Source organism: Arthrobacter sp. 01T419 (assembly GCF_056398865.1).
In genome coordinates, this window is the sequence record NZ_JBFTQF010000009.1 from 112,655 (window position 1) to 167,922 (window position 55,268).

The window sequence follows — 55,268 nt, forward strand, 5'->3', positions numbered from 1 at the left end:
ATCTGGACCAAGCGCAGTTCGCGGCGCTCGATCGACGCGGCAATGTCTTTCAGAGCCGGGAGGTCGTAGACGTCCTGCAAGCATTCGCGCACGGTTTCGAGCACGATCGGGAACGACGGGTATTTCTTGGCGACATCCAGCAATTGCGCCGAACGTTGCCGTTGCTGCCAGAGGGGTTGCCTTTTGGCTGGATTCTGCCGCGGCAGCAACAAAGCACGGGCAGCGCACTCGCGGAAACGGGAGGCGAACAAAGCACTGCCCCCAACTTCCGCCGTCACGATTTGCTCGAGCTCGTCCGGGTCAAAGAGGAACAACTCGGCTCCGGGGGGTTCATCTTCCATCATTGGCACGCGCAGCACGATGCCGTCGTCGGCGGCCATGGCGGAGCCGTCCAGCCCGTAGCGCTGCTGGAGCCTCTGCCCGACGGCGAGGGCCCACGGTGCGTGGACGGGCATGCCAAAGGGGCTGTGCAGCACCACCCGCCAATCGCCGAGTTCGTCATGGAACCGTTCGACGACGAGTGTCCGGTCATTGGGGACGACCTCTGTAGCCTGCTTTTGTTCGCCCAGATACTGGAGCAGGTTGCCGGCGGCGAAGTCGTCCAGGCCGCTGGCCTTGCAGCGTTCCAGGGCCGGCCCTTGGTCCGCAGCGGAGAGTTCCCGCACGAATGCTCCGAGCGCGCGGCCCAGGTCCACTGGCCGGCCCAAGGAATCACCCTTCCAGAAGGGAAGCTTCCCAGGCTGGCCGAAGGCGGGCGAGACAAGGACACGGTCGTGCGTGATGTCCTCGATTTTCCAGCTGGTGGCCCCCAATGCGAAGACATCGCCGACGCGTGATTCGTAGACCATTTCTTCGTCGAGCTCGCCGACGCGTCGGCCGCCTTTGGCAGCGCGCGACGCCGGACTGGGCTCCTGCGCGGACGCCTCACCGGTGCCGCCGGAGCCTTCGGTTTCCGTGCCGATGATGTAGACGCCGAAGAGTCCGCGGTCCGGGATGGTTCCGCCCGAGGTCACGGCAAGGCGCTGTGCCCCTGGGCGGCCTTCGATGGTGCCGGCGTTGCGGTCCCATACGATGCGCGGCCGGAGTTCGGCGAATTCGTCCGAGGGATACCGTCCGGCCAGAAGGTCCAAGGTGGCTTCGAAAGCGGAGCGGGGAAGGGTGGCGAAGGGGGCCGAACGGCGCACGGTGGCGAACCATTCCTCAACGTCGATGCTTCCCAGGGCTGTGGCGGCGACGGTCTGTTGGGCCAAGATGTCCAAGGGGTTGGCGGGAACATGGAGGCGCTCGATCTGGCCGCTCAGCATGCGTTCCACCGTGATGGCGGTGTGGACGAGGTCTGCCCGGTGCTTCGGGAAGAGCACGCCTTCCGAGATCTCACCCACTTGGTGGCCCGCGCGGCCTACCCGTTGCAGGCCGCTGGCCACCGACGGCGGCGACTCGACCTGGACTACGAGGTCCACCGCTCCCATATCGATGCCGAGTTCCAGCGATGACGTGGCCACAACACAACGCAACCGGCCGGATTTGAGGTCGTCCTCGATGAGTGCCCGCTGATCCTTGGACACCGACCCGTGATGGGCACGGGCCAGGACCGGATCAGCGTCGGTGGTGCTTCCGGCTTGGGCCATCATGTGCGCGGGAGTCGATGTCGAGGACGGCAGTCCCGAGGACGGCAGCCCAGAAACAGGCGCCCCAAAATCAGCCGGCACCGAATCCGCCGCAGCAGAAAACACATCCACCGCCATGAGTTGGCGCTCCGCGTAGATCTCGTTGAGCCGGGCCGTGAGGCGCTCCGCGAGGCGGCGGGAGTTCGCGAAGACAATGGTTGACTGCTTGGACAGGACAAGATCAACGATCTTCTCCTCAACATGCGGCCAAATGGACGCTTGCGGTTGCAGCCCGGAGGCCGGTCCTGAGTCGAAGGCGCCGGCCGCTCCTGCCAAGTCCGACATGTCCTCCACAGGAACGCTGACGCTGAGGTTCCAGTTCTTGCGCGACGGTGGTGCGACGACTTCCACGGGTGCCGAGCCAGCGAGGAACTGAGCCACGAGTTCGTGTGGCTCCACGGTGGCCGAGAGCCCGATCCGTTGGGCAGGTTTGGGGAGCAGTGCGTCGAGCCGTTCCAACGACACGGCAAGGTGGGCGCCGCGCTTGGTGCCGGCAACCGCGTGGACCTCGTCGACGATCACGGTATCCACCTCGCTGAGCGTCTCCCGGGCCTTCGATGTCAGCATCAGGAACAGGGACTCGGGCGTGGTGATGAGGATGTCCGGCGGGTGGCTGAGCAGCGCGCGGCGGTCCGCCGTCGTCGTATCCCCTGAGCGGACGCCGACGCTGACCAACGGAGCGGGCAACCCGAGCCGTTTCGCGGTTTGCGTGATGCCGATCAGTGGCGAACGGAGGTTGCGTTCGACGTCGACGCCGAGAGCCTTGAGCGGGGAAATGTACAGGACGCGGGTCTTACGTTTGGGGGCTTTGGCGCGGGCGCGGGCGGTTGGATCCTGAAGCCCCGGAAGCGCATCAGGAGGGTCCTCCGGGGACAGCGACAAGAGCCTGTCCAGGGCCCACAGGAAAGCGGCGAGCGTCTTGCCGGATCCGGTAGGTGCCACAACCAAGGCGTGCGAGCCGGACGAAATGGCCTTCCACGCGCCATCTTGGGCCGGCGTGGGCGCGGTGAATGCGCCGAGGAACCAGTCACGTGTGGCACGGCTGAAGCGGTCCATGGCTGTGTGGCCCGAACCGCCCGCTAGCTCCCGCTCCTGCATTCCTCCATCATGCCTCACGGCACCGACAAGATAACGTTCTCGCTATTGCCCGTGGACCCTCAGCGCCGTAGTGTTTCGGTCAATCCGCCAGTCCGCCGGAATGAATCTTCAGGAGCTGAGGCAACGGTGTGAGCCGAAAAACGAGGGTCATTGTTGCGACGGGAATCGCTACTGCGATTATTGCGGTCACGATGTCGGCGGCCGGAGTGTTTTCAGCCCCGGAGGCATCGAGAACGACGGCGGCAAGCCAGCCCGGCGCCCAAAATGCGGACCCGGCTAATCCAGAAGAAGTCATGGCGATCCGGAACGTCGTCACCCGGGCGATCGACTACCGGAACCACCGGATCGTTTCCGGAACCGCTCCCGCGACCATGGAAAACGTGGACGAATATTTCACCCCTGACGCTGCGCCGGCGGTCCTTCGGGATTTTGCTTTGCTGGAGAATCTCCCAAAAAAGCTGGTGCCCTTCGGTGTGGTCCATACGGCTAGCCGTTCGGACATCGCGTTTCAGGACATTGTCGCCGGGAATGGCAAGGCAACGGCGAGGGTCAAGGAGCAAACCACTCTTGGCCTTGCGCCGATAAACGGGATCCAAGGTCCCGACGAAGGCTATGTTTACGAGCAGCTGTTTGAACTTTCACAGTCCGGCGGCGTTTGGAAGATCTCCGGGACCCGGCCGGTGAATCCGCTCGGATTGGGACCCCCGACTGTCATTGACCCTCGTTCCCGCGCGGCGCCAAGCCGAGCCCCTACTCGGCCTGGAAAGCCTGAACGCTCAGGAGGTTGATGTTGGTGTTGCTGCAGGCCGTGCGTTGCTGCGGGATGAACAGCGAGGCAGTGTCCTCGGGCGGGTAGACCCGGAGTCCGGCTGCAGGAACCTGGGTGCATTCGGGGTAGTTGCCGGCCTGCGTGTAGCGGAGCTGGGCGAAGCCGGCCTTCCCCGGAGCAAGGACCACGGCTGTCACCGGCTGCGTGTCATCGCGGGAGGCGGCTGCGCCGATCGGATCGCCCGTGGGCGTGGACGTGAGTGAGACGCCCGGGAAGCCATTGAGGACACAGGATTCCGTGCCGGAGTTGGTGAGGATGAGCTTCATGTAGACGCTGCCTGCCGCTCCTCCGCCCGTGGAATCGACGGATGCTGTCAGCGAGGCCGCTTTGCAGAGAGCAACGCCGGATGGCGTCATGCTCCCTGTGGGTGATGACGTGGAACTGCTGCTTGGGCTCGACGTGCTTGAAGCGGACGCCGAAGACGATGCCGACGCCGTTCCGCTTGCCGTGCCTGTGCCCTGTGCCTGGCCTTGGAAACAGCCGGAGAGCAGGAATACCGAGGCTGCTGCCATCGTGAGCAGGAGACCGTTCTTGACTCGCATATTCGTCATGCGCACAGCCTTTCGTCGTCATTTGCTTGAGTCAACTGCGGCGCGGCAGCGGCGCCGGATTGGTCCCCGGATCGTAATGTTCCGGGGACCAATCCCGCGGAGTTGTTACTTGGACTCTGCGGCCTTGGCGGAACGGCTGCGGAAGAATGCCGCGCCTCCCAGCCCCAGCCCCGCCACGCCGGCGATCAGACCGGCCCAGCTGCGGGCTTGCGATCCGTCGTCGGTCACTGAAGATGCTTGCTCTGTAGAGACTGAAGCGGCCATGTGGCCGCTACCCGCAGCGGCATCGGCTGCGGTGACGGCTACCGACGGAGCCGGAGCCTTCAGCGAGTGCGGGTCCTGGCCGTCCTTGGGGATTTCAGCCCAGTTTGTCTGCCCCTGCTCGCAGTTCTGGAGCGTGGGGAAGTAGAGGGTCTTGCCAGCGGCGTCGGGCAGCTTGACGGACAGGACCAGGGCATCGCGCTGGTGCGGGTCCAGCGGGGCCTTGGCCGTGTAAATGATCTGGCTGGTCCGCTTGGTGATGGAGGTGCCGTCGGCCAGCTTCTTGGGCTCGGGCAGGGTCTGCGTGACCTTCTCGATGGTCCAGTTGGGGTTCACTGTGGGCGTGGCGTCTGTCAGTTCCTCGGGGAGGTTGATGGTCAGCTTGGTGGTTCCCGAAGTGTCGCAGCCGTGCGGAACGCCGAAGGTCAGCAGGGCGTAGGAGTTCGCCGCGGTCTTGTCCGGGGTGACCGAGACATGCGCAGAGGCGCCTGCGAGGCCGGCCATCATCAATGCGGCGGTGCCGCCGGCGATTGCGGCGGCAGAGAGGGTACGGCGGAGTGAGGAATTGTTCATGGTTTTTGCCTTTCAAAGGGCGCGAGAAAGCACGCCAAAGTACGGGGATGGGCCCGTCACCAGTTGAAGGCGGTGCCGGGCGGAGTCAGGAGAGTACGACGACGGCGGGTGGGCCGCGTCTGCTGTCTTGCCTGAGGTTCCGCCATGGGCGGGGGATGAATGCGGCAGGTGCGCCGAACGCTTCGGCCGAGCTGCTGGCGTCGGGCCTGAAGATCAGTCGGATGAGCTGCAGGAGGGGACGGAGCCATGCCGCGAGCTGCCACAGTGCCGCTTCGCCCTTGGCCAGGACCAATGCCGAGGCGGCCGTGGCGAGGACGTGTCCCGTCAGCATCAACCAGCTGAGCGGAGTGTCGAGTTCGTGCAGATGCATTGTTCCGGCGCCGAGGTCCGGGGCAATGTGCTCCACCCCCATGTGGTGCGCCGGTGATCCCGGAGCCGCGACGGCAAGCGGTCCGAATGCCGTGAACGCCTCGTGCAGGGCCAGCTGGCCGGCACCCAGGAGCGCGGCGACGGAAAAGAAGCCGAGTTTGAACCGGGTGGCCAAGGTGGTGATGAGACCGGTCAAGGCAAGGACGGCGAGCAAGACCGGAGCCACGGGAAGCTCACCGCCAGCCAGGACGTGCGCCCCTGCCGCAAGGGCCACAATGGCGACGGCAAGAGCGCCTGAACGGATGGCGTGGAAGGGCGTCCGGGCAGGCGATGCGTGCACGGGTCCTCCCTCGGTAGCGTTCCAGCGGATGGTTGACCGTCCTAGTCCGGCCGGTCAACCCCGTAATTCTACCGGTGGTTCGTGGCCGGTCGGCTGTCGGATGGGTCCTGTGACGCGGGTTGGCCAGGATCCTCCATTCGCGACTGAAAGTTCCCGCCCGTTCGGGTGCCCCCGTCACGAAGCCGGCGGGTTCGCGAGGGACTGTCCTGACGAGGCGAAGTCGCCAGAAATGGGTTTAGAGTAGGCAATGTCGGCAATTGCCGCGGATACCCTCTAGGAGGGTGCATGAACTCGAACCAATCCAGCTCCGAACAATTCGGGAAGCACCTAAAAAGCGTCGGCGGATCGGAAGCCGACGTCAGCGACTCCACCTACGTCGTCGCCGAGGAAGACACCGTGGAGAGTGTCGTATCCGGCCTTCGAATCGAACGCCAACAGCAAGGCGAACCGGCCAGCGAGCCCGCTATTCTCCACGCCTCCGCCGAGGTCCTGATCAGTCGGCGCGACGAACATGACCCGGACCATCACGCCGGAACCTCCCGGCCGGGGGAGTACCAGCTGGATATCCACCTCGGCGCGGATCACATCATCCGGGTACCCATCCCTGAGACCGATCTGGAGGCGGCCAAGATCTGGGCCCAGGGACGTATCGACGCTGAGGGCGCCGATTTCGGCGCCATCTACTTCCCCGCCGGGGGCGGCGAGGCGCCCGGCACGGGCGCGCTTGAATGCCGTTACGACCGTGCCGTGGGCTGGTACAGGTAGCCTGACCGCCGCTGATTGACCGACGAGGGGCGCAGCAATGCGGTCAGCCCACCGCGGTACTTTGCGGCAGTGAGAACCGCTATGGGTCCTGGGGTGTCGGTTTGGGGCAGCCGCTAGCCACGGTTGTGGAGCATCCGTACCTTGCGGGCGTTGGAGCGGAGCTGGATGATCCTCGCTGCGCCTGCAACAGCTACGAGGATTCCCCCGGCGACACTGGCGATGAACAGGGCCATGCCCAGGGAGAGCGTGCCCTCAAGGCCGAGGAACAGTATCCTGGCGGGTTCTTGGTTCTGCAGGATGAAGATGATCAACAGCACCAGCAGGATCAGTGCCGTAACCACCGCCACCCACACCACGCCGGACCGGGTTGGTGTGGGCCTCGTCTCAGCGGGGAGAGAAGGGTCGGTCCCCGCGGCCGCTCCCGTCGGGGGTGGCTGCTCCGGCGGCAGCGCCCCTGGCGTCACTGGCTCCGATGCCATCATTGCTCACTTTCCTCTCGGTACAGTTCAATCCTCCGCTGACGGCCGCCCGCGGCGGGTACTGGTGCCCCGGGCGCCGGCGTTACGTTCAACGGGGCCTGGAACTTTCCACCATGGGGCATTCGAACGGACCACCGGCAAGGAGGCCGACGGCGTTCAAGTACCTGACCACAATCGCGTAGGAGGCGATGAGACTGGTCTCCGTGTAGGGGATTCCCTGCTCCCTGCAGGTAGAGCGCACGAACGCGGCTGCGCACTGCAGGTATGGCCGGGGCATGTCCGGGAACAGGTGGTGTTCGATCTGGCGGTTCAGCCCGCCCATCAGGACGTCCATAAACCTGCCGCCGGCGATGTTGCGTCCGGTGAGTACCTGGCGGTGAAGGAAATCCGCCCGGCTGGAGGCTGGCAGGATCGGCATTCCCTTGTGGTTCGGCGCGAACGAGGCGCCCATGTAGAACCCGAACACGCCCACCTGCACACCCAGGAACGCGAACGCCATGCCCAGGGGTAGCAGCCAGAACACCAGCGCGGGAACCACGAGCAGACGCATCGCCAGAAGCGGGATCTCGACCCACCGGTGATCCACGTTCCCGCGGCGGAGCAGATACTTCAATGAGTCAACGTGAAGGCTTAGGCCGAGGAAGAACAGCAGCGGGAACAGCAGCCAGCCTTGCCGGCGCGTTACGCGGATCATGAAACCGCGCCGGGAAGCGGCCGCCTGCGGATGGAAGGCGATGGCGCCGGTGTGGATATCCGGGTCCTTGTCGATCATGTTGGGGTGGTTGTGGTGGCGGGTGTGCTTCTGCGCCCACATGGCGTAACTGATCCCGCATAAGCCGGTGCCGATCAGGCGTGCAGACCATTCATTCATCCCTTTGGACGCGAAGATCTGACGGTGTGCTGCCTCGTGTGCCAGGAAGCCGAACTGCGTCAGTACCACTCCCATCCCGGCGGCGATCAGCAACTGGAACCACGTTTCCTCAAGCAGGATGAAACCAGTCCATGTGCCTGCCCACGCTGCCATCAGAATGGCGAAGAGGATGATGTAGAAGCGGCGTCTGCGTCGTAGAAAGCCCGCGTCCCGCATCTGCTTCAGGAGAGTGACGTAGCTGTTGACCACCTGGTTCGGGGGCTGGTGCTGCCGTGGGTTATCGGCCTGGGAAGGTGTTTTTTCCATGTTATCTCGACCCATTATGGGGTCAGTGCGACACTCTGGATCTGGCACTTCTTACCCCTTGCCCATATAATACGCGTGGTTGGATCAGGGTGGAACGGTGCCCTGCACTTGGCCAACACTCGCACGTACAGGGCCGTCGGCAGTGGCGAGGGCGATGCAGGACGATGTTCCATCCGCGCGACTACCCGAAGTCACGCCGCGGGTTCGGGGGACCCGGCCGCCGTGGCCGGTCCACCTTCCGACGGCTTGCCTGCTGGCCCCTCGCCCGCGGGTTCCTGGGCGGCCTGCGAGAAGGTTCGTGCCGCCCGCGAGCCGGCGAGGGTGCTTGCCCCGATGCTGATGAGGGCTCCCAGGATCATGGCCGCGGCTTCTCCCGGTTCCAGCAGATGCAATTGGGTCCCGATGGTGGCGGCGGCAACCGGTACTCCCAATTGCGATGCAGCCAGCACCGCGAGCGGCAACGGCTGGCCGAGGAACCGGAGGCTTCCATGCACCAGCAGCGTTCCCAAACCAAGGCAGATCCCGAGGAGAATCATTCGCGGGCTCCCGGCGAGCGTACGCAGGTCCAACGATGCGCCCAGCCAGACGAAGAACACCGGCCCCAGGAAACCGTCGCTGACGGCGAAAAGTTGGTGCGCCAGGCGCCGGGGTTCGCCCACCGCGGAGACGACCAGGCCAAAGGAGAACCCGGCCAGCATAATCGACACGTGGCCCAGGACCGCCAACCCTGAAAGTGCGAAGAGCAACGCCAGTTGGATCCGCAGCTCCAGCGCGAATTTCCGGTCTTCGGACATGTCATGCAGCCGCCCGCGGTTGCCGCTGTTCTCCAACCAGCGAAGCACGAAGAACAAGACCAACGCGCAAGCAGCGACGACGGCTGCCCCCACCGCTGCCCGGCCAGCGTTAGGCGGGTCGACGGCTAACGGAAGCGCCACGATACATGCGATGTCAGCAATCGCCACCTGCGCCGTCGTCGTCAGGACCTTCGGCCCGGTCAGCCGCAGCGAGTCGACGATCGGCAGGACCAGCGCTGCGGACGAGGAAGCGAGCAGAACGATATAAAGGGGTGCATGTCCGGTGCCGAAGGAAAGAGCAATGACGATTCCGACGACGGCGGCCAGCACCGCAGCGACGCCGGCGCGCAGGGCGCCGCCACCCAGAGCGGGACGGATGGCCTTATCCCGCACGGGAACATGTGTCCCGGCGACGAACATGATGAGGGCGAACCCGACGTCGGCCACGAAGGTGAATGTGGGGTCCGAGGAGTCCACCAACTCCAAACCGGTCCGCCCGATGGCGATGCCCGCAAGCAACTGGCCCAGCACCACGGGAAGGTGCCATTTCCGAGGCAGCGCCAGCAGCGGACCGAGGAGCGCGACCGCGGCGATCAGCGAAAGCTGAAAGAACGACACTCGTTCCTCCTTCTACCGGCGTTGCGGTTGGTGTGCGGTTGTTACCGGGGCGCGTCAGCCAGTTTGAGGGGAATATCCGTGTTTTCGTTCGTGTAGTAGCTTGCGCACACCCGGTGGTAGCCATCGGCCACCTGCGCGGGAATGCCCCGGGCCAGGTCGCCCCGGACCATGAGGATGGGCGAGAGCTTCTTGCCTTCCCTGATCTTCTTCAAGTCCGAGGCCACGTGGGCGTTGTCTTCCGGCAGCAGCACCAGCCTCGCGGCCCGGAGAATGTCCTTCGCCTTGCGGTGCTGAATGGGCGCAACCTTGAGCGCCGCTACCACGGAGGCAACGACGTCGTCGGATTCCAACAGGGACAAATAGTCAGCCGCGCCCGGATAGTCCTGGTCCTCAGGCTGCGGCAACCAGCGGACTTCGTCTTTGTTGTCATCAGGCATGCGTTGTACTCCTTGGCCAGCGGTATCGGCTTGCAAACGTCGGCGGGGCCGGACGGGGGACCTTGGAGAGGTCCGTCCCGGGACGTCTTCGCCGTAATTCCAGGGCGAGGCTTTCCTGACCGCGGGCCATCGCCCAACGGTGGTTCGCGGAAAAGGCGGGCTTGAGCAGCCAGCTTAGCCTCCGGAGAATCGGTTTCGATGCGCTGACCCTCCAGTCATAGGTGACCACAGTTTCCGGCCCGTCCTGTTCGAAAGTCCAGCGGCCGGTGCCGTTCAAGTCACCGCTCGCGGAGATCGCGAAACCCTGCTCGGTGATGGGCTCGGTGACCGTGAACCTCCAGCGCAGGGTGTACGGCAGCCAACCCTTGGTGTGCAGGGAGAAGGCCTTTCCCGTTCCGTCCGCATTTCCTGGATCCAGCGGCGTCACGGTCAAATACACCGACGGCCACCACCGGGCCAGCGTCCCGGCATCACCCAAAATGTCCATGACCTCGCCAGGGGTTCCCGCGACGCGCCAGACGGTGAGGAATTCGTAGTCGGTGCTGCTCTTGGAATTGCCGCCCATTGCTGCCTCCACGGCGCCGATGGTTAGTGGACTCACAGTACTCACGCCGTTGCACGCGGTCAACGGCCCCGGCCCCGGCTTCCTTACGGGCCGGTTACGCCCGGACTGGTTACGCCCGGACTGCTTATTTCCGGACTGTTTATTCCCGGACCGTCACGGTCAGCCGCTGTATGTCGTTGTTTGCCATGCCTTGATAGTTCCACTCCGGCGTCTCGGGCTGTGTCTGCCCGGTGGAATCGGTCGCACGGCATGCCAATTCGTGGGAACCGGGTGTTGCGATCCACGTGAACGTCCATCCGCGCCACGCGTACCGGCCGACAGGTGCCTCGAGCTGTGCCTTCTCCCACACGCCGTCTACGCAGACTTCCACGCTGTCCACGGTTCCGTTCCCGGACCACGCCCGGCCGCCGAGCTGGACTGGCCCCGCGTCGACCGTGCGTTGGCGCGTGAAGAAGTCGGGAACGCCAGGGGGAACCATCAGGGCGCGGACTTTGATCCGCTGGACGGGTTCGCCGGGATCGTCCGCGTTCTGGGTGTAGCGGTAGGAGTCGAGCTGTTGGTAACCGTCGAAGCTGTGGTCGATTGCCTCGATGGATTGCAACCATTTGACGCTAGTCATGCCGTACCAGCCCGGGACCAGCAGCCGGACAGGGTAGCCATGCTGTGGTGGCAAAGGTTGGCCATTGACCTCATAGGCGAGCAGGACGTCGTCGGACATTGCTTCCGCAAGCGTCAGGCTGCGCGCGTACTGATGCTCCACACCGCCCTGGATCCCGCGGTCGGCGCCCGTGAAGACGAGCTCGACGGCGTCCGGTGAGACTCCGGCGTCGAGCAGCAACGGCGCGAGTGGAGTGCCCGTCCACTCGGCTGTCCCTATTCCGCCTTGGTCCCATGGCTGGCTCACCGGCCGCGGTTCCAGCCGCGAGCGGCCGTTGCCGGCGCACTCCATCGTGACGGCCAGGGTGCGGCGCTCGCGGTGTTGGAGGTCAGACAGGGTGTACTCGTGCGGATGCTCCACGAACCCGCCAATATTCAACCGCCAGGAGACGGGATCTATCCGGGGGACGTCGAAATGGACCAGGAGATAGTGCATGCCCAAAGGTGTGATGGGCCATCGGAGCATCTCCAAGGGCATGGCGTGGTTGCGCGAAGCGAGTTGCAGTTCTTCCCGGGTGATGGGACCGGTGGTGGGAGTGGCCGGTGCGGTTGGCTCTGCTGGAGCAGCGGGGGCGGTGGCGGCCGAGGTGGCAACAGCGGCGCCCTCCGCTGTGCGGCGGGTCTTGACGCTCATGCTCCCAGTATGGGCGTCGCCCGCCGAGGTGTCATTACTCGAGTTGCTTCGATCGCCTGCGCGCCTCGCAGGCTCCCGGGTGAACCGACGGTAGAAAGGGGAGGCGGGCCCGGAAGCCTCCCCTTTCGTGCCACCGTCCCCGCTCCCAGTCCTTGCAACCACAGGAAAAATGACCTTCACACGCAAAACCCATGTCCTTCTCGCTGCCATCCTGATCGCGTTCATTGTGGTCGGCGGGCTCTGGTACGTCGGCCAGCAAGCCCACGCAACGGCGGCCTCCAGTGATGCGGCAGGGTCGCCGACCGTCGCCGCAGACCCGGGGGACGACGTCGAGCCCGTCCAGCCGGGCGAGACAGGACCTGCCGTGGCCCCCAACGCCGCAGTGGTGCAGGAAGCCGCGCCAAAAGCGATCCATTCGCCGGACAAGGTCAGCCGGGACATCGCACTCTCTCCCAATCAGTGCAAAGTGAGGACACTGAACCCCGCGAAAGGCGAGGTTCTTCCTGACCCGTCGTGCACGCCCGGTGCCATTGATCCGGCCGTCAGCGAAGAAAACATCGGCAGCACGATCTGCCGGTCCGGTTACACTGCCACCGTCCGTGCCGCTGCGTCGGACACGGACAAGGTCAAGAAGCTCAGCCTCCAGCAATACGGCCTGGTTCCGGTCCCTTCCACTGAATTCGACCACCTGATCAGCCTCCAACTCGGTGGCACCAACGCGGTGTCCAATTTGTGGCCCGAGCCGAACCGGGAAGGCGCCCCGGGAACCACTAACCCGAAGGATGCCATTGAAACGCGGCTCAATAAGGCGGTCTGCTCCCACCGGATTGCCCTCGGCGACGCGCAGAAAGCCATCGCCCACAATTGGGTCACCGCAGAGAAGGATCTCGGATTGTAGGGACACTTTTCCGAGGACTGGCGGTGCACGCGCTGCCGCGCGCGGCCCGGCTGGTAGCTTGGTGCTACCCCATCCTCAGGAGACCCGACCATGGCGCGCCCGCTCAAACCGTTGATCTCCATCGACGCCGTGGTCACGGCTGCCTTGGATCTCATTGACGAGTCCGGCGATTTCAGCCTCCCCAAGCTGGCCGCGCGGATCGGCGTCAGCCCGTCGTCCATCTACAACCACGTATCCGGCCGGGAAGAGATCCTGGAACTTGTCAGGGGGCGCATTACCGAGGGCGACCCTTTGCGTCCCGACGTGCCTCTCGACGCCGAAGCCAGCTGGGAGGACGTGCTGCGGTCTGAGATCCGCACTTACCGGGAGAACTTCGCCCGGCATCCGCGCGCGGCACCCCTTATGGTGATGCAGACGGTACGGAATGCCCGCGTCATCGCCTTCTATGAGCGAATGGCTTCGGTCCTGGAAGAAGCTGGCTTTCGGGGAGCGGACGTTGCCTCCGCCCTTGCCATGATCGACAGTTTCGCCATTGGCGCCGCGCTGGACCTCTCCGCCCCCGGCAATGTTTGGGACGTGGCGCCGGGTGCCGATTCGGCGCTGGGGCGCGCCGTCGAAGGAGCAGCGGGACTCGGGGACCGTGCCGAAACGGCTTTCGAATTCGGGCTCGAGGTCCTGATCGACGGCTTGCGCCTGAGACAGGGCCGGCTGGGCCCGCGAAACGGCCGCGTTCCGCGCAGCTAGGAACGTACCCGCTGGGGCTTGTGGTCAAGGGGAATGCTCGCCACCCTAAGCGAAAGCCTTTCGTTTAGTAATTTGAGGAATAGTCTGTGACCACTTTGCCGCGCACCCTGTACCGGGCACCCGCCGGGCGAACGGGAGGAGGCATTGGCCGGTATGGGCTGCGCCTGCTCCCTGCCGGGGTCGACTCCCCACCCTTGAGGTTTGCCGCTGGATGTCAGAGGTCGGCTGCCGTAGGGGCTTTAGAGTGCTCCTCGTTCGAGGTCGGCTAGTTCTGATTCAAGTTGCTGGGTCAGGTTGCGTAGGCGGCGGAGGTGTTCTTGGGAGACGCGCCCTGGCTGGTTGGTGACTTGTGCGTCGACGTCGAAGACGGTGTTGGGGCTGTGCCAGACGTTGAACCATTCGAGGCCGTGGCCGAGTGCGTCCCGGGTGACGCCTTGGAGCAGGAGCAGTGGTTCGCGGGTGTTGATGTTCAGTTTCCGTGCCAGTTCAGGGTCGGAGGATACGGCCTGTACTTGGCGGGGTCCGCCGGCGGGGTGGTAGCCGTGGTCGCGCATCAGGCTGAGGAGTGAGGCGTTTTCGAGCAGTTCGGCGGTGAAGTGCGGGAAGAAGTCGCGCGGGACCCAGGTACGCATGAAGGCAACGGGAAGATCGTCGAGGTATCGGACCCGCTCAATTTTCCAGGTGTTGGTGGTGTTGAGGGCTTCGATGCCTGCCTGGGGCGGTTCGGAAGGCTCCACGCTGAGGACATGGGTGCGTAGACGCTGGCCGTGCGCGGCCGCCTGCTCGTCCAAGCCGCCGGCGCGTTGAACATGACGTCGAAGGACAGGTGTTGCTGCCACTACGCTGCCGCGGCCGCGCTGGCGCCGGATGAGGCCGAGGTCGGCGAGACCTGACAGGGCCTGGCGTACGACGCTGCGGGAGACGCCGAACTGCCGTTGCAGTTCCTCTTCGGTGGGCAGGGAGGAGCCTGGGGACAATGCTAGGTCCACGATCTGCCGGTGCAGGATGTCCCGGATCTGGGCATGGAGCGGGCCTCCGGCTTCCCGGTTCAGGCCACCGCTGCGTCCCGCCGGCTCCGATGCTGGTTCTGCTGGTTCCAAACTCACGCTAACTCCTCTGCCGCTGTGCAAATCTTAGCCCTCCCGCTATGCCTCGAGCGGTCCGGAGTGTTTTCAATCGATCTTGACGTGACCTACGCCACCCATTATTGTACGTATCAAAGGTACGTACAACTTCGGACCGGTGATCACAGAAGATCCCTGGACCCGAAGCGCGAGTCACCTGCTTGAGCCCGCATCGGTGCGTGAGCGAAGTGAAAGTACCTGCAGGTGACGGTCGGATACGTGAGTTTCAAAACCCCTCGAATTGGAGAGTCCATGCGCGACCCGCGCCCGGTGCGTTGCACCTATTACCTAGAGTCTGAGATTGAGCCCGAGAAAGCCGCGGCCATCATGGCGGGTGAGCAGTCCAGCGGCACGTTCCTGCCGGTGCCCGGCGAATCCGCCCGGATCCGGGAACGGCACGCCGCCCGGATAGCCGATGTTCAGGAGCTTGGCTTCTGCCGCCCGTCGCTGCCGTCACGGGCCAACCCGGAAAAAGTCCGTGCCGCACTGGTGACGGTCGATTTCCCAATGGAGAACATCGGTGCTGACCTGGCCACCCTGCAGACCGCCATTGCAGGCAATCTCTTCGAGCTGGGTGACCTTTACGCGTGCCGGTTGGAGGATATTCAGCTGCCCGGGGACTTCATCGCCGCCCACCCTGGCCCGGCCTTCGGCATCGAAGGGACCCGCAAGCTCGTCAGTGACGTTCAGGGCGTCATGGTCGGCACCATCGTCAAACCCAACATCGGGCTGTCCGAAGAGGAATTCCGGCTGGTGGTTCGGGATCTGGCCATGGCCTCCATTGACCTGATCAAGGATGACGAGCTGATGACTGATCCGGCGTACCTGCCGCTGGAACGCCGGGTCGCGGTCGCTACCGAGGAAATCCGTGCCGCCGAGCAGGTCACGGGCCACTCGACGATGTATGCCTTCAACATCACCGGCGATCTTGCCGGGCTGCAAAAGCGCCACGACCTGGTGGTGGAGGCCGGTGGCCGCTGCGTGATGCTGAACATCCCCGTGATGGGAATGCCCGCACTGGCGTTGCTGCGCAGCTTCGCCCAGGTCCCCATCCACGGCCACCGCGCGGGCCTCGCCGCCTCCATGCGGTCCAAGGCCCTGGGCATGGACTACCGGGTCTGGCAGCAGATGGCCCGCCTTGCCGGCGCCGACCACCTGCACGCCAGCGGGCTGGGCAGCAAGTTCTACGAACTCGACGAAGAAGTCGCGGCCAACATCCGTAGCCTGCTCGAACCTCTGGGACAGACCGTCACACCACTTCCGGTGTTGTCCTCAGGGCAGAACGTCACCACTCCCGGCCCCACGTTCGACGCGGTTGGTTCCACCGACCTGATGATGCTGGCCGGCGGCGGGGTGGCAGCCCACCCGGACGGTCCCGGCGCCGGAGTGCGCAGCCTGCGCCAGGCGTGGGAAGCAGCCGTGGACGGGGTGCCGCTGCAGTCCGCAGCCGACAAACTCGCACGGACGGGGGACGATGCTCTCCTGCACGCCGTTCAGACTTTCGGGAAGGGTGCCTGACATGACTGCGTTCGGATTCGTCGCGGACGACCTCACCGGAGCCGCCGACGTCCTGGCCCAGTCCCACCGCTACGGCCTGGAAGCTGCCCTGGTCATCGGGGACGCGCCGCTGCCCACGGACACCGACGTCGTCGGGTTCGCAGGTCCGGCACGGTCCCTGTCCGGAACAGCGTTCGACAACCTGGTGGCCCGTGACCTTGCCGGGATTGCGGCCCTGAATCTGGACGTGCTGCTGTACAAGGTTTGCTCCACGTTCGACAGCTCCACCACTGTCGGGAGCATCGGCCGCGGGATCCAGCTGCTCCATGAGCAGTTCCCCCTGCACGGCCCCATTCCCGTGGTGCCAGCCCAGCCGGGCTTCGGCCGTTACACCGCCTTCAGCAATCACTACGCGACCTACGCCGGAAAAATTTACCGGTTGGACCGCCATCCGGTGATGTCGCGGCACCCTTCCACCCCCATGTCCGAGGCGGACCTCCGTGAGGTCCTGGCCGAACAGCTCGGCGGATCCCGGGTGCCCGGGGCAATCCACCTGCCCGCCTACCAGGACGGCACCTTCAAGGACTCCTGGGCCGACCGGCGCCGGGACCCCGGGGCGCAGGCCTTCGTCGTCGACGCGGTTGACGAACACCAGATGGACGCCATCGCGGAAGCGCTCACCCGGGAAGAACACGGCCACGGCCCGTCCGTCGTCGTCGGGTCCGGCGGCATCATGGCAGCCCTGGCACGCTCCATCTCGGACCAGACTCCCCGTACCCCTGGGCCGCAGCGCCCGACGGGACCGGTGCTGGCCGTCAGCGCTTCCGCCTCCAGCACCACAGCGGAACAAATCAACGACGCTGTCTCGAATGGCTGGGAGGACGTTCCTGTGCCTGCCGGACTGCTGCAGCGCGATGACAGCGCCCTCGTGGTAGCCCTCGACGATCAGGTTTCCGCTGCCCTCCGGGCAGGCAGGAACGTTGTCGTCCACACCACGAGGGGCTCGGCGGATCCCCGCTACGGTGCCGCTAAGCCGGTGGATGCCGGTTACGTCGGCACACTCATCGGTGGCATCGCCGCCAGGATGGCAAACGCCGGGCTCACCCGTGACATCGCCGTCTGCGGTGGCGATACCTCCAGCCATGCACTCATCGCCATGGGCGTACGCCAACTCCGGGTGTCGGACCAATTCGTCACTGCAGGCCCCATCCTGCGGGCCGACGGCGCCTCCGCTCTGGCCGGCTGCAGGCTCCTGCTCAAGGGCGGACAGGTCGGCCCGACCGACATCCTGCGCCGCTTCGCTGGCCAGCTCGCCGGCTGACTTCCCCAACATATCCCTCCACGCATCACCAGAACCAACGAAAGGCGGCCCCCATGAGGGCAGTAGTCAAGAACGCAGCCGAGCGAGGCGTCACCTATGTCACCGACGCCGGCGACCCCAAAGCAACAGAAGGTTCCGTCGTTATCGAAGTAGGAGCCGCGTCCCTGTGCGGCACCGACCGCGAACTCTACGAATGGACCCCCTCAGCCCAGGCATTCAACCTCAACCTCCCGGTCATCCTCGGCCACGAAGGCGCAGGAACCATCGTCGAAGTCGGCGCCGGCGTCACCGGGCTCAAGGTCGGCGACCAGGTCGCCCTCGAAAGCCACCTGACCTGCGGACAATGCTTCCCCTGCCGCACCGGCGACGCCCACACCTGCGAACGCACCGGCATCCTCGGAATGCACATCGACGGTGTCTTCGCCGAGTACGCCTCCGTCCCGCAAGACATCTGCGTCAAGCTCCCCACCGGCCTGTCACTCGAATCCGGCGCACTGCTCGAAGCCGCCGGCGTCGCCGTGCACGCCATCCAACGCGCGAACTACACCGTCGCAGGCCGGGCCGTGCTCGTCAGCGGCGCAGGCCCCGTCGGACTCGTCGTCGTGAACCTGGCACTGCTCATGGGCGCCAGCCACGTCATCGCCGTCGACCCGAACCCCTACCGGCGCGCCCAAGCCGAGAAACTCGGCGCAACCGCCCTGCACCCCAACGACGGCATCATCGACCGCTGCCGCGAACTGACCGGCCGCCGCGGCGGCTTCGACGTCGCCTTCGAATGCTCCGGTGCCCCCGGCACCGTGACAACACTCTTCGAAGCCGTCCGCCGCGAAGCCACCGTCATCACCGTCGGACACCCCAGCCGCCCCGCAGAAGTCGACGTCGCCGCCTACATCAACAAAAAGGGCATCACCCTGCGCGGCATCTTCGGACGCCGGCTCTGGGAAACCTGGGAACAAAGCCTGCTGCTCCTCGATTCCGGAAAGCTGGAACTGGACTGGCTCATCACCCACCGCAAGAAGCTCAGCGACATCGACGAAGCCGTCGAACTGCTCACTGGAGACGCCTGCAAAGTCCTGCTCATCCCGGGCCTGGGCTAAACACACCCCCACCCGCGCACCCTCCCCGGAACGCGCGGACCAAGCACCCCAGCCATTCACAGGAGAAATCAATGTCGATTCCCATCAAGAAAGCCCTGGAAAAAGTCCCCGGCGGCATGATGCTGGTGCCCCTTGGCATCGGCGCCGTCATCCACACCCTGGCACCTGACGCCGGAAAATTCTTCGGATCCTTCACCGGCGCATTCTTCACCGGCCTGGCACCCCTCCTGGCCGTGTTCTTCGTATGCCTCGGCGCAACCCTGGAAGTTAAATCCACGCCCTACATCCTCAAGAAGGGCGGCGTACTGCTCGGCTCCAAAATCCTCTTCGCCATCCTCATCGGCGTCATCGCCGGACGCTTCCTCGGCGAAGCACCCATCGGCTCGGGAATCCTTGCAGGCCTCTCAACCCTCGCACTCGTCGCCGCACTCAACGACACCAACGGCGGGCTCTACATCTCCCTCATGGGCCAGTTCGGCCGCAAACGCGACGCCGGAGCCTACTCCATCCTGTCGCTGGAATCAGGCCCCTTCCTGACCATGGTCACCCTCGGCATAGCAGGACTGTCCGCCTTCCCCTGGCAGGCACTCGTCGGCGCCATCCTCCCGCTGGCACTGGGCATGCTCCTCGGAAACTTGGACAAGAACATGCGGAATCTCCTGGCCCCACTGGTACCCGCAATGGTGCCGTTCCTCGGCCTGGCCCTGGGCCTGACCATCAACCTCAACGCAGTCGTGGAAGCAGGACTGCTTGGCATCGCCCTCGGCCTGTTCGTGGTCTTCGTCGGCGGCGCCGTGCTGCTGCTGGCCGACAAGCTCACCGGCGGTGACGGCGTTGCAGGCCTCGCCGCAGCAACCACAGCCGGCAACGCCGCCCTTGTCCCGGCCATCATCGCCACAGCCAACCCCGTCTACGCCCCGGCCGCCGACCACGCCACTGTCCTCGTGGCAGCGTCGGTTGTCGTCTCCGCGGTGATCTGTCCCATGGTGACATCAGCATGGGCTCGCCGGGTACAGAAAAAGGAGGCCACCGGGGACGCACAAGACAGCTCCCCCGAGCAGGAGCAGGTCGCCCACAAACACGCAGTAGAACCCCAGAACTGACCTGGCAGTACCAAAGTAGAGGACGGGGCGTGCACATCCGTGCCCGCCCCGTCCTTGCATACCCGGAACTGGGGGACGAATACACCAAAGCATAGGAAGGAACACCATGGACGCAGCCACCCAACCGGTGAACTGGAGTGAGCGGCCGTTCGTCCCCCAATGATGACTAATCTGCTGCCGCGGTCGCGGGGTACTTGGAAACAATCGCGCGCCTGAAACTGTCTATTCCTTCTACGACTCGTTCGAGAATCCCATGACGGTCAAGGACCAGGGCGGGAACTTCCTGGTCGGCTCGACCCAGTACGTACGGCCACCTGAACCAGATCGCCACGTTCCAGCAGTACGACAAGAACGCCACGAGCAACACGGTCAACACCACCGGGACAAACCAGGTCTACTACTCCTGGGATGCGACCACCGGGCGTCTGGCGAACCAGTCCGCAACCAATATCGCCAACGGTGTCACCGCGGATCTGGGCACCACCACCTACACCTATACCCGTCGGGAAAGCTGAGCGCCCGGGAGGTGTCGTACCCGTCCCGGCCGGGGGCGCCGGATGATTACCAGTGCTACAACTATGACTACGCGGCCCGGCACCCTACGCGCAGACCTACACTTACACGGCGGCGGGGGGACCGGTCCCAGGTCAAGCGTTTTGACGCGGCCGGGAACCTCGCGGCCACCGAGAGGCACGCCTATCCGGCGGCCGGCCAGCCCGGCCCGCACCGGCTGCAGTCGATGACGTCCACCCCGGCCACCGGGACGCCGACCACGGGCACGTTCTCCTGGGATGGGGCGGGGCGGATGACGGGCCGGGCGGGGGAGACCCTGTCCTATGCCCCGGACGGGATGCTCGCCACCGCCACCGGGACCAGCACGCTGCCGGTGAACCCGAACCCTTCCGCGGCGGCGGGGACCCCGCCGGCTCCGGTGGCCGGGACGGCGGGCAGCACGGGGGCGAGGTTTTACGACGCCGGGGGAACCTTGTCGGGCCGACCGACGGGACCGGCACCGGGAGAGTCACATCATGATCGACAAGATCACCACAGTGCGTCGCTCGAACGTCCAGTCCCGGCTGGGGCGTCTCACCGCTGGCCAGCTAGTGGAAGTGGAACGGGCCCTGCTGGTTTTCCTCGGGATCGCATAGGGCATAGAGAAGGTCCGGCACCATCTGGCCGCTACAGGAGTAGCACCCCTCCACCCCCCAAATCCGCTCGGACCTACAATGGAGACATGCCGGACATTGAGCGATGGCCCACGGGGCGCTTGTTGTCTACAGCGGCCCGGCTAGTGGAACACGCCTGGGATGAAAACCTCAGGTCGATCGGTCTTACCCACGCTGGCGTCATTGCGATGGAAGTTCTCTCGGCCACAGGTCCCATCACCCAGACCACGCTGGCGCAGATCGTGCGGGTGCAGGCCCAGACCATGGGCCAGACCCTCAATAGACTCGAAGCCCACGGCCACATCTCCCGCCGGCGAAGTTCCGAGGACCGCAGGGTACATGTCGTGTCCCTGACCGAGGCTGGCGTGCAAGCGCTGGAGCGGGCTGTCGAATCCGAGCAGCAAGTCCTAGCCCAGTTGTCCATCGATAATGCGATGTTCCGCCAGGAGCTAAAGGCACTCGTGCGCGAACTCGCTGATCGGCAAACCGGGGCCGGGAATGACGCCGTCAGCGTCCCTTATTCTTCCGCTGGGCGCGAAGACTAATCGCGTAGCGATTCGAAAAGGTCGACGGCGGCTCTTCCGCCGAGCGGGATCCCTCACCCCGCTAGTGGCGTAGGGTGCTCTGCCTGGCAACGAGTTCGGGCGTGAACACCACTTGGCTGTGTACGTGGCCGTGCTCGCTGTCGATTTCGTCAAAGAGGAGCTCTGCGGCACGTTCTCCGATCAACTGCCTCGGCTGGCTGATGGAGGTGAGCGGAATACTCGATTGGGACGCAAAATCGATGTCGTCGAAGCCGACGATTGCGATGTCCTCCGGCACGCGGAGCCCATTGGCCGCGAAGGATTGCAGGAGCCCAAGCGCCAGTTGGTCGTTGGCGGCAAACACGGCGTCCGGCCGCTTGGCAGGCTGGAGATTCCCGATGAGGTCGCCAACCTGGCGCCCACGCTCAAATTTCAGGTCCGGCGTTTCAAATAATTGAAGGGGGACTCCTGCCCTGTCTGCCGCATCGGCGGCGCCCCGGTAGCGGTCCTCGACCTGCTGCAGTGTGAAGGGACCGCCTACGAACGCTGGGCGGACTGAGCCGACGCTAACGAGATGGTCCAGGGCCGTCGCCCCGCCGGCGACGTCGTCCACGGAGACCGAGCAGAACTGATCTGTGCTTGCGAGCCTGTCCACGAGTACGGAGGGGATGCCCCGGGAGCGCATCTTTTCGAGGCGTTCAAGGACGCTCCCGAACGGAGTGATCAAGACGCCTTGGACACGCTGCTGCTCAAACAGGTCTAGATATGCCTGCTCACGCCCGGCATCTTCGGCGCTGTTGGCCAGGATCAGGGAATGCTTGTGGTCCTCGGCGACGTTCTCAGCGCCCAAAGCCACATCCGTGAAGAAGGGGTTCCGAACGTCCAAGACCAGCATGCCGAGGCTCCTGGTGGATCCGGACCGCAGTGAGCGGGCTGATTCGTTTCGTACGAATCCCAACTGGTCGATCGCGGCCAGGACCCGGCTTCTCTTGTCGATCGACACTTGGTCCGGCCGGTTGAGGACATTCGAAACAGTGCCGACCGAAACCCCCGCAAGAGCGGCGACGTCCGTCAGCTTTGCACCCGGCCCGCTTGGCACGCTGAACCTCCCAATTGATGAATCGAATCAATCCGTTTCATCAATGTTACGTCGTTCACAATGGCCATCCTCGTGTTTGCCTGTTGACATGCCGCGGAAGGAGGCCCTAACGTGTGAGTAGGTTCACAAATGAATCGATTCATTACAAAGGAGTAACGAACATGGCCGAAGCACAAGACGCCACGGTTCGGAGCAACCCGCGTGCCGAGGTGGCCGATGTTCCTGTTTTGGAACTGCGGGATATCCACAAGTCCTTTGGCGCGGTGCACGCACTGCGGGGCGCCAGTCTCAGCCTCTACCAGGGTCAAGTCACTGCGCTGGTTGGAGAAAACGGCGCCGGCAAGTCCACGCTGGTCAAGACCCTCGCGGGCCTGCACCAGCAGGACCGCGGCCGCGTCTTGCTAGACGGCCAAGAGGTCTCCTTCCGCGATCCGCTTCACGCCCGCGAGGCCGGGATTGCGGTCATCTACCAGGAACCGACCATGTTCCCGGATCTCACTGTCGCCGAGAACATCTTCATGGGCAGGCAGCCGCTGCGCTCCCTCCGCAGGATCGACCGGAAGGCGATGCGCCAGCAGGCATTGGACCTTTTCCAGCAGCTGGGAGTCAAGATCGATCCGGACCGGGCTGCGCAGGGCCTTTCGATCGCAGACCAGCAAGTGGTGGAAATCGCCAAGGCCATTTCGCTCGACGCGCGTGTGCTGATCATGGACGAGCCGACGGCGGCCCTCAGCGGAATCGAAGTTGACCGGCTTTTCGCCGTCACCCGCACCTTGCAGGCGCAAGGGGCCGCTGTACTGTTCATCTCCCACCGCTTCGAAGAGGTTTTTGCCCTGGCGGACTGGATCACCGTAATGCGCGACGGCGCGCACGTCGCCACCGCTCCGGCCTCCGAACTCACGGTGGACGGGGTGATCCGGCAGATGGTCGGCCGCGACGTCGCATCATTGTTCCCGAAACAGGAAACGCAGATCGGGCCCACCGCCCTCGAAGTGAAAGGACTTAGCCGCAAGGGCGTGTTCTCGGATATTTCGTTCACAGTCAAGGCTGGCGAAATAGTCGGGCTCAGCGGCCTTGTCGGCGCCGGGCGCTCCGAAGTGGCACGGGCCCTCTTCGGCATCGACAAATACGATTCCGGTGAAGTGCTGGTCCGGAACGAGCTGCTCAAGCCCTTGTCACCCCGGGCATCAATGGCCGCCGGACTCGCGTTCGTCCCGGAAGACCGGCGCAAACAGGGCCTTGTCATGGAGCTGAATGTGAGCCGTAACCTCACGCTGACCCTCCGGCGGAAACTGAGCCGCTTCGGCCTCCTCACCAACCAGTCCGAGGGCCAGGCCACCCAGGAATGGGCCAAGAAGCTACAAATCAAGGTGGGGTCCCCGATCTCAACCCTCTCTGGCGGCAATCAGCAGAAAGTGGTTTTGGGCAAGTGGCTGGCCACCGGCCCAAGCGTCCTGATCATCGACGAACCCACCCGTGGAATCGACGTCGGCACCAAGTCCGAGGTCCACCGGCTCATCTCCGAACTCGCGGGAACGGGCCTCGCCGTCCTCATGATCTCTTCGGAACTGCCCGAGATCCTGGGCATGTCGGACCGTGTCCTGGTGATGCACGAGGGACGGATCACAGCAGAACTCAGCCGTAACGATGCCACGGAGGAATCCGTCATGACGGCCGCCACGGGTGTCGACCCGAAAACCAAGGAGACAACAGCGTGACCACCATATCCCTGCAACGTCAGCCGTCATTGGCCTGGATCGGGACGCTGACCCGGTCCCGCGAGTTCAGCGTCTTCCTCGCACTCGCCATTCTGGTGACCGTGACAGTAGCTGCCAATTCGCGGTTCCTGAGCGGGCAAAGCATCAAGGACCTGCTGCTGAACTCCTCGATCCTCGTGATCCTCGCCGTCGGCCAAGCGATCGTGATCGTCACAAAGAACGTGGACCTGTCGGTCGGATCGGTGCTGGGGCTCACCGCCTTTGCTACCGGAAAAATCTTCATCGCGCTGCCTGAGCTGCCCGTGATCGCCATGCTCGCCATCGGCCTCGCTATCGGCGCATTGCTGGGAGCTGTCAACGGAGCATTGATCGCGGTGGCCAAGGTGCCGGCTTTGGTTGTCACCCTCGGAACCTTGTATATTTTCCGCGGCGTCGACTTTGCTTGGGCCCAGGGCCAGCAGATCAGCCCGTCAGATCTCCCCGGACAATTCCTGGCCCTCGGCGCCGACGCCCTTCTGGGCTTCCCCTACCTGGCGCTGATCGCCCTCGCGGTCGTCATAGCCTTCGGCCTGTACCTGAACAACCTGCGCTCCGGACGCGAGTTCTACGCCATCGGCTCAGACGTCCAAGCTGCTCGGTTGTACGGAATTCGCGTGGGGCGGAAGGTGTTCTTCGCTTTCGCCATTTCCGGCGCCCTCGCGGGCCTCGCCGGAGTGATCTACGCCGCCAAATACGGCAACCTGGACGCGACGGCGGGTCAAGGGCTTGAACTGAATGTCGTGGCCGCGGCTGTGGTTGGCGGTGTGGCAATCGCCGGCGGCGTCGGTACGGTCTACGGAGCTGCAATCGGCGCCGTCCTCCTGACCACCATCACCTCTGCCCTCCCGGTCCTGGGAGTCTCACCTTTCTGGCAGCGAGCCATGATCGGCGCCTTGATCTTGGCCTCAATTGCCTTGGACCGGTACCTTGCCCTGCGCACCGAGCGCCGTTTGAGAGGACACGATTCACATGCTGGTTGATACAGCACCGCCGGCAGCAGACACCCGCCGCTCTCCCCGCTTCGGTTTCCTGCGCAGCTGGGACGCCGCGATCATCGTGGCACTCCTGGCCAGTATCGCCGTCGCGTCCATGACCGTGAGCGGGTTCGCGACCCCGCGCAACAGCGGGTTCCTACTCATCGACGTGATCCCGATCCTTCTGCTGGCCTTGCCGATGACGCTGATCATCCTCACCGGAGAGATCGACCTTTCCGTCGCCAGCATTGCGGGTTTCGTCAGCTGCGTGTTCGGGGCGCTTTGGAATGCCGGCATGCCGATGGAAACGATTGTCCCGCTGTGCATTGTCCTTGGGATTGTGTCCGGGGCATTCAACGGGTTTCTCGTCTCGGTGGTCGGGCTGCCATCACTGGCGGTGACTATTGGCACGCTTGCCCTGTTCCGCGGCCTGGCCTTCGTTGTCCTGGGGGACCAAGCGGTCACCAGCTTCCCGCGGGCCATCACCACCGGCTTGCAGGCGAAGATCGGTGCCACGGGCATCCCCGTCTGGATTGTCCCGGTCATTCTGCTGGCCATCATTTTCGGTGTCGTCCTGCACTTCACAGGCTTCGGCCGCTCCCTGTTCGCGATCGGCTACAGCGTGGATGCCTCCCGTTTTTCGGGAATCGGCGTCGCACGGACCAAGTTCTGGCTGTTTGTCGTCTCGGGCGCCGTCGCCTCGCTGGTTGGCGTGTGGTGGACCCTGCGCTACGGAAGCGCACGCGGCGATAACGCCACGGGCCTGGAGCTTTCGGTCATCGCGGCCGTACTGCTTGGCGGGGTTTCCATCTTTGGCGGCAAAGGCACGCTGCCCGGTGTCATCGCCGGCGTCGGGCTCTTGGCCATCCTGCGCAACGCGCTCCAGCTCGCCAGCGTCCCGGAGGACACCTTGTCGATGCTTACCGGCGGGCTTCTCATCCTCGCCGTCGTTGCTCCCAATGCCATCACCCGGGCCCGCTCCTTGTCCCGAAAAGCTTCAACGACCTGATCACCGTCCAAACCACAGAAACAACGACGTTCAGTTGAAAGGCACCACCATGAAGTTCATGTCCACAACCGGAGCCCGTCGCCTGGCGCCGGCCTATGTCGCCGTCGCCACGGGACTCGCGCTCGCGCTCAGCGCGTGCGGTGGAACCACCAACTCCTCCAGCACCGCCGGCGGCGGAGCCGCCAGCTCCAGTGCCTCAGCGAACCCAAATGCTCCGCTCAAGGAAGGCCTTAAAGTGGCTTTCCTGCCCAAACAGCTGAACAACTCGTATTTCACCGTCACTGACCGCGGCGGCAAGAACGCGGTCGCAGAGTTCAAGGGCACATTCTCCGAAGTGGGTCCCTCGGAAGCCAGCGCCTCCAGCCAAGTGAGCTACATCAACACTCTCACTCAGCAGGGGTCCAATGTGATCGCAACCTCCGCGAACGACCCCAAGGCAATCTGTTCGGCGCTGGACGAGGCCCGCAACGCCGGAGCCAAGGTGGTCACGTTTGACTCCGACACGGACCCGTCGTGCCGTGACCTCTACATCAACCAAGCCACCGCGGAGGGCATCGCCTCCACCCAGATCAAGCTCATTTCCGACGCCATCGGTTCCGAGGGCGGGGATATCGCAATCCTGTCCGCGACGGCCAATGCCACGAACCAGAACGCGTGGATCGAGCTCATGAAGAAGGAACTCCAGAAGCCTGAGTACTCCAAGCTCAAGCTCGTTGCAACCGCCTACGGCGATGACAATGCCCAGAAGTCCCAGCAGGAAGTCCAGGGGCTCCTCCAGGCGCACCCGACCCTGAAGGGCATCATTTCGCCTACGACAGTCGGTGTGGCGGCCGCCGCGCAGTACCTCGCTGGATCCGTATACAAAGGCAAGGTACAGCTGACCGGTCTCGGCTTCCCGAGCCAGCTCAAGGAATTCCTGAAGAACGGAACCATGAAGGCATTCGCCCTGTGGGACGTTGAAAAACTCGGTTATCTTGCAGCGTATGCAGGAGCGGCCCTCGCTTCCGGCCAGATCACCGGCGCCGAAGGCCAGACGTTCAAGGCCGGGACCCTGGGCGAATTCAAGATCGGCGCCAACTCCACCGTCTTGCTCGGCGATCCCACGGTCTTCACTGCGGACAACGTGGACAAGTACAACTTCTAGGCACGGCGGCAACTCCGGCGCTTGCCACGAGCAGTGCCGGAGTTGCCGGAGCAATGTGCCGACAGCTATTGCTTCTATGAATCGATTCAATTAGAGTTTGAATGAATCGATTCAATCAATCTGATTCATTCACATTCAGACCAGGAGAATTCCAGATGAGGGTGTGCTTCCGTTCCTCGGTCAAACCCAGCCAGATTCCCGAATACCGAAGCCGTCACGCTGCGGTGTGGCCGGAGATGCTCCGGGAACTCAAGGCGGCTGGTTGGAACAACTATTCGCTGTTCCTCGCTGACGACGGGCTGTTGGTGGGATACGTGGAGTGCGACGACTTTGACGCGGCGCGGGCCCGCATGGCCCTGACCGAGGTGAATGCCCGCTGGCAGGCGGAAATGGCACTCCTGTTCGAGGACGGGGCGCAGTCACCAGACCAGGGATTCCTCCAACTCACCGAAATCTTCAATCTCGAGGACCAGTTGTCCGCGGCCAGGGCCTCAGGGGACAACCACCAACCGCAGAAGGAACAATCATGAAAGACGTAGCAACGGCGCTGGGCCGGTTGGAAGAACTGGCCATCGAAGTTCCCTCGTGGGCCTACGGCAACTCGGGCACCCGCTTCAAGGTGTTCAGCACGCCCGGCACGCCGCGGACTGTCCAGGAGAAGCTCGCCGACGCCGCGAAGGTCCACGAACTGACAGGCCTCGCGCCGACCGTGGCACTGCACATCCCCTGGGACAAGGTGGAAGATTACTCCGCTCTCCGCGAGTACGCTGCCGATCTTGGCGTTGGACTGGGAACCATCAATTCCAATACATTCCAGGACGACGAATACAAGTTCGGTTCCCTCACGTCTTCCGACGCAGCCGTACGCCGCCGCGCCATCGACCACCACCTGGAATGCATCGACATCATGCACGCCACGGGCTCCCGGGACCTGAAGATCTGGCTGGCAGACGGCACCAACTATCCGGGCCAGGATGACATGCGCGGCCGCCAGGACCGCCTGGCCGAGTCCCTGCAGGAAATCTACGCCGGCCTCGGCGAGGACCAGCGCCTGGTGCTTGAGTACAAGTTCTTCGAGCCGGCTTTCTACCACACCGACGTCCCGGACTGGGGTACCTCCTACGCACAGACATTGGCCCTGGGGGAGAAGGCCTTCGTCTGCCTGGACACCGGCCACCACGCCCCAGGCACCAACATCGAGTTCATCGTGATGCAGTTGTTGCGCCTCGGCAAGCTCGGATCCTTCGACTTCAATTCGCGTTTCTACGCGGACGACGACCTGATCGTCGGTGCCGCGGATCCGTTCCAGTTGTTCCGCATCATGCACGAGGTCATCCGCGGCGGAGGCTTCGGCAAAGAGTCCGGCGTGGCCCTGATGCTGGACCAGTGCCACAACCTGGAAGAGAAGATCCCGGGCCAGATCCGCTCGGTGCTCAACGTCCAGGAAATGGCGGCGCGCGCGTTGCTTATCGACGGCGCCGCGCTGGCCGAAGCCCAGAAGAGCGGTGACGTCCTGGCCGCCAACGGCATCTTCAACGATGCCTTCTACACCGATGTCCGGCCTGTCCTGGCCGAGTGGCGCGAATCGCGGGGCTTGCCCGCGGACCCGATGACGGCGTTCAAGGCCAGTGGATACCAGAAGAAGATCAACGAAGACCGCGTGGGCGGCCAGCAAGCCGGATGGGGCGCATAGAGCATGAGCAACAAGACTGTTGAAGAACTGATCACCCGTTCCAACCGCCTCGGCGCGGACAAGCGGAACACCAACTTCGCCGGCGGGAACACCTCGGCCAAGGGCACTGAAAAGGACCCGGTCACAGGCGAAGATGTCGAGCTCCTCTGGGTCAAAGGTTCCGGTGGCGACCTGGGAACCCTGAGGTCCGAAAACCTCGCCGTTTTGCGCCTGGACCGGCTGCAGGCACTCAAGGCGGTTTACCCCGGCGTCGAGCGCGAAGACGAAATGGTGGCCGCGTTCGATTACTGCCTGCACGGCAAGGGCGGCGCCGCTCCGTCAATCGATACCGCCATGCACAGTCTGGTTGATGCCGCGCACGTGGACCACCTGCACCCGGACTCGGGCATCGCGATTGCGACGGCGGTGGACGGCGAAGCGCTGACGTCCAAGATCTTTGGCGAGAAGGTGGTGTGGGTTCCGTGGCGCCGCCCGGGCTTCCAGCTGGGACTGGACATCGCGGCGATCAAGGAGGCCAACCCTCAAGCAATCGGCACCATCCTCGGCGGTCACGGCATCACCGCGTGGGGCGCCACGAGCGCGGAAGCCGAGGCCAACTCCCTCTGGATCATCGACCAGGCCGAACGCTACATCGCGGAGAACGGCAAAGCCGAGCCTTTCGGCGCCAAACTCCCGGGCTATGCGGCGCTTCCTGAAGCCGAAAGGAAAGCCAAAGCAGCCGCCCTGGCTCCCGTAATCCGCGGCCTTGCCTCCGCCGACAAGCCGCAGGTAGGCCACTTCAGCGACGACACCCGCGTCCTGGAGTTCCTCGAAGGATCGGAGCACCCGCGCCTCGGCGCGCTGGGCACCTCCTGCCCGGACCACTTCCTTCGCACCAAGGTCAAGCCCCTGGTGCTGGACCTCCCCGCTGACGCAGGCATCGAGGAAAGCATCGAACGCCTCAAGGAGCTCCACGCCGCTTATCGCGAGGACTACCAGGCCTACTATGACCGCCACGCCGACGAAAGCAGTCCTGCCTTGCGCGGCGCCGACCCGGCCATCGTTTTGGTCCCCGGCGTCGGGATGTTCTCCTACGGCAAGGACAAGCAGACCGCTCGTGTGGCCGGCGAGTTCTACCTGAACGCCATCAACGTGATGCGCGGCGCCGAGGCCATCTCCTCCTACGCCCCCATCGAGGAATCGGAGAAGTTCCGGATCGAATACTGGGCCCTCGAGGAAGCCAAGCTCGCCCGGATGCCCAAGCCCAAGTCCCACGCGACGCGCATCGCGCTGGTGACCGGTGCGGCGTCGGGCATCGGGAAGGCGATCGCCACCCGCTTGGCGTCAGACGGCGCGTGCGTCGTCATTGCCGACCTGAACCTTGAGAACGCCCAAGCCGTCGCTGCGGAACTGGGCGGTGCCGACGTCGCCATCGGAGTGCAGGCCGACGTCACCGACGAAGCCCAGATCGCCGCGGCCGTCCAGGAAGCTGTCCTCGCCTTCGGAGGACTGGATCTGATCGTGAACAACGCGGGTCTGTCCATCTCCAAGCCGCTGCTGGAAACCACAGAGAAGGACTGGGACCTGCAGCACAACGTCATGGCCAAGGGCTCGTTCCTGGTCTCCAAAGCCGCGGCGAAGGTCATGATCGGGCAGGGCATGGGCGGCGACATCGTCTACATCTCCTCCAAGAACTCGGTGTTCGCGGGTCCGAACAACATCGCCTACTCCGCCACCAAGGCAGACCAGGCCCACCAGGTTCGCTTGCTTGCCGCTGAACTGGGCGAGTACGGCATCCGCGTCAACGGCATCAACCCCGACGGCGTCGTCCGCGGTTCCGGCATCTTCGCCGGCGGTTGGGGCGCCAAGCGTGCCGCCGTCTACGGGGTCGAAGAGCAGGAACTGGGCAAGTACTACGCACAGCGCACCCTGCTCAAGCGCGAAGTCTTGCCCGAGCACGTGGCCAACGCCGCCGCCGTCCTGACCAGCAACGAGCTCTCGCACACCACGGGCCTGCATATCCCGGTGGACGCGGGCGTCGCCGCGGCCTTCCTGCGATGAACGGGCAAGCCAATGCGGGCGGCGTTTTCGTCGCCGTCGATATCGGAGCGTCGTCGGGCCGCGTCATGCTCGGCCGCGTCACCGGCGGGCGGGCCGAACTCGAAACAGTGCACCGCTTCCCCAACGGCGTCATAGAGCTCGACGGCGGACTCCACTGGGACTTCGATGCTTTGTTCGAGGAGGTCCTCAAGGGACTTGCGGCTGCCGCTGAGGCGGCCACCGCGAGCGGTGCGCGGATCACCAGCATCGGCATCGACACGTGGGCCGTCGACTACGGGCTGGTGGACGACTCCGGCAAACTCCTCGCGCAGCCGTTCAGCTACCGCGACGAGCGGGGCCGCTCCGCCGTCGCGAACGTCCACAAGGCGCTGGCTCCGGCGCGGCTCTACGCCACCACCGGTCTGCAATTCCTCCAGTTCAATACGATTTACCAGCTCGCCACCGAGCGGGACCTGCGCGGCCTGCAGGCGTTGCTGATTCCGGACTTGATCGCGTTCAAACTCACCGGTCAGCGCCGGAGCGAGGCCACGAACGCGTCCACCACCGGACTCTTCGACGCCGTGGCCGGGGAGTGGGCCACCGAACTCTTCGAGCCGCTCGGCCTGCCCAAAAACCTGTTCCCCGCCATCATTCAGCCCGGCGAAACGGTGGGCACGTTGCTTCCGGACATCGCGGCCCGGACAGGGTTGCCGGCGGACACTGCGGTGGTTGCCGTGGGATCGCACGACACTGCCTCGGCTGTGGCCGCGGTGCCGGCGTCGCGCGAAGACTTCGCCTACATTTCTTCCGGGACGTGGTCCTTGGTGGGGGTGGAACTGGACGGCCCGGTCGTTGGCGAAGCGAGCCGGCTGGCCAACTTCACCAACGAGCGCGGGGTCGACGGTACTATCAGGTACCTGCGCAACGTGGGCGGGTTATGGCTGCTCAGTGAATGCATGCGCACCTGGGCTGCTGAAGGGCACGCGCCGTCGCTCGCCAGCCTGCTCGAGTCCGCGGCCGCACTGCCCGCCGGTGGCCCGCAAATCAACGCCGACGATCCCGCGTTCATTGCCCCGGACAACATGCCCGAGCGGATCCGATCCGCCGTGCGCGCCACAGGCGCCGTTCTACCGGACGGTCCGGCCGCCGTCGTGCGTTGCATCCTGGACAGCCTGGCCGCCGGCTACGCGAGAACCCTGGCACGCGCCGAAGAACTCTCCGGCAAGCAGACGTCCGTGGTCCACATCGTTGGCGGCGGCTCGCAAAACCGGCTGCTGTGCCAGCTCACGGCCGATGCCACCGGCAAAACGGTGGTGGCCGGCCCGGTGGAAGCCACGGCGCTGGGGAACGTTTTGGTACAGGCACGCGCGGCCGCCCATGAGCACTGGAGCCTCCAGGACTTGCGCCGGCTCGTAGCCTCAAGCTCGGCCCTGCAACGCTACGAACCGGCACCCGCGGGGACGGCCGCCCTCCAAGAATTGAGCCAGTGAGCAGTAGTGGACCACTTCGCCTCCCAGGCAAGCCTCCAGCGCCCGTAGCTCACTGGTCAGTTTGGGCGGATCCTCGAATCACTCTTGGTGACCGAGAAGACCGGGCGGTAGTCCCACCAGTCCCTTGAGCCCACTTCCGGGGCTGTCGCCGCGTCTGTCATTTCTGCATCTCCCCCCAATGGGCGCATCCGTTAGCGCGCCGTCAACGTCGACCGCTCAATCACTACTCTAGACAGGGGACGGATCGAACCAGTCGTTCGGCTCCAGGCACCGCTGCGGATAGCCTTCCGGCCTTGAACGGCGACCCAGTTGGGCTGCTTGGTGTCCTGCATGAAACCATGAGCACCATGACCCAGAAAATTGCGTATCAAGGTGAGGCGGGAGCAAACTCGGATCTCGCGTGCAGGGAAATGTTCCCCGAACTCGAAAGCGTGCCTTGCGCCAGCTTTGAGGACGCCTTTGAACTGGTGTCCACGGGGGCCGTGGACCTGGCCATGATCCCCATCGAGAACTCCATCGCGGGCCGCGTGGCCGACATCCACGTCCTTCTCCCTCAGTCCAAGCTCCAGATCGTTGGCGAGTACTTCTTGCCGATCCGCTTCGATCTCTTAGGCATCCCGGGCAGCACCATCGAGGGCGCCACGGAGGTGCACAGCCACATCCACGCACTCGGGCAGTGCCGCAGGATCATCCGCGAAGCGGGCCTGAAACCAGTCATCGCTGGCGATACCGCTGGCTCCGCAAGGGAAGTGCGCGACTGGAACGACCCCCGCAAACTGTCCCTCGCGCCGCCGCTTGCCGCGCGCCTGTACGGGCTGGACGTCCTGGCCTCCGGCGTCGAAGACGATCCCACAAACACCACGCGCTTCGTGGTCCTGGCCCAGGAACGGGACCTGCCGTCCAAGGCCGACATTCCCGGACCCGCGATCACCAGTTTCGTCTTCCGCGTCCGCAACGTGCCCTCGGCCCTCTATAAGGCCCTTGGCGGTTTCGCCACCAACGGCGTCAACATGACCCGACTGGAGAGCTACATGGTGGGTAACGAATTCTCGGCCACCATGTTCATGGCCGACGTCGAAGGCCACCCTGAGGATGCGCGCCTCCGCCGCGCGCTGGAGGAACTGGAGTTCTTCACCACTGAAGTGCGCGTCCTCGGCGTCTACGCCGCTGACGAATACCGCGCTCGTCAGACAGCCAACGCTTAGCCACACCTGTCGTGTGACGACCCCGGCGCCTCAGGCACCGGGGTCGATCGACTTTCCTTTCGGGCTTCCTCGTCAGGTCGTCATGCCTACCGAGCCGATGGATTCGCGGGCGTCAGCGCCAGAACTTGGCGAGCTGCTCGGCGAGGGCCATGCCTTGCTCGTGTCCGGCCCGCGCCGCGGCCGGACGCATCGACAGATCCATCGCATTGGTGCCGAACATGTGCTCGGAGTTGCTGTCCGGGAAGATCGTCTCGACCCTGCTGCCGCCTGCGCGTAGCTCGTCGACCTGCGCCGCGAGCTGCATGCCCCAGTCCAGCGGATGCAGCGTTCTGCCGCTGAAGGGTGACAGCACCAGCACCCGCCCGTACCCGGCTGCCAGATCGGCATTCTCGTTGCGTCGGTAGCCGCCGTCGATGTATCGATTGTCCCCGGTCCTGTAGGGAAGGCCACTGGAGCAGCTGGCGGCGATGGCGTCCGCCAGGTCGATTCCGCTGTTGCTGTCGAACACTACCGGCTCACCTGTTCGGGCATCGACCGCCGTGACGAGCACTGTTCGTTCCGGCCAGCTCTGACTGGGCAGCCGCGAGGCGACGGTAGTGCGCCACTGTGTCGACCATGAGCCGTCCGAGGCCGCGTCCATGTCGAGTGCCGCTGCGCCCATTCTGCGGCGCATGTCAGCCGCATCCTCAGCGGAGGCGATGATCCTGCTCATCCTCTCCAGCTGGTCCACCACCGGCCTACCAGGATTGTGTCCTGGCCCGGATCCGACCGCACCGGTCCGCTGCTGCGGGGCAGCAGCAAGGACGGCGGCAAGCAGCTCGGCCGGGGTCGCGCCAGCTATCTGGGCCGCGGCCGTCGAGCCGGCCGACGTCCCGACGGTCAGGTCGGCCGTGGTCACGTCCAGCCCGGCTTCGAACAGGCCGGCGACGACGCCGATCAACCAGGCGTTGCCTGTCGATCCGCCGCCACCGAGGACCAACGCGCGCCCGCCCGCGGAGGGCGCCGTCGGAGTGGGGTGCAGAGGTGAAGAAGGTGTTGTGTTCATGGGAGTCGCCTTTCGCGAATTGCATGTGTCGGCGCTCCCGGTGGCGACTAGTTCAGTCGCGCGATCGTGGACTGCGGGGGAGCACCCATTGTGGATACTGCGTTCATGGGACTCACCTCCTGCCGATAGATCACGATCACCGGAACGCTAACACGCCGGCGAAGCCGTGCGCAACAGCTACTGCCGGGTTGCGGAGTCCCTGTCGAACCGTTGCTCTGAGCATCTTTTGTTACCCCTGCCTCAGGTAAAGCAAAAGGCCCCCGTTCCCTTGTAAACAAAGGGAAGCTGGGGCCTTTCAAGTGGCGGTGACGGTGGGGCCAGCCGCTCCCGGCGGGCTTGGAGTTGTACTCGTCTGGCGGCCTCGGGCTTCACGCCGATGAACTCATTGAGGTCCGCCGGCGGCACGAGCTTTCCGGCATCAGAGATGCTCCACTCACCCAGCGGGGCGGCCGCGTAGTGGGTGGGTGTGAGCAGATAGTCCTCATTAGTGGGGTGGCGGTAGCGCCCGGCGTAGCTGGCAACGAGGACCCCAAGCTCCTCGTGCTGCAGGTCCAGCACGACGCTCACCAGGGGAAGGTCGAGCACCGGGTCGGGAACTTCGGGCGCCCACAGCCACAGGTCGCGGATACCCTCGTTGCCGTATCCGCAGTGGCGTCGGTCCCAGTCGCTCCAGGCCACGGGCTTGCGCTGGACCTCGAAGGCGAGGTGGCCGCCGCCGGTGATCTCGGCGCGGACGTCGCTGCGCAGCCTGGCCCCGGTTACCCACACCTCCTCCTCGATTGACCAGGGGAAGATGTGGCGCTGGTCCCGGGCCCAGCTGCTGATGAGTGCCTTGCCGCGCAGGTGTTCAGCGGTCTCGCCATGCCGGCGAAGACCGTCCGGCGCTTCGCCGGGCTGGTGGCGTAAATGGGGCCGGCGGGCGGTGGATTTGACCAGGGAGAGAGGTGCGTCGCGGACGTCTTCCTTGCAGTCCACGCACACGATCTGGCGGGAGCCGTGGAATCCGTGGCGGTCGTAGTAGGAGTTGTTTCCCCGACTCATGGCCGCTGCAGGGACGATGCTGCCGTCCGCGTTGTTGTACGCGACGAGCGGATCGGTGGGCAGCCAGCCCAGTGGGGTCAGCCTGCGGATCTCGGTCATGGGGCCAGTATGACCGGGCGGGCTGACAATCAGGGGCCTGCCATCATGTGACTCAGATATGTCGGCGCGTGCTGCTAGGATCCGGCCATGAGCAGATGTACAGCACCCCGTCAGGGGCACAGATCAGCAGCCGCGAGAGCCAACTGTCCCGCGTGCGGGGGTAGAAGCTACGGCTACTCGCCCCGTCCCTACTACGCGCCAGAGCCGACCTACACGCGGAGCAGCAGTGGCGGCGGATCGGGCAGCGGCGGATCAAGCAGTGCCGCAAGAACGCGTCCGCGGTGGTCACCAAGCACCTCGACCGTCACGTACACCCCGGCCGAAGTGCAGGCTCTGACACCTGTTCGGAGTGCGGTCGAAGCCCGCGCGGGTCGGCCTGAACTTCGAGACGTTTTTCTTTGCCACGCATGGGATGACCGACGCGGCGCCGCTACGGAACTGCACGACCTCCTTGAGGCCGCGGGCGCCTCAGTCTGGTTCAGTGAGAAGGACATTGTGCTTGGGCAGCCGTTCCTGCGGGAAATCGACAGGGGTCTGGCGAAGTCCCGTACGGGCATCGTCCTCGTTACCCCCGCGTTGCTGAAGCGCGTGGATGGTGGCGGGGTGTCTGACAAGGAGCTTTCGGCGCTCCTAGCGCGCAACCTGCTGATCCCCGTTATCCACGGTACGACCTATGAAGAGCTGCGGGACGTGAGTCCGCTGCTCGGCTCCCGAAACGGGTTGGACACGGCTGATGATTCGATGGCTGTTGTCGCTGCCAAGATCGCCGAGCTGGTCGCCGTGGAGGACGAGCTCGTAACTGTGTAGCCGCATAGCGAACATAGCAGTACACGACAGAGAGGGCCGGCAGAGCGCTGGCCCTCTCTGTCGTGCGGGGGTCCTCGGCGGCAGCGCCACCTGCCGGAGCCTCCCTCTATTAATGCGCGCGGAACCGCCATAGACTGCCCCGGAGTGAATCACACTGCCGACCGGAGGGAACCGCATGCCGTCGCTGGACCCTGTGAATCTGACCTTCCAGTACGGGTGCGTGTACAACGGCATCCCCAACCCGGAGCATGAACCGGAAGATTATTCGAAGGCGTGGACGCTCAATGCCTATGTGGGGTTCGACGAGCGCGCTGACGGCAACGGCGACGAAGTCCATGTCGGGGGCGCGCTGTTCTAAATCGTCACGGACGTCTCGGAGATTGACCGGCTGGATACTCTCGACGCGGTCAGCCAGGAGCTGTACAACGTTGCGCACATGCTCACCCATGAGCGGCCCGATCTGATGCCGTCGATGCAGCCCGGCCTCCTGTACCTTCAGTCTGTCCAGGTGAAACCCGAGTTCCGCGGACACCGGGTCGGCCAGACGATCATGGAAGCGATCCTGGCCACCGTGGAACGCGGCGTCGGCCGCGTTGTCCTGATGCCCGCACCGATCCTCCGCGACGAGGAGGGCAAGTGGATGGAGGGCACCCCGAAGGAGGACACTGCCGAGCATCTCAGGGTACAGGCGGCATTGAAGCGCTACTGGATGGACTTCGGCTTCATCGAGGCGACGCCGACGTACCTGGCCCTGGACACAACCGAAAAGTACGGTTCACAGCGCTGAGAGAGAGTCCCGGCTAAGACGTCCTGTTGTCCAGTTCGTGATGCTGGCGCGCAATGAAGGCCGCCATGCCGGGCACGGTGAAGGCGACCTGCCCGTATTCGGGCGAGTAGATCAACCCCTTCGAGATCAGCTGGGCGCGGGTGGGACCAAGCCTGTTTGCCTTCACGCCCATCCGCGCGGCGAGGGCACCTGTGTTCGACGGCCCGTCGCCGTCCTGGGCCATGGCGTCCATGTAGTCCCGTTCCCTGGGCGTTGCCCGGTCCCACCGGGACGGGAAGAATCCGGCGTCCAGGCGTTGCCGCCCGATACTGGCGGCCACGGCGGCTTCCTCGCCGGTGAACGGGCTCTTGGCGGCCACCTCCCACATGGCGCTGCCGAATTCCTGAATGAAGTAGGGGTAGCGGCCGGATGCGTTGAGCAGCGTTTCCAGGGCTTCGGGGCTGTAGTTCTGGCCCATCTGTGATGCCGGAACAGTAAGGGACTCTGCGGCCTGGGCCACGCTCAGCCGGCCGATCCGCCGGTAGTCAAAGAGGCGTTCGGCATAGCTCCGGGCGTCTGCGAGCCGGGCGGGCAGGTCAGGGAGACCCGCTCCCGTGGCGAAGAACGGCAGCTCGTTCTGGACGGCGAAGTGCTGGACGGTCACCAGCGCCGCCAGGAGCTCGTCGTCGACATCCTGCATCTCGTCGATGAAGACGGCGAGGCCCTTTTTCAGCGAACGGAGGGCCCGGGAAACGTCCTCGACCACGTCGTGCAGGTCGATGTCCATGAAGCCGGTGGATGCTCGGGTGCTGTCAACGTCCACGCCGAGGGAGACACCTTCGACCCCGACGGTGGCGCTGAAGGAGGTGACAGTGCGCAGGAACCGCTTGACCGGCTCGACCCCGATCTGGGAGACGAAGCGCCGCGAGGCGACCTGGAGTTCGCGTGCCAGGGTGCGGCGGATGTCGCGTGCCCCGTCTGCACCCGGGCGTCCTTCGAGCTTGATGGTCAGCCAGCCGTGGTGGTCCGCGATGCCTTTGAGCCTGTTCAGCAGCACGGTCTTTCCCACCCCGCGCAGTCCGCTCAGGACCATCGGCCTGGCCGGCAAGGACCTCTCCGTGCGGGCAACCAGAAGATCGAAGGCAGTTATCTCCGATTCGCGGCCGGCGAGGAAGCGGGGCGGCACGCCGGACCCCGGATTGTAGGGGTTCATCTGTGGCTCCATGGTCCAAGTATATCGAGTTCTAGCCACTTCTACGGAAATGCATAGATGTGGCTAGAACTTCTTATACGTTGTTATACCCGGCTGCCGTCCCGGCGGGTAAGCGGCCGCCATACGAATGAAAGGCCCCGGGCCGATGATCGGTCCGGGGTCCTTCCGTGTTGGTTCGCGCTCTGGACGCCGGCTTGGGGCTGGCTGCCGTTCGGCAAGTTCCAGACCCTTATACGAAAAACCCTAGAACCCCCTATAACTTCTTATGACTGAGGGCTTGAACCCTACGGCTAAGCCAAGGCTCAGGGGCGCGGCCGGAGGTCGGCGCGAAACCAATACGAGGCCGGTCCTTCAAACTGCTCCGGCCCACGGCTGAGCTTTCCGTGCCCGCCAAGCCGTGGCCTCAGCCATCTCCGGGGGAGTGGGGCAGACCATCCGGTTTCTGCTTTGCACGGCTGGATGTCTCGAGCAAGGCATCCGACGTGGGTGCGAGTCCACGGTCCGGTTCGGGTGGGTCGTGTCGCGACGGTCGATTCAGGGGCTGCCTCTGGCCGGGACCTGAATTCGGAATAAGGCCACAACATAATGACCCTTCTATGGTTCGTCAAGCGTGGCTGGGGGCTGGGTTTGTTGCGTTGAGTGTTCGGTAGATCCGTCGGGCGAGATAGCGTTTCACGCACCGGCGGATCTCCTTTTTGGTCCGTCCTTCGGCTTGTCGTTTCTGGACGTATCCGATGGTCTCGGTGTCGAAGGCCATCCTGCTGAGGGCGACCATGTGCAGGGCTTTGTTCAGGGTTCTGTCGCCGCCGCGGTTGAGCCGGTGCCGGATGGTGTTCCCGGAAGAGGCCGGGATCGGGCTGACCCCGGCGAGGGACGCGAAGGCGGCCTCGGAACGGACCCCCCCTGGTGGGACCATGCGGTCAGGCAGATCGCGGCGGTCACGGGACCGAAGCCGGTTTCCTGCAGCAGGGGCGCGGCTTCGCTGATTTCGACCAGTTCGGTGATCCGGGAACCGTTGGTTTTGATGTCCGCGTCGAGTTCGCTGATGCGTGTGGCCAGCCGGACCGCTTCGGAGCGGGCAACGGACAATGCCAGCGGTTCGTCACGGGCCCGCCACCGGGAGACCTCGAGGATCTGGGTTCCGGTCAGGGGCTTGCGGGCGTCCAGGCCCAGCTCGTTCACCCGGGCCAGGGCGGTCAGTGCGTTCACGGACCGGGTGCGGTCGGCGGTCATGGACTCCCGCGCGGTAACCAGGACCCGCAAGGCTGCGCGGACCCCGTCGTTGAGCCGGGGCCTGCGCAGTTGCTCTTCCCGGAGGGGAAGGACGGCCGCGGCGATCCGGTGCGCATCCAGCACATCGGACTTGCCGACCCCGCGGTGGGTGCGGGCATCCATCCGTGCGGCTTCGGCGACCTGGTAGCCGGCTGCGCCGACGGTGCCGGGCAGCAGGGCGCCGTAGGAGGCGGCGCCCTCGATCACCCACAGGGTTCCCAGGTCCGCGCCGGTGCGTCGCGCGACCCAGGCGATGGCCCGGTTGATGCCGGCGCTGGTGGTGGGGAAATCCCGGGTCTGAAGCAGTTCCCCGGTAGCGGTGGTGATGGCGTAGACATGGTTTTTGGCGTGGGTGTCGACGCCGACGACAAAGGGGTGGGAATGCGCAACGATAGTCATAGCGGTTCCGGCACCTTCCTCTATTTCGCGGATATGGTCAGGGCCGCAAGCGGCCGGTACCAGTCCGGGTAGAGGTCACTTCGGAACAGCACTGTGACGAGCCACGCCCCGTCAAACGGGGCGGGCAACCTTCTGATCAAGTCACCGAGGTGGGCCGGGCAGGTACCGGCCGCCCACCCCGCGGACGGACAGGTCACTAAAATGGCACCCCGACGGGGCCAGCCGTTATGTGAGTCACGACCGCGGGGCGGCACGGCCAGCACCTACTCTGCCAGCCAGTCCCAGACCAGCCACCCCAATCCTCACAGCCTGTTATGGGGTCCAGGTTGAAATCGCCGAGCACGATCAGGTTGCTAAGCAGGCGAATATCCTAGGTCTTCATGCGTCACGAATCGCTTCGGATTGGACTGCGCTATGCGCGTGACCTCGTCGACGAATATCCCAATGCGCTTCGCGAGGTAGTCGTCGAGGGCGTCGGCTGTCACAACGTCGACGTAGAAGTTGCCATCCACATTTTTGCCTTTGATCTGGCGAGTCATGGTCGCCCACTGCACCTTACGAGGGTTGAGATCCGCCTCAGATACATCCAAGACATATATTGGTGCAGAGGTGACCACCACCGGATAGTAGAAAATTATGCTGGCCCAGTCGCGACCGGGCTCATGCGATACGTAACTACCTCGTTTGTTAGTGGAACGGAAGTACGTTAGTGCTTTCGCCAGGGGATATACGAGAGAGGTGAAGATTCCATGATTGTCCGCGAGCCAGGTTTTCTTCCGATCAAGACGAGTCATCTGGCTGGCTACGAAGTCTAAATCCCAAGGGTTACCAGGCAACCTGCGGAGTCCGAGGTAGGTCCGCGCATCGGTGGTCTCAATTTGTTGCCTATTGTCACCGATCGGAGTGCGGCGGGTTTCCACCCGCTCGAAGCGAAATTGTTGCTCGATTCGAGGTCGATCTGCGACTTCTTCGTAGGGAGGACGACCGATTAGCACGTAAGGCATTGTGCTCTGCTTGCACTCTGCGATCACCCGCACGCCAACAGTAAACGCGAGATCCCTGTCCGTGAATAGTTGTCTGTATCCCGAAACATCAATTTCCCGGGAAATTGCGGTGTCGTCGGGATCAGGAAAAGCCTGGCCCATCTGCGTGTAGTAGCCTGCCGCACGTAGAGCCGTTTCCGWGTCATGCTCGAGCAACCACCCTGCTGTCCGAACTGCGCCGATGATTTCATCAGTCGACGGTTGTCCAGGTTCAACCACCCCGTCGTCGACGTTCTCCATCATTGCCACCCTTTATCTCCCTTCACGGTGTTCCGACAACCAGAGCTAATTCTTTGTCTGCATTAGCGTAGTGCGGCGAACGCTTCTGACGCGGACTAAAGCTCGCTTCGGTCTGTTAAGCAGGTGCCGATACAGGAGAAGATGAGGGCCGAGCCGCCGCTGGCTGCTGTCGCTACTGTGAGCCGGCCCTGAACCGGCCCAGCAGTGCCACTCCAGCCGCCGTTGTTCACTGCAATCCTGACCAGGGTGGCAGGGCCTATGGAATCCCCCGCACTAGATCCCTTTTGTGCGGCTCATCTGCCACAGGGGCATGATTACTCCCGTGCGCGGGCTCGGCCTTTGCGGAGCAGCGCAACTGGGCTCTTGCCGACGCCGAATCCCGCTGCAACCGTGGCACAGCCACCAGCAGGGTCCGGGCTGGCCTGCTGTGCCGTGGTAGCGGGGGCGCATTTTTGTAGTTTTCGTCGTGACTGCAGCAGCCTAGGGCAGGCACCGACATTCGCCGAAGGGATGGCCGAGGATTCCTCGGCGTATGGTTCCGGCGCGACGGCCGGCACTGGTCGAGGCGAAACCCCGGGGACTAGGGGGTTTGTGCTATCAGAAACGTTGCCAGCTCAGCGTCGGTTGGTTCTCTGACTTCCACCGGAAGGATTGCTGGGACCGGGCTGAGATAGTCATTGATGGATGTCTGGCCGTCAAGGTGAGTTGCTGGCTGGTACTCTGCATCCTCGTGCATAAAGGCCCTCCGGATTCGTTGTCCAATCACAGTAACGCGTAAGAGGTCGGATCCGAGCGGAAGCTGATGTGGGATCTGTAGTTCGGAGAACAGGAAGGCTGTCCTCCCTTTCCTGCACGGCACTGCCTCACTGTCCTGGACCGGGCCCACGAGGACGCCCCGAACTAGGCCTAGCCTTGGTCAGCCTCCTTTAGGTCGATCTGAAACAGCGCCGTCCACCTCATTCTCTCTCCCACCGACTCACCGAAGATACCGACCTGAGACTGAACAAATTCACCCTCTTCGAGCTGTTCCTCGACTTCCTCGCGAGCTTCCATCCAAAGGCGTTCTTGATCGTGGGTATACCCCTCGGGTCGGTTCAGCGTCACTTGGAGAGATTTGGGGTACGGGGCAGCTTTGAACTGGGCTTCTTCAACGTTCGTCATGTCGGAAGGATACAGGTCAGGGTTCCAGGGCTTGCCCTGGTGTTCGCTGCGCTCCAACCATCAACGGATCTCCGCTGGCGCGGCCGCGTTGCTCACCAGTGGGACAGCGGAGCGGAAGGGCAAAGTTGTAGCTTGCAAGGGCCCCGAAGTTAAGTTTTGCCAATTCTTTGCCAATGAACCAGCTCCGGGCAAAGCAAAGGCCCCCGATCCCTTGTAAACAAAGGGAAGCAGGGGCCTTTCAAGTGGCGGTGACGGTGGGATTTGAAACCTCTCCCGCGTCATTGCTGGCAAGGGAAACCGCTAGATTCCGGGGATTTTCATCACCTGAAATCATCCCTTTTCACACTAAATGTGGGCAGGATGTGGGCAAAATGTGGGCAGGGACGCCTCCTACGGACTTTCTGCGGACTGGGCACGACGAGAAGGGCGGACATACTGTGGACACCCTTGGCGGCGCGCCGCTGCTGACCATTTAGGAGGGCCCGGGCCAGATGACAAACCGATTCAAGATCGCCGAAGCGCAGGAACGTCTTGCTGCGACGATCCAAAACATTGCCGAGGTTGAGACCGACCGTCGAAAACTGGCGCTACCTCAGTAAAGGCCCTGCCTACGTGAAGCTGACCACCGAAGATGTCGCGGACCTGCTCGGGGTCAAACCGGGCACATCCATTCTTGGATCGATTCGCCGCGGTATCGGACTGCACCGCCTGCCTCACCTAAGCCGCCGGCCGACGGCACCCAAACAACGCAGGTCAAGGCTGCGCCGAAGAGTGCCGTGCTGCTTCATCAGCAAAGAGCGGGCCTAAGGTCCCTGCAGCCTGGTTAGGCTCGGGGTGATTCGGCAGGTAGGGAGTCAAGCCATTCGGCGAGGTCTTCGTGCCGGATGACGCCTTTTGAGTTTGCGTATCGGGCGGCCAGGCTTCCGTCGGTGACTTGCTGGCGGATGGTGCGTTCGCTGTAGCCCGTCATTTCGGCGGCTTCGAGGAATGTGTACGCGAGTTTTTGAACCGTCATGAAACCGATAGTAGAAGGCGCGCATGCCAAACTGGGGCACATGACGGAGTCTTATGCCACCACGCAGGACATGGCGGCAAAGTATCGGATAGCCGACGAAACCGTGCGGCGCAAAGTCCAAACAGGGGAGTGGCCCTGTGACCGCATCGGTCGCCTCTACCGCTTCTCACCTGACCAGCAAGACGAGATTGCACAGATCATCGCCGGAAGACAGCCGTTCAGTGACAAATGAAGAGGGCGGGCGGGGTGCATGCCCTATTCCGGGGCGTGGCTTCGCGCCCGCGGCAGTAGCGAATTCTCGCTCATTGGTCGTTTTCCACAGATGGGCAGCCGGTAGTCGTGGGGCTCCGGATAAAAGGCGCGTTAAGTGGCCTAACCCTCAGGCTTACGCCGCTTCCGAATTGCGCCCCTCGGCCGCAGCCGACCGAAGCGCAGGCCGCCCAACGAAAGCAGACAGCTTTGTCCTGAAAAGCACTCGGGATTCATCGTCGATCTCGAAAACCTTTTGAGCGCTGAGGATCTTTGCCGCGTCGAAGGCTTTCCCAATGGAGACCATTGCCGAAAAATCGACAACCCCCATCTCAACGTCAACATCCGTCAGATCCTGAACCCTGACGGGGAAAAGCTGCAGATAGTCGAAATATGCCCCGTCTTCACTTTGCCYGAGCTCCCCGCTCGTGCGCACCATTTCGTATCGATTGTGCGTCTTGGGGAGAGCGAAGACTGGGGCTATCAGGATGCCCTTTCGATCGCGAGGGTTCTCCAGGTCGCAATCGTAGGAACAGATAGATACGAGGCGTTTCGTCGTCCCGGTACCGGTGAGCACCTTTGGAAGCGCCGGCATCTGAACATGTGTGGGCTTCTGACCCATTCCAGCTACAAACGAGGATGTGTCAATGTTCCAATGCGGGAACAAGTCAATCTGACAGATATCTCCTTGGCGCAAGTCAGTGGAGATGGATGTGAGAGCTGCATCCGCCACTACTCGAGGCCCCCCTCAATCGTTCCCTTCTCGCCACCGCGAGGGTCGTACCCTCGAAACTCGGACAGCCACGACGATGGGACAAAGAATGGTTCAGGCTCTCCGAAATCGACATCCAAGAAGTCTTCCTCGGTGGCGGCGGATGGCTGCGGGATGAACGTTGAGGTTGTGAGGGGAATGACTGACTTCATTGGAAGGTCCATGGAATAGGTCCTCACCGAAATCTCTATGTTTTTGGTGATACCGGCGCGAAGCGTCACGTTTGAGTCGCCGGCGATGATCTCGTGCACCGGAACGAGACCCCCACCGGAAGCCAAGCCAGCGGCTAGGGGGAATGCAACCAAGGCCTGGCTTCGGCCGTTAGTGGGCGGCATTTGACACCGCTGAAGTATTGTCAGCAATTAGCTGCCCTAGGACTTCATGGAGCTTTGCGGCCGCCTCCAGCGGCAGGTAGATGTCTCCCACGGGGACGATCGGCGCGACGAGACTTTGGATCTGCTCCCGAGTCGCATTGGAGGGGGCGACAGGGCCATTCACATACCCGAAGGTCAGCTGAACGCCCTGCGGGACTCCGCCATCGCCCCCAGAAACGCGAAGCATGACCTGATTGGCAACACTGGGCACGGCTCTAGGGTCGATTTCCCAGCTGGCTTGAAGCTCGAACGCCATTGCTACCGGGACTGCTGATTCTGACATGTCGTGATTATGGCACATTCGTTATGCGGGTCGATAGTTCCGAGACTTCAGTGATTGCCCTCCATCCGTCGGGGGGTGTTGACTCCGGTTGTAGGCTTCAGCCATGACAACTGGGGAAAATCTTTTGAATCTGACCATCGAATACCAGCAGGCAAAGGCCGCTGTTGACGCCGGCCAGCTCGCGCCAGGGCGGACGCCCGAAGAGATCGCTGCCGAATATGAGCAGGCTCTTAAAACCTTAGCTAACGGCTCGGCCATTTCAATGAATTTGGCGCTCGGCTAAACCCCTGGGAAGAACAACGAAAGCAGCCCCCGCTATCCGAAGATGACGGGGGCTGTTCGCGGTTGTCACAGACGACTTGTCCAGGTTTCCCTTATCTAGAGCCCAAGCGCTTTGATTATTGCTCTGGCAATCAAGCCGTTACCGGCCGCATTCGGGTGCGTAGGGTCGTTGTAAAGTCCCAGCGCGTTGGCTGCCGGCTGGCCACCGATCAGGTCCTGCAGGTCAACGAGTGGCAGGTCGTTGCTGTCCGCCAGTTCGTAGAGTGCTTTCGTATACAGTGTCACGTCGGCCGCAGCTGACGGCGCGGAGGTAACAAGGACGACGCTTGCGCCATTCGATTTCGCCGCAGTCACAGCAGCCTGCATTTGAGCCTTGTATGTTGCAACCGCAGTCCCGGACGTCGCGTCGTTGATCTCCGTCATGAGAAATATCAAGTCAGCGTTGATCGATGTTGCTCCAGCGGCGAAATATATGGTGCTGTAGGGGCTGGGGTCGGCCAGGCTACGCCACGAAAGCCCAAAGGGGCGACGCTGGTAATCCGGTCCTACGGTGTCCTGGCATCAATCCTGGACGACGCCGTGAGTGATCGGCGGACACTGAGCAATCCTGCCCGTGGCGTCTCGCTTCCCCGGAAAGTGAAGAAGCCGCACGTCTACCTGAGTCACGATCAGGTGCACGAGCTGGCGGCCGCGAGCAAGTACCCGGGGCTGGTCCTGGTACTGGCCTATTGCGGGATCCGTTGGGGCGAGGCAACCGCGCTGAAGGTCAAGCACCTCGATATGCTCCGACGTCGGCTCATGATCGAGGAGAATGCCGTCCAGGTCGGTTCTGTGATCCATGTCGGCACTCCCAAGAACCACAAGAAGCGGACGGTGCCCTTTCCGAAGTTCCTGGCCAAAAAGTTGGCTGCGCAATGCGAGGGCAAGGGCCGGGATGACCTGGTGTTCCCGGACGAGAACGGGCACTACCTCCGCGCTGCACGGGTGCACGAGGACAATATGAGCTGGTTTGCTTACGCAATCAAGCGAGCGGGCGTTCCGCGGATCACTCCGCACGACTTGAGGCACTCCGCGGCGAGCTTCGCAGTATCGGCTGGCGCCAACGTGAAAGTGGTCCAAAAGATGCTCGGTCACAGCTCGGCCGCCATGACTCTGGACACCTACGCGGATCTGTTCGACGGGGACTTGGACTCAGTTTCAGACGCTCTGGATCACGCGGTCTCTCTGGCGAGTGTGGGCAAAATGTGGGCAAACCCCTGATTCCAGCAAAGCAAAAGGCCCCCGTTCCCGTGTAAACACAGGGAAGCAGGGGCCTTTCAAGTGGCGGTGACGGTGGGATTTGAACCCACGTTGGCTTTTACACCAAACAACATTTCGAGTGTTGCACCTTCGGCCGCTCGGACACGTCACCAACTGAAATAGGGTACCGGAGTGGAGCCCTGTTCCCCAAAACGGCCCCGCCAGGCCGCCGTCAAACGGCGGCACTCCCGGAAGTGCCAGCCCTTCCGCATTCGCGGCTGCGGGGCTACATTCACAGGCAAGATGACTCTCCCGGATCACGCACCGCAGAACACGCCCACGCAAACGGCATTGGCCTACTGGACCGTGGGCCCGTGCCAAGGTGAACTGCGGAGCGAGGACCTTCCGGCTCCGGCGCACGGCGAGGCTTTGGTTCGGGCCTTGTATTCGGGCATCAGCAGGGGCACGGAACTGGTGGTCCACGAAGCCCACGTCCCTCCACGCACTGCGAAGGCAATGCGCGCACCCCATCAGACGGGAGATTTTCCGGGGCCGGTCAAGTTCGGCTACCTGTCGGTCGGCGTCGTCGAGGAAGGCCCCGAAGACTGGACTGGGCAAAACGTCTTCTGCCTGCATCCCCATCAGGACCGCTACGTCGTGCCTGTCACCTCGCTCACGCGAATACCCGACGGCGTGCCGCCACGCCGCGCCGTGCTCACCGGCATCGCGGAGATTGCCCTCAACGCACTCTGGGAGGCTGGGCCGCGCCTCGGTGACAGGATCGCCGTCGTCGGGGCCGGACTGGTGGGTGGCATGACCGCAGCGCTCTTGCGCGGCTTCCCGCTGGGGCGCTTGCAACTGGTGGAAACGGATCCGCGCAAGCGCGGCTTGGCGGAATCCCTAGGCGTGGAGTTCGCGCTTCCGGACGACGCGCTCCAGGACTGCGACATCGTGTTCCACTGCTCGGCCACGGATGAAGGATTGGCCCGAAGCCTGCAGTTGGTGGGTGACGAGGGCGAGATTATCGAGCTCTCCTGGTACGGGAACCGGGCTGTTTCCGTGCCGCTGGGCGAGGACTTCCATGCCCGGCGCTTATCCATCCGCGCCAGCCAAGTGGGGGTGGTGGCGCGTTCACGCCGGCACCGCAGGACGTCCAATGAACGGCTGCAGCTGGCATTGTCCTTGCTGCGGGACCCGGTGTTCGACGCCTTCCTCACGGGAGAGTCGCAGTTCGAGGAGCTCCCAGGGGTCTTCGATGGCCTGGAAAACGGCGAGCTGGACGATCTTTGCCATGTCATTGCCTATCCAAAAACCGGAAGCAAGGACTAACCATGTTCAGCCTCACCGTCCGCCGGCATTTCATGATCGCGCATAGCCTCCCGCGGGAATCGTTCGGGCCCGCCCGAGGACTGCACGGAGCTACGTTCGTGGCCGAGGTGACGTTCCGCCGCGCGGAACTGAACGACGATGCCATCGTGCTCGACATCGGTGCCGCCGGAACCATCCTGGACGAGGTGCTGGCCCGACTGAACTACAGGAACCTTGACGAGCACCCCGACTTCGCCGGACAGCTCACGACGACGGAGATGCTGGCCCGCTTCATCGCGGAAGCGGTTGCCGCTAAAGTCCGCGAGAGCGACGACGGCGGTGCGCTCGCCGGCGTCGACGTGCTGTTGCGCGAGCATCCCGACGCCTGGGCAGGCTTCTCCCTGGATTTCGAGCGCTAGCTCGCGCGGGACTGCCGCGGATGGCTAGCAACGGTGCAGAATGGGGCCATGACGTCCGCCGTGCTTTCCACACAAACGCTCACTCCGGAACTGCTCCGCGCCTGGGCGTGGCATCGGCAAGGCCTCGACGGCTCACTCGCCGGCAGGACTTCCGAGGAAGTCCTGGACCACGCCGGCTGGGCCCGTTCCGTGGGCGGCGCCAACCCCTACCTCACGCTCTTCGCCCGGGCCGGGATCAGGCGCGAACAAGTGGACCGGGACGTCGCGGAGCTGAAAATCCACGAACTCCCCACGGCCCGCGGTTGCACCTATGTCCTTGGCCGGAACGATTGCGCCTGGGGCCTCCAGGTTGGCCGGGACGCCGCAGTGGCGCCGTTCAAGGTCCTGGCGCGGCTCGGCGTCGAACGCGGTGAGATCACGCTGCTCGAAGAGCAGGTGCTGCACACCCTCACTGAGTCCAGCGACCCCATGGACCCCAAGCAACTCAAGGACGAACTCGGCGAGTCCGTCCGCAGCCTCGGCGAAGAAGGCAAGAAGAAAGGCGCGTCCACCACCCTCCCGACGGCGTTGGGCCTCCTCCAAGCCGACGGCCGCATCCGCCGCGTCCCCGTCAACGGCCGCCTCGACCAGCAGCGCTACGCCTACACCTCATGGGTGCTGCCGCCGAGCCCCATCGACGACGACGCCGCCCGCGCGCGCCTGATCGAACGGTATCTGCGCTGGACCGGCGGGGCAACGTTCAAGCAGAGCCAATGGTTCACGGGCTTCACCGTCGCGCAGAGCAAGGCGGCGCTGGCCGCCGTCGACGCGGTCGAAGTGACCGCGGCGGCAGGCGAGCCGCTGTGGATGCTGCCCGACGACGTCGAACGCCTTTCCGCGTTCAAGGCACCTCGGGAGGAGCAGATTCAGCTTCTGGCCGGGACGGACTCTTTGGTGCTGTTGCGCCGGAACTCGGCGGACATGCTGGCCGACGAGGATCGCGGCAGGAAGGTCCTGGACACCACGCTGGCGCTTCAAGCGGACTTGTCCGACCACCCGATCCTGGACCGGGGACGGATTATCGGGCTGTGGCAGTACGATCCCGGCAAGGAACGGATCGCAGCTTGGACGTTCGCCCAGCCAACCGCAGCTGTCAAAGCGCGGATCGCCGACGTCGAGGGTTGGATCCGCGAGGACCTCGGCGATTTCCGCTCGTTCAGCTTGGACTCTCCGGCGTCGCGCCAGAGACGCATCAATGCCCTGGATGAGGCGAACGCCGCAAACGCCTAGGGCGGGCTCAGTCCACCCCGAACCCGGAGAATTCGCCGGTGGCTTGCGTGAAAGTGGCATCCACCTGGTCCACACGGCCGGGGGCATCCCGGGACTGTAGCCATTCCAGCAGGGAATCGACGGCTTGGCGATCACCCTCTGCGATCACTTGCACCGAGCCGTCCATCTGGTTCGCCGCCTGGCCGGCCAGACCCAACCGCCGGGCCTTGGCCATCGTCCAGTACCTGAAACCGACGCCTTGGACGCGGCCCGTCACTGTGGCCGTGATCCGCACTGGGGAACTCATGCCGCACCTGATCCATAGGGCCGCGTGATCGCCTCAAGGAAATGCCCGTCCGGATCCGCGAAGTAGACCCCGCGACCGCCGTCGTTATGGTTGATCTGCTGCGGGCGGGACCGTGCAGGATCCGCCCAGTAGGGGATCCCTTCGGCCTGGATCCTCTCGAAGATTCCGTCGAAATCGTCCTCGCTAACCAGGAATGCGTAGTGCTGCGGGGAGATGGGCCGGTCCGCCGTGGCGAAATCGAGGGCCACCCCGTGGTCAAGGGAGACGGTCATGAAGGACCACATCGGCTGTGGTTTTGGCAGCCCAAAAACGTTGGCCAGGAACTCCGCGGAACGGCGTTTGTCCGTTGCGTAGACGATGGTGTGGTTGAAAGAGATCGTCATTTGTCCTCCGTGGTGTGTCTGAGACCATCTGACGTCCAACGGATTGGCAATTGCAAGGCCCTTTTGCACGCTTCGCGACACATTCTGCTGGATCATTCCTTGCTCCTCGGACCCGCTGCCCCGTGATTCCGGGGCTGCGGGATGTGGCCCTTCGAATCATTGAGCAGAATGTGACGTGCTACTTCCGATGGGCTGCGAAAAAGTCGCGCAACAAAGCCGAGCATTCGTCTTCGCGCACGCCTGCGTAGACTTCCACCCAGTGGTTGAGGCGGCGTTCCCGCAGGATGTCGAACACGGATCCGGCGGCACCGGCTTTCTCGTCCCACGCGCCGAAGACTACCCGTGGAATCCGGGCCAGCACGATGGCTCCGGCACACATCGCACACGGTTCAAGCGTGACGACGAGTGTGCAGTCCTCGAGCCGCCAACCGTCGCCACCTTCGCCCAGTTCAAGCGCGTGGCGCTGCAGGGCAGCGGCAGCCTCGCGGATGGCGACGATCTCGGCGTGCGCCGTTGGGTCGCCGTGCGCTTCCCGCTCGTTCCGTCCGGCGCCCAGCACACCGCCGTCGGGCCCTAAAACGACAGCGCCGATCGGCACGTCCTCCGTGTCCAGCGCTCTGCGGGCCTCGTCCAGGGCGAGGCCCATCCAGGCCGCGTGCTCCGCGTGATAAGGCTCGTTGGTGCTCATGCCTCAATGATAGTTTTGGACTCATGCGCACATTCGTCGTGGACCACCCGCTGGTCGCTCACAAGCTCACCGTTCTGCGGGATAAGAACACCCCTTCACCGGTCTTCCGGCAACTCACCGAAGAACTCGTCACCCTCCTGGCCTACGAGGCCACCCGCGAGGTCAGGACCGAGCCGGTCGAGATCGAAACTCCCGTCACCAAGGCGATCGGTACCGCCTTCACCAAGCCGACGCCCCTGGTGGTTCCCATCCTGCGCGCAGGCCTCGGCATGCTCGAGGGCATGACCAAACTGGTCCCCACTGCCGAGGTGGGCTTCCTAGGCATGGCTCGCGACGAGGAAACCCTGGACATCATCACCTACGCCGAGCGACTCCCCGAGGACCTGACCGGCCGCCAGATCTTTGTCCTGGACCCCATGCTTGCCACCGGCGGCACCCTGCGAGAGGCCATCAAGTTCCTCTTCAAGCGCGGCGCTTCGGACGTCACGTGCATCTGCTTGCTGGCTGCACCGGAGGGGTTGGCCAAGCTGGAAGAAGAGCTTTCCGAGGCCAACGTCAAGATCGTGCTCGCCTCGATCGACGAGAGGCTCAACGAGAAGGCCTACATCGTTCCCGGCCTGGGCGACGCCGGAGATCGCCTGTACGGCGTGGCGGGCTAGCGAGTCCGTCCGCGCCGGGGGCACCGCGTCCAGAAAAGAAGGCTGAGAAGCACAAGGTACCCAGACTTCTTTGCCTGCACACCGGAACCGGTCATTGCAGATAGTTCGGCCCCGGACCGTTTTCCCCTCTTTTGGTGCGGGAAAGCGCCTGCGACGCGGCGAGTCGCGCCATTTCGGGGCTTCTGTGCGGCAAAGAAGGGGAGAAAGCTACCGCGCAGCCCGAGCTAGCCCGCCCGCCGCTGGGCCCTGCTTGCCTTGAGCACCATGGGCAGCTTGGCCCGCAGGGTGCACTCAAGCAACTCCTCGGCCGTCGCGTTCTGTTCGTAAATTTCCGGCAGGCGGATGCCGATCAGGGTGTTCATGAGCATGCCCTGTGCAAGGAAGTCGCGGGCGGTTTCCGGGAGCAGGCCGGCTTCATCCCGCACCAAGCGGTAAATATCCAGGAATCCTTCCCTGGCCCGTGCCCCGATGGCGGGCTCATGACCTGCCACGAAAGCCTGCATGAGCATCATGAGGATCCCGCGGTCCTCCACCAGATCCGCGTAGGCGATCGCCATGAGCTGTTTGAGCTGCTCCGGCCGACCATTCCCGGCGGCAGGATCGAGGTGCTGCAGTTCTTCGGTGAGTTCTCCGGCGTCGTAGGCCGCGATCACCTCGCGGAACGCGTGCAGCAACTTGCCCTGCGCGCGATCCAAGGCTTCGAGGAACAGGGCTTCCTTGGTGCCGAACATGCGCACTACATACGGTTGGCTGATACCCGCGGCCTTCGCCACTTGGTCCGTAGTGGACCCGGCGTAGCCGCGCTCGGCGAAAACGCCGGTGGCGGCTTCCAGGATCAGTTCTCGCCGTTGCGCCGCAGGAATGCGTTCGGCGGTCGCCGGGCTGGTTGAGGCCTGACTGCTTGAGCTTGTCTCGGGGGCGCCGGTGCCCAGTGTTTTCTTCGCCACACTTGACATGTTATCAGTCGATAACTAACTTTGGGCTCTAAGTAATCATTCGATTACAACAACCCAAAAAACGCCACCTTCAGCGACGTCTGGGAGTCATCATGAAACGCAGCATTCCCGTTTGGCTGGCCATTGTGGCGGCCTCCTTACCTGTCTTCATGGCCACACTGGACAACCTTGTGGTCACCAACGCACTGCCCGTGATGCACAAGGCCCTCGGCGCGAGCATCGAGGAACTGCAGTGGATCGTCAACGCCTACTCCCTGAGCTTCGCGGCGTTCATGCTGCTGGCCGTCGGCTTGGGGGACCGCTTCGGCCGCCGCCACGTCTTCATCGCCGGCCTTGCCATCTTCACCCTGGCCTCCGCAGCAGCCGCCGTCAGCACCGAGCCGTGGCAGCTCATCGGCGCCCGCGCAGTGCAGGGCGTCGGTTCCGCGGCCCTGATGCCCCTTTCGCTCACCCTCCTGGTGGGTTCGGTCAGTGACAAGCTGCGCCCGCTCGCCATCGGGATCTGGGGTGGAGTCTCCGGCTTGGGTGTGGCACTAGGGCCGCTGATCGGCGGAGCCGTGGTGGAAGGCTGGAGCTGGGAGGCGATCTTCTGGCTCAACGTGCCCATCGGAATCTTGTCGATTCCGCTGGCCCTCTTTGCACTGCCGAATAGCTTCGGCGCCCGCGTCCGCGCCGACGTCGTAGGCTTGCTTCTCTCCGGACTGGGTCTCCTGGCGCTCGTGTTCGGCATCGTCCGCGGGAACGACGCCGGTTGGTCCAGTGCCGAGGTGCTCGGTGCCTTGATCGGTGGTGGCGTCCTGCTGCTTGCCTTTGTGCTGTGGGAATCCCGCGTCGCCGCGCCGCTGCTTCCGCTCCGCCTCTTCCGCGACCGCAGTTTCACCGTAGCCAACCTCATCGGCTTGACCTTCAGCTTCGGGATCTTCGGTTCCGTCTTCATCCTCATCCAGTTCTTGCAGGTGGTGCAGGGCCACGGACCCCTCGCGGCCGGTGCCATGACCATGCCCTGGACGTTGGCCCCCATGTTCGTGGCACCGCTGGCAGGCCTGCTGGCGCCACGGCTCGGCACCAGGACCCTGATGATCACGGGCCTCGCCCTACTCACAGCGGGCATGTTCTGGCTGGCCGGAGTCCTTTCCGCGACGGTCCCGTACGAAACCTTGGTGCCAGGCTTCGTAGCGGCCGGAATCGGCATGGGCCTGGTTTTCGCCCCGATGTCGACGTCGGTGCTCGCAAACATGCGCGCCGAGGACCACGCGAAGGCGAGCGGCACCAACTCCACCCTTCGGGAGATCGGCGTAGCCCTTGGTGTTGCGGTCCTGACAGCAGTCTTCACCGGAGCCGGCGGCAAACTCACTCCCACGGGCTATGTGGACGCGGCCATTCCTGCCATCTACGTTGGTGCGTCGGTGCTGGTCCTCGCCACCGTGGTGGCGTGGCTACTCCCGTCCCGCGCCCGAGCCCGCAGGCTGGTCGAACAACTAGCCGCAAGCCAGGCTGAAACCGAAGCCGGCATGGGCACCCGGGCGAGCACCGCCGTCGAGCCTTCACTGCAGATTGCGTAATCAACGCGGGGTCACTTAGGGCCCAATTCGAGCAGCAACATGGGCCGTAAGTGACCCCGCGTTGTGCACCGCCCCCTACCGGTTTTCCGGCTCCGCCGATAGCCTTTGGCGCATGGACTGGAAACTTGAACTTGTGTTTGTCCCTGTGTCCGATGTGGACCGCGCCAAGGATTTCTACGTCAACAAAGTCGGTTTCAACGCCGACTACGACGAGCGGCCCATGGACGGCATCCGCTTTGTCCAATTGACTCCGCCGGGCTCGGCCTGCTCCATCTGCATCGGCGAAGGCCTCAACGATGCTCCTCCCGGCACCGCCCCTAGCTTGCAGATGGTGGTGGGCGACATCCAGGAGGCGCACAGCCAGCTCAAAGCCAACGGCGTGGAAGTCAGCGACATCGACATCCAGGACTGGGGCCACTTTGTGTACTTCGCCGATCCGGACGGCAACAAATGGGCCGTTCAGTACATCCCCAGCAGGCCCAACGGCTAGGACGCAGATCGTAAGAGTTGGGTAGCGGAGCAGCAACCCGGGCAGGATGGACGCATGAACCTGCCTGCTGAATCCGTGAAAACCTTGACCGTCCGGGCCGTCCTCTTCGATATGGACGGGACCCTGGTGGATTCCACCGCGATCGTGGAACAGGTGTGGAGCGAATTCGCCGGCCGCTATGGACTGGACATCGAGGAGATCCTGCGAACCTCGCACGGGGTCCAGGCTAAGGACACGGTGCGCCGATTCGCCCCGGCGGGAGCTGACATT

Annotated in this window: 57 protein-coding genes, 1 tRNA gene and 2 pseudogenes (2 of these 60 running past the window's edge); 32 read left to right on the top strand and 28 right to left on the bottom strand. The window is 64.0% G+C overall.

Features of this window, described 5'->3' with window-relative positions; translation table 11 throughout:
• Positions 1-2,765, bottom strand: the 5' portion of a protein-coding gene (locus AC1DLO_RS14520) for an ATP-dependent helicase (RefSeq protein ID WP_476890389.1). 2,254 nt of this gene lie to the left of the window's left edge; only the first 2,765 of its 5,019 coding nucleotides appear in the window; its start codon is at positions 2,763-2,765; its stop codon lies beyond the left edge, outside the window.
• A 128-nt stretch (positions 2,766-2,893) separates the two neighbouring features.
• Between AC1DLO_RS14520 and AC1DLO_RS14525 the strand changes: the two genes are divergently transcribed.
• Entirely contained in the window at positions 2,894-3,553 is a 660-nt protein-coding gene (locus AC1DLO_RS14525) for a hypothetical protein (RefSeq protein WP_476890390.1), read from the top strand.
• Here AC1DLO_RS14525 and AC1DLO_RS14530 read toward each other — a convergent pair.
• The 3 genes from AC1DLO_RS14530 to AC1DLO_RS14540 all read right to left on the bottom strand — a co-directional run bounded on the left by AC1DLO_RS14530 (position 3,516) and on the right by AC1DLO_RS14540 (position 5,688).
• Positions 3,516-4,145, bottom strand: coding sequence for a DUF4232 domain-containing protein (locus AC1DLO_RS14530; RefSeq protein ID WP_476890391.1), 630 nt, complete (start codon positions 4,143-4,145; stop codon positions 3,516-3,518). The genes AC1DLO_RS14525 and AC1DLO_RS14530 overlap by 38 nt on opposite strands.
• Before the next feature lie 105 nt (positions 4,146-4,250).
• On the bottom strand, positions 4,251-4,979 hold the full coding sequence (locus tag AC1DLO_RS14535) for a YcnI family copper-binding membrane protein (RefSeq protein WP_476890392.1): 729 nt from the start codon (positions 4,977-4,979) through the stop codon (positions 4,251-4,253).
• Between the two features lie 85 nt (positions 4,980-5,064).
• Positions 5,065-5,688: a hypothetical protein gene (locus AC1DLO_RS14540; RefSeq protein WP_476890393.1), complete on the bottom strand. Its 624-nt coding sequence runs from the start codon at positions 5,686-5,688 to the stop codon at positions 5,065-5,067.
• Positions 5,689-5,973: 285 nt separating this feature from the next.
• Here AC1DLO_RS14540 and AC1DLO_RS14545 point away from each other — a divergent pair, with 285 nt between their 5' ends.
• Positions 5,974-6,453 carry a hypothetical protein gene (locus tag AC1DLO_RS14545; RefSeq protein WP_476890394.1) on the top strand — a complete coding sequence of 160 codons (480 nt, stop codon included), beginning with the start codon at positions 5,974-5,976 and terminating at the stop codon, positions 6,451-6,453.
• Between the two features lie 113 nt (positions 6,454-6,566).
• Here AC1DLO_RS14545 and AC1DLO_RS14550 read toward each other — a convergent pair whose 3' ends face one another.
• From AC1DLO_RS14550 to AC1DLO_RS14575, 6 genes are all read right to left on the bottom strand, one after another.
• Positions 6,567-6,935 (bottom strand): LapA family protein, encoded by a 369-nt coding sequence (locus AC1DLO_RS14550; protein WP_476914507.1) that lies wholly within the window; start codon positions 6,933-6,935, stop codon positions 6,567-6,569.
• An 85-nt stretch (positions 6,936-7,020) separates the two neighbouring features.
• The gene (locus AC1DLO_RS14555; protein ID WP_476890396.1) at positions 7,021-8,109 is read right to left on the bottom strand and encodes a fatty acid desaturase family protein; all 1,089 of its coding nucleotides are present in this window, start codon (positions 8,107-8,109) and stop codon (positions 7,021-7,023) included.
• 191 nt (positions 8,110-8,300) lie between these two features.
• The gene (locus AC1DLO_RS14560) at positions 8,301-9,521 is read right to left on the bottom strand and encodes a cation:proton antiporter (protein WP_476890397.1); all 1,221 of its coding nucleotides are present in this window, start codon (positions 9,519-9,521) and stop codon (positions 8,301-8,303) included.
• Between the two features lie 41 nt (positions 9,522-9,562).
• A complete protein-coding gene (locus tag AC1DLO_RS14565) occupies positions 9,563-9,958 on the bottom strand; it encodes a hypothetical protein (RefSeq protein WP_476914508.1) in 396 nt (131 codons plus the stop codon).
• Positions 9,951-10,523: an SRPBCC family protein gene (locus AC1DLO_RS14570; RefSeq protein ID WP_476890480.1), complete on the bottom strand. Its 573-nt coding sequence runs from the start codon at positions 10,521-10,523 to the stop codon at positions 9,951-9,953. The genes AC1DLO_RS14565 and AC1DLO_RS14570 overlap by 8 nt, the downstream gene beginning before the upstream one ends.
• 139 nt (positions 10,524-10,662) lie before the next feature.
• Positions 10,663-11,814: a sulfite oxidase gene (locus tag AC1DLO_RS14575; RefSeq protein WP_476890399.1), complete on the bottom strand. Its 1,152-nt coding sequence runs from the start codon at positions 11,812-11,814 to the stop codon at positions 10,663-10,665.
• Positions 11,815-11,983: 169 nt separating this feature from the next.
• Here AC1DLO_RS14575 and AC1DLO_RS14580 point away from each other — a divergent pair, with 169 nt between their 5' ends.
• Positions 11,984-12,712, top strand: a complete 729-nt coding sequence (locus AC1DLO_RS14580; RefSeq protein ID WP_476890400.1) for a hypothetical protein — start codon at positions 11,984-11,986, stop codon at positions 12,710-12,712.
• Between the two features lie 90 nt (positions 12,713-12,802).
• On the top strand, positions 12,803-13,456 hold the full coding sequence (locus tag AC1DLO_RS14585; RefSeq protein WP_476890401.1) for a TetR/AcrR family transcriptional regulator: 654 nt from the start codon (positions 12,803-12,805) through the stop codon (positions 13,454-13,456).
• Between the two features lie 239 nt (positions 13,457-13,695).
• Here AC1DLO_RS14585 and AC1DLO_RS14590 read toward each other — a convergent pair whose 3' ends face one another.
• Positions 13,696-14,562: a GntR family transcriptional regulator gene (locus tag AC1DLO_RS14590; protein ID WP_476890402.1), complete on the bottom strand. Its 867-nt coding sequence runs from the start codon at positions 14,560-14,562 to the stop codon at positions 13,696-13,698.
• 270 nt (positions 14,563-14,832) lie between these two features.
• On the opposite strand from AC1DLO_RS14590, the gene AC1DLO_RS14595 reads away from it, so the two are divergent.
• The 6 genes and pseudogenes from AC1DLO_RS14595 (at position 14,833) to AC1DLO_RS14620 (ending at position 21,309) form a co-directional block, all read left to right on the top strand.
• Positions 14,833-16,098, top strand: a complete 1,266-nt coding sequence (locus AC1DLO_RS14595) for a RuBisCO large subunit C-terminal-like domain-containing protein (protein ID WP_476914509.1) — start codon at positions 14,833-14,835, stop codon at positions 16,096-16,098.
• A gap of 1 nt (position 16,099) precedes the next feature.
• On the top strand, positions 16,100-17,398 hold the full coding sequence (locus tag AC1DLO_RS14600; protein ID WP_476890404.1) for a four-carbon acid sugar kinase family protein: 1,299 nt from the start codon (positions 16,100-16,102) through the stop codon (positions 17,396-17,398).
• A 53-nt stretch (positions 17,399-17,451) separates the two neighbouring features.
• Positions 17,452-18,495, top strand: coding sequence for a zinc-dependent alcohol dehydrogenase (locus tag AC1DLO_RS14605; RefSeq protein ID WP_476890405.1), 1,044 nt, complete (start codon positions 17,452-17,454; stop codon positions 18,493-18,495).
• 71 nt (positions 18,496-18,566) lie between these two features.
• Complete coding sequence (locus AC1DLO_RS14610) at positions 18,567-19,598, top strand: 2-keto-3-deoxygluconate permease (RefSeq protein WP_476890406.1); 1,032 nt, start codon at positions 18,567-18,569, stop codon at positions 19,596-19,598.
• Between the two features lie 1,016 nt (positions 19,599-20,614).
• Positions 20,615-20,746 (top strand): annotated as a pseudogene (locus AC1DLO_RS14615) (type II toxin-antitoxin system PemK/MazF family toxin); the annotation flags it as partial.
• Between the two features lie 86 nt (positions 20,747-20,832).
• Positions 20,833-21,309, top strand: a complete 477-nt coding sequence (locus tag AC1DLO_RS14620) for a MarR family winged helix-turn-helix transcriptional regulator (RefSeq protein WP_476890407.1) — start codon at positions 20,833-20,835, stop codon at positions 21,307-21,309.
• 61 nt (positions 21,310-21,370) lie between these two features.
• On the opposite strand, the gene AC1DLO_RS14625 is transcribed toward AC1DLO_RS14620, so the two are convergent.
• Positions 21,371-22,387: a LacI family DNA-binding transcriptional regulator gene (locus AC1DLO_RS14625; RefSeq protein WP_476890408.1), complete on the bottom strand. Its 1,017-nt coding sequence runs from the start codon at positions 22,385-22,387 to the stop codon at positions 21,371-21,373.
• 161 nt (positions 22,388-22,548) lie between these two features.
• Here AC1DLO_RS14625 and AC1DLO_RS14630 point away from each other — a divergent pair, with 161 nt between their 5' ends.
• From AC1DLO_RS14630 to AC1DLO_RS14670, 9 genes are all read left to right on the top strand, one after another.
• On the top strand, positions 22,549-24,105 hold the full coding sequence (locus tag AC1DLO_RS14630; protein ID WP_476890409.1) for a sugar ABC transporter ATP-binding protein: 1,557 nt from the start codon (positions 22,549-22,551) through the stop codon (positions 24,103-24,105).
• A complete protein-coding gene (locus tag AC1DLO_RS14635; protein ID WP_476890410.1) occupies positions 24,102-25,124 on the top strand; it encodes an ABC transporter permease in 1,023 nt (340 codons plus the stop codon). Before AC1DLO_RS14630 ends, AC1DLO_RS14635 begins: the two co-directional genes overlap by 4 nt.
• The gene (locus tag AC1DLO_RS14640) at positions 25,114-26,127 is read left to right on the top strand and encodes an ABC transporter permease (protein WP_476890411.1); all 1,014 of its coding nucleotides are present in this window, start codon (positions 25,114-25,116) and stop codon (positions 26,125-26,127) included. The genes AC1DLO_RS14635 and AC1DLO_RS14640 overlap by 11 nt, the downstream gene beginning before the upstream one ends.
• 49 nt (positions 26,128-26,176) lie before the next feature.
• A complete protein-coding gene (rhaS, locus tag AC1DLO_RS14645; RefSeq protein WP_476890412.1) occupies positions 26,177-27,271 on the top strand; it encodes a rhamnose ABC transporter substrate-binding protein in 1,095 nt (364 codons plus the stop codon).
• Between the two features lie 155 nt (positions 27,272-27,426).
• On the top strand, positions 27,427-27,801 hold the full coding sequence (locus AC1DLO_RS14650) for an L-rhamnose mutarotase (protein ID WP_476890413.1): 375 nt from the start codon (positions 27,427-27,429) through the stop codon (positions 27,799-27,801).
• Positions 27,798-28,964, top strand: a complete 1,167-nt coding sequence (gene rhaI, locus AC1DLO_RS14655) for an L-rhamnose isomerase (protein ID WP_476890414.1) — start codon at positions 27,798-27,800, stop codon at positions 28,962-28,964. The genes AC1DLO_RS14650 and rhaI overlap by 4 nt, the downstream gene beginning before the upstream one ends.
• 3 nt (positions 28,965-28,967) lie before the next feature.
• Complete coding sequence (locus AC1DLO_RS14660; RefSeq protein ID WP_476890415.1) at positions 28,968-31,004, top strand: bifunctional aldolase/short-chain dehydrogenase; 2,037 nt, start codon at positions 28,968-28,970, stop codon at positions 31,002-31,004.
• Entirely contained in the window at positions 31,001-32,473 is a 1,473-nt protein-coding gene (locus AC1DLO_RS14665; RefSeq protein ID WP_476890416.1) for a rhamnulokinase, read from the top strand. The genes AC1DLO_RS14660 and AC1DLO_RS14665 overlap by 4 nt, the downstream gene beginning before the upstream one ends.
• Before the next feature lie 347 nt (positions 32,474-32,820).
• On the top strand, positions 32,821-33,678 hold the full coding sequence (locus AC1DLO_RS14670) for a prephenate dehydratase (protein ID WP_476890481.1): 858 nt from the start codon (positions 32,821-32,823) through the stop codon (positions 33,676-33,678).
• Positions 33,679-33,790: 112 nt separating this feature from the next.
• Here AC1DLO_RS14670 and AC1DLO_RS14675 read toward each other — a convergent pair whose 3' ends face one another.
• Together AC1DLO_RS14675 and AC1DLO_RS14680 are read right to left on the bottom strand one after the other, a co-directional pair.
• Positions 33,791-34,723: a patatin-like phospholipase family protein gene (locus AC1DLO_RS14675; RefSeq protein ID WP_476890417.1), complete on the bottom strand. Its 933-nt coding sequence runs from the start codon at positions 34,721-34,723 to the stop codon at positions 33,791-33,793.
• Positions 34,724-34,963: 240 nt separating this feature from the next.
• Positions 34,964-35,863, bottom strand: a complete 900-nt coding sequence (locus AC1DLO_RS14680; protein WP_476890418.1) for a competence protein CoiA family protein — start codon at positions 35,861-35,863, stop codon at positions 34,964-34,966.
• A gap of 87 nt (positions 35,864-35,950) precedes the next feature.
• Here AC1DLO_RS14680 and AC1DLO_RS14685 point away from each other — a divergent pair, with 87 nt between their 5' ends.
• The 3 genes from AC1DLO_RS14685 to AC1DLO_RS14695 all read left to right on the top strand — a co-directional run bounded on the left by AC1DLO_RS14685 (position 35,951) and on the right by AC1DLO_RS14695 (position 37,457).
• Positions 35,951-36,670 carry a toll/interleukin-1 receptor domain-containing protein gene (locus AC1DLO_RS14685; protein WP_476890419.1) on the top strand — a complete coding sequence of 240 codons (720 nt, stop codon included), beginning with the start codon at positions 35,951-35,953 and terminating at the stop codon, positions 36,668-36,670.
• A gap of 175 nt (positions 36,671-36,845) precedes the next feature.
• Entirely contained in the window at positions 36,846-37,028 is a 183-nt protein-coding gene (locus AC1DLO_RS14690) for a hypothetical protein (RefSeq protein WP_476890420.1), read from the top strand.
• 78 nt (positions 37,029-37,106) lie between these two features.
• Complete coding sequence (locus AC1DLO_RS14695; RefSeq protein WP_476890421.1) at positions 37,107-37,457, top strand: N-acetyltransferase; 351 nt, start codon at positions 37,107-37,109, stop codon at positions 37,455-37,457.
• A gap of 13 nt (positions 37,458-37,470) precedes the next feature.
• Here AC1DLO_RS14695 and AC1DLO_RS14700 read toward each other — a convergent pair whose 3' ends face one another.
• From AC1DLO_RS14700 to AC1DLO_RS14720, 5 genes and pseudogenes are all read right to left on the bottom strand, one after another.
• Complete coding sequence (locus AC1DLO_RS14700) at positions 37,471-38,661, bottom strand: AAA family ATPase (protein WP_476890422.1); 1,191 nt, start codon at positions 38,659-38,661, stop codon at positions 37,471-37,473.
• A gap of 592 nt (positions 38,662-39,253) precedes the next feature.
• Positions 39,254-40,320, bottom strand: a pseudogene (locus AC1DLO_RS14705) (IS110 family RNA-guided transposase).
• 353 nt (positions 40,321-40,673) lie between these two features.
• Positions 40,674-41,606 (bottom strand): hypothetical protein, encoded by a 933-nt coding sequence (locus AC1DLO_RS14710; RefSeq protein ID WP_476914510.1) that lies wholly within the window; start codon positions 41,604-41,606, stop codon positions 40,674-40,676.
• A 903-nt stretch (positions 41,607-42,509) separates the two neighbouring features.
• Complete coding sequence (locus tag AC1DLO_RS14715; protein WP_476890424.1) at positions 42,510-42,764, bottom strand: hypothetical protein; 255 nt, start codon at positions 42,762-42,764, stop codon at positions 42,510-42,512.
• 823 nt (positions 42,765-43,587) lie between these two features.
• Positions 43,588-43,779, bottom strand: coding sequence for a helix-turn-helix domain-containing protein (locus AC1DLO_RS14720; RefSeq protein WP_476890425.1), 192 nt, complete (start codon positions 43,777-43,779; stop codon positions 43,588-43,590).
• A 40-nt stretch (positions 43,780-43,819) separates the two neighbouring features.
• Between AC1DLO_RS14720 and AC1DLO_RS14725 the strand changes: the two genes are divergently transcribed.
• On the top strand, positions 43,820-44,011 hold the full coding sequence (locus AC1DLO_RS14725) for a MerR family transcriptional regulator (protein ID WP_476890426.1): 192 nt from the start codon (positions 43,820-43,822) through the stop codon (positions 44,009-44,011).
• A gap of 153 nt (positions 44,012-44,164) precedes the next feature.
• Here the strand turns inward: AC1DLO_RS14725 and AC1DLO_RS14730 are convergent, their stop codons facing one another.
• The 3 genes from AC1DLO_RS14730 to AC1DLO_RS14740 all read right to left on the bottom strand — a co-directional run bounded on the left by AC1DLO_RS14730 (position 44,165) and on the right by AC1DLO_RS14740 (position 45,457).
• Positions 44,165-44,761 carry a hypothetical protein gene (locus tag AC1DLO_RS14730; protein ID WP_476914511.1) on the bottom strand — a complete coding sequence of 199 codons (597 nt, stop codon included), beginning with the start codon at positions 44,759-44,761 and terminating at the stop codon, positions 44,165-44,167.
• Entirely contained in the window at positions 44,761-45,051 is a 291-nt protein-coding gene (locus AC1DLO_RS14735; protein WP_476890428.1) for a hypothetical protein, read from the bottom strand. Before AC1DLO_RS14735 ends, AC1DLO_RS14730 begins: the two co-directional genes overlap by 1 nt.
• Before the next feature lie 70 nt (positions 45,052-45,121).
• Positions 45,122-45,457: a hypothetical protein gene (locus AC1DLO_RS14740; protein WP_476890429.1), complete on the bottom strand. Its 336-nt coding sequence runs from the start codon at positions 45,455-45,457 to the stop codon at positions 45,122-45,124.
• A 103-nt stretch (positions 45,458-45,560) separates the two neighbouring features.
• Between AC1DLO_RS14740 and AC1DLO_RS14745 the strand changes: the two genes are divergently transcribed.
• Entirely contained in the window at positions 45,561-45,740 is a 180-nt protein-coding gene (locus tag AC1DLO_RS14745) for a hypothetical protein (protein ID WP_476890430.1), read from the top strand.
• A 95-nt stretch (positions 45,741-45,835) separates the two neighbouring features.
• Here the strand turns inward: AC1DLO_RS14745 and AC1DLO_RS14750 are convergent, their stop codons facing one another.
• The gene (locus AC1DLO_RS14750) at positions 45,836-46,240 is read right to left on the bottom strand and encodes an SGNH/GDSL hydrolase family protein (protein ID WP_476890482.1); all 405 of its coding nucleotides are present in this window, start codon (positions 46,238-46,240) and stop codon (positions 45,836-45,838) included.
• 78 nt (positions 46,241-46,318) lie between these two features.
• Between AC1DLO_RS14750 and AC1DLO_RS14755 the strand changes: the two genes are divergently transcribed.
• The gene (locus tag AC1DLO_RS14755; RefSeq protein ID WP_476890431.1) at positions 46,319-46,999 is read left to right on the top strand and encodes a tyrosine-type recombinase/integrase; all 681 of its coding nucleotides are present in this window, start codon (positions 46,319-46,321) and stop codon (positions 46,997-46,999) included.
• Positions 47,000-47,060: 61 nt separating this feature from the next.
• Here the strand turns inward: AC1DLO_RS14755 and AC1DLO_RS14760 are convergent.
• Positions 47,061-47,150 (bottom strand) — tRNA-Ser (locus tag AC1DLO_RS14760).
• A gap of 131 nt (positions 47,151-47,281) precedes the next feature.
• On the opposite strand from AC1DLO_RS14760, the gene AC1DLO_RS14765 reads away from it, so the two are divergent.
• Genes AC1DLO_RS14765 through AC1DLO_RS14775 form a run of 3 tightly spaced genes read left to right on the top strand, consistent with a single transcriptional unit; the run spans position 47,282 to position 49,974 of the window.
• The gene (locus AC1DLO_RS14765) at positions 47,282-48,307 is read left to right on the top strand and encodes a zinc-dependent alcohol dehydrogenase (RefSeq protein WP_476890432.1); all 1,026 of its coding nucleotides are present in this window, start codon (positions 47,282-47,284) and stop codon (positions 48,305-48,307) included.
• Between the two features lie 2 nt (positions 48,308-48,309).
• Positions 48,310-48,705, top strand: a complete 396-nt coding sequence (locus AC1DLO_RS14770; protein ID WP_476890433.1) for a 6-pyruvoyl trahydropterin synthase family protein — start codon at positions 48,310-48,312, stop codon at positions 48,703-48,705.
• Positions 48,706-48,753: 48 nt separating this feature from the next.
• Positions 48,754-49,974, top strand: a complete 1,221-nt coding sequence (locus tag AC1DLO_RS14775; RefSeq protein ID WP_476890434.1) for a DNA glycosylase AlkZ-like family protein — start codon at positions 48,754-48,756, stop codon at positions 49,972-49,974.
• Positions 49,975-49,981: 7 nt separating this feature from the next.
• Here the strand turns inward: AC1DLO_RS14775 and AC1DLO_RS14780 are convergent, their stop codons facing one another.
• From AC1DLO_RS14780 to tadA, 3 genes are all read right to left on the bottom strand, one after another.
• Positions 49,982-50,260 carry an acylphosphatase gene (locus tag AC1DLO_RS14780; protein ID WP_476890435.1) on the bottom strand — a complete coding sequence of 93 codons (279 nt, stop codon included), beginning with the start codon at positions 50,258-50,260 and terminating at the stop codon, positions 49,982-49,984.
• Positions 50,257-50,643 carry a VOC family protein gene (locus AC1DLO_RS14785; RefSeq protein WP_476890436.1) on the bottom strand — a complete coding sequence of 129 codons (387 nt, stop codon included), beginning with the start codon at positions 50,641-50,643 and terminating at the stop codon, positions 50,257-50,259. Before AC1DLO_RS14785 ends, AC1DLO_RS14780 begins: the two co-directional genes overlap by 4 nt.
• Positions 50,644-50,821: 178 nt before the next feature.
• Positions 50,822-51,331, bottom strand: a complete 510-nt coding sequence (gene tadA / locus AC1DLO_RS14790) for a tRNA adenosine(34) deaminase TadA (RefSeq protein ID WP_184740910.1) — start codon at positions 51,329-51,331, stop codon at positions 50,822-50,824.
• 23 nt (positions 51,332-51,354) lie between these two features.
• Between tadA and upp the strand changes: the two genes are divergently transcribed.
• Positions 51,355-51,990: a uracil phosphoribosyltransferase gene (gene upp, locus AC1DLO_RS14795; protein WP_184740909.1), complete on the top strand. Its 636-nt coding sequence runs from the start codon at positions 51,355-51,357 to the stop codon at positions 51,988-51,990.
• A 224-nt stretch (positions 51,991-52,214) separates the two neighbouring features.
• Here upp and AC1DLO_RS14800 read toward each other — a convergent pair whose 3' ends face one another.
• A complete protein-coding gene (locus tag AC1DLO_RS14800) occupies positions 52,215-52,937 on the bottom strand; it encodes a TetR/AcrR family transcriptional regulator (RefSeq protein ID WP_476890437.1) in 723 nt (240 codons plus the stop codon).
• Positions 52,938-53,038: 101 nt separating this feature from the next.
• Here AC1DLO_RS14800 and AC1DLO_RS14805 point away from each other — a divergent pair, with 101 nt between their 5' ends.
• The 3 genes from AC1DLO_RS14805 to AC1DLO_RS14815 form a co-directional block, all read left to right on the top strand.
• Positions 53,039-54,508: an MFS transporter gene (locus AC1DLO_RS14805; RefSeq protein WP_476890438.1), complete on the top strand. Its 1,470-nt coding sequence runs from the start codon at positions 53,039-53,041 to the stop codon at positions 54,506-54,508.
• A gap of 112 nt (positions 54,509-54,620) precedes the next feature.
• Complete coding sequence (locus AC1DLO_RS14810; RefSeq protein WP_184740905.1) at positions 54,621-54,998, top strand: VOC family protein; 378 nt, start codon at positions 54,621-54,623, stop codon at positions 54,996-54,998.
• A 54-nt stretch (positions 54,999-55,052) separates the two neighbouring features.
• Positions 55,053-55,268 carry the beginning of an HAD-IA family hydrolase gene (locus tag AC1DLO_RS14815; protein WP_184740904.1) on the top strand. Its footprint extends 462 nt past the window's final position, so 216 of the gene's 678 nt are visible here — the first part of the coding sequence; its start codon is at positions 55,053-55,055; the stop codon falls past the right edge of the window.

Coding starts and splice junctions, on each gene's coding strand:
- AC1DLO_RS14530 (WP_476890391.1), bottom strand. CDS start 4,145: ATGACGAATATGCGAGTCAAGAACGGTCTCCTGCTCACGATGGCAGCA.
- AC1DLO_RS14535 (WP_476890392.1), bottom strand. CDS start 4,979: ATGAACAATTCCTCACTCCGCCGTACCCTCTCTGCCGCCGCAATCGCC.
- AC1DLO_RS14545 (WP_476890394.1), top strand. CDS start 5,974: ATGAACTCGAACCAATCCAGCTCCGAACAATTCGGGAAGCACCTAAAA.
- AC1DLO_RS14550 (WP_476914507.1), bottom strand. CDS start 6,935: ATGATGGCATCGGAGCCAGTGACGCCAGGGGCGCTGCCGCCGGAGCAG.
- AC1DLO_RS14555 (WP_476890396.1), bottom strand. CDS start 8,109: ATGGAAAAAACACCTTCCCAGGCCGATAACCCACGGCAGCACCAGCCC.
- AC1DLO_RS14565 (WP_476914508.1), bottom strand. CDS start 9,958: ATGCCTGATGACAACAAAGACGAAGTCCGCTGGTTGCCGCAGCCTGAG.
- AC1DLO_RS14570 (WP_476890480.1), bottom strand. CDS start 10,523: ATGGGCGGCAATTCCAAGAGCAGCACCGACTACGAATTCCTCACCGTC.
- AC1DLO_RS14575 (WP_476890399.1), bottom strand. CDS start 11,814: ATGAGCGTCAAGACCCGCCGCACAGCGGAGGGCGCCGCTGTTGCCACC.
- AC1DLO_RS14580 (WP_476890400.1), top strand. CDS start 11,984: ATGACCTTCACACGCAAAACCCATGTCCTTCTCGCTGCCATCCTGATC.
- AC1DLO_RS14585 (WP_476890401.1), top strand. CDS start 12,803: ATGGCGCGCCCGCTCAAACCGTTGATCTCCATCGACGCCGTGGTCACG.
- AC1DLO_RS14595 (WP_476914509.1), top strand. CDS start 14,833: ATGCGCGACCCGCGCCCGGTGCGTTGCACCTATTACCTAGAGTCTGAG.
- AC1DLO_RS14600 (WP_476890404.1), top strand. CDS start 16,100: ATGACTGCGTTCGGATTCGTCGCGGACGACCTCACCGGAGCCGCCGAC.
- AC1DLO_RS14605 (WP_476890405.1), top strand. CDS start 17,452: ATGAGGGCAGTAGTCAAGAACGCAGCCGAGCGAGGCGTCACCTATGTC.
- AC1DLO_RS14610 (WP_476890406.1), top strand. CDS start 18,567: ATGTCGATTCCCATCAAGAAAGCCCTGGAAAAAGTCCCCGGCGGCATG.
- AC1DLO_RS14620 (WP_476890407.1), top strand. CDS start 20,833: ATGCCGGACATTGAGCGATGGCCCACGGGGCGCTTGTTGTCTACAGCG.
- AC1DLO_RS14630 (WP_476890409.1), top strand. CDS start 22,549: ATGGCCGAAGCACAAGACGCCACGGTTCGGAGCAACCCGCGTGCCGAG.
- AC1DLO_RS14640 (WP_476890411.1), top strand. CDS start 25,114: ATGCTGGTTGATACAGCACCGCCGGCAGCAGACACCCGCCGCTCTCCC.
- rhaS (WP_476890412.1), top strand. CDS start 26,177: ATGAAGTTCATGTCCACAACCGGAGCCCGTCGCCTGGCGCCGGCCTAT.
- AC1DLO_RS14650 (WP_476890413.1), top strand. CDS start 27,427: ATGAGGGTGTGCTTCCGTTCCTCGGTCAAACCCAGCCAGATTCCCGAA.
- rhaI (WP_476890414.1), top strand. CDS start 27,798: ATGAAAGACGTAGCAACGGCGCTGGGCCGGTTGGAAGAACTGGCCATC.
- AC1DLO_RS14660 (WP_476890415.1), top strand. CDS start 28,968: ATGAGCAACAAGACTGTTGAAGAACTGATCACCCGTTCCAACCGCCTC.
- AC1DLO_RS14665 (WP_476890416.1), top strand. CDS start 31,001: ATGAACGGGCAAGCCAATGCGGGCGGCGTTTTCGTCGCCGTCGATATC.
- AC1DLO_RS14670 (WP_476890481.1), top strand. CDS start 32,821: ATGACCCAGAAAATTGCGTATCAAGGTGAGGCGGGAGCAAACTCGGAT.
- AC1DLO_RS14675 (WP_476890417.1), bottom strand. CDS start 34,723: ATGAACACAACACCTTCTTCACCTCTGCACCCCACTCCGACGGCGCCC.
- AC1DLO_RS14680 (WP_476890418.1), bottom strand. CDS start 35,863: ATGACCGAGATCCGCAGGCTGACCCCACTGGGCTGGCTGCCCACCGAT.
- AC1DLO_RS14685 (WP_476890419.1), top strand. CDS start 35,951: ATGAGCAGATGTACAGCACCCCGTCAGGGGCACAGATCAGCAGCCGCG.
- AC1DLO_RS14690 (WP_476890420.1), top strand. CDS start 36,846: ATGCCGTCGCTGGACCCTGTGAATCTGACCTTCCAGTACGGGTGCGTG.
- AC1DLO_RS14695 (WP_476890421.1), top strand. CDS start 37,107: ATGCTCACCCATGAGCGGCCCGATCTGATGCCGTCGATGCAGCCCGGC.
- AC1DLO_RS14700 (WP_476890422.1), bottom strand. CDS start 38,661: ATGGAGCCACAGATGAACCCCTACAATCCGGGGTCCGGCGTGCCGCCC.
- AC1DLO_RS14715 (WP_476890424.1), bottom strand. CDS start 42,764: ATGACGAACGTTGAAGAAGCCCAGTTCAAAGCTGCCCCGTACCCCAAA.
- AC1DLO_RS14720 (WP_476890425.1), bottom strand. CDS start 43,779: ATGACGGTTCAAAAACTCGCGTACACATTCCTCGAAGCCGCCGAAATG.
- AC1DLO_RS14725 (WP_476890426.1), top strand. CDS start 43,820: ATGACGGAGTCTTATGCCACCACGCAGGACATGGCGGCAAAGTATCGG.
- AC1DLO_RS14740 (WP_476890429.1), bottom strand. CDS start 45,457: ATGTCAGAATCAGCAGTCCCGGTAGCAATGGCGTTCGAGCTTCAAGCC.
- AC1DLO_RS14745 (WP_476890430.1), top strand. CDS start 45,561: ATGACAACTGGGGAAAATCTTTTGAATCTGACCATCGAATACCAGCAG.
- AC1DLO_RS14765 (WP_476890432.1), top strand. CDS start 47,282: ATGACTCTCCCGGATCACGCACCGCAGAACACGCCCACGCAAACGGCA.
- AC1DLO_RS14770 (WP_476890433.1), top strand. CDS start 48,310: ATGTTCAGCCTCACCGTCCGCCGGCATTTCATGATCGCGCATAGCCTC.
- AC1DLO_RS14775 (WP_476890434.1), top strand. CDS start 48,754: ATGACGTCCGCCGTGCTTTCCACACAAACGCTCACTCCGGAACTGCTC.
- AC1DLO_RS14780 (WP_476890435.1), bottom strand. CDS start 50,260: ATGAGTTCCCCAGTGCGGATCACGGCCACAGTGACGGGCCGCGTCCAA.
- AC1DLO_RS14785 (WP_476890436.1), bottom strand. CDS start 50,643: ATGACGATCTCTTTCAACCACACCATCGTCTACGCAACGGACAAACGC.
- tadA (WP_184740910.1), bottom strand. CDS start 51,331: ATGAGCACCAACGAGCCTTATCACGCGGAGCACGCGGCCTGGATGGGC.
- upp (WP_184740909.1), top strand. CDS start 51,355: ATGCGCACATTCGTCGTGGACCACCCGCTGGTCGCTCACAAGCTCACC.
- AC1DLO_RS14805 (WP_476890438.1), top strand. CDS start 53,039: ATGAAACGCAGCATTCCCGTTTGGCTGGCCATTGTGGCGGCCTCCTTA.
- AC1DLO_RS14810 (WP_184740905.1), top strand. CDS start 54,621: ATGGACTGGAAACTTGAACTTGTGTTTGTCCCTGTGTCCGATGTGGAC.